Raw genomic sequence first — 57,671 nt, forward strand, 5'->3', positions numbered from 1 at the left:
TCCAAAGCCAGTTTGTCTCCGCTTTGCTTTTTGTCAAGTAAGTAGGATGACTTGAACCAAGTATCCCTCATTTCTACCACATCGAGCGTCAGGTCGGTACCAAGCAATTCAACTTTTCCATTTAAAGTGACCTCAGCAATTGAGATATAGGAAACTCCATGGTTTTCCAAAACCGCTCTCGTTCTTTCCGGATTTGCGACTTGGATCAGCACACCAGGATTTTCGGCAAACAAAGCTTTGACAATGTCTTTTTCAGCCAATCTTTCTGTTTTCACTTTGAGACCAACTTGGGTCGATGGGAAGCACATTTCAAGCAAAGCAGTAATCATCCCCCCGGAAGATATATCATGACCTGCGAGGATTTCGCCCTTTTCGATCAACTTTTGGATCACCATAAATGCCTTTGCAAAGTATTTGTTATCCTTCACATCCGGCGTATCATTGCCGATTGTATTCAATACTTGCGCAAAACTGGATCCTCCCAATTTGGGGGTGTCTTTTGAAAAATCAATATAATAAACCTTGCTTCCTGCGATCGGCTTCAGGTCAGGAGAAACCGTCATTTTCGGAGATGAACACTCCCCTACTGTGGAGATGATGACTGTTCCGGGCGAATAAACCGTCTTGCCTCCGGGATACTTTTGCGTCATGGAAAGGGAATCTTTTCCGGTAGGAACATTGATTCCCAAAGCAATGGAAAATTCCGAAATGGTTTCGACAGCGCGGTAAAGCCTGTCATTTTCACCCGGATTCTTTGCGGGCCACATCCAATTGGCACTGAGTGAAACTCCCGCCAAACCATCTGTAATCGGTGCCCAAACCAAGTTGGTCAAAGATTCGGCGATCGCCAACCTCGAACCTGCTTCAGGATTTGCCAAGGCCGCAACCGGTGCATGACCGATGGAGGTTGCAATTCCTTTTTCTCCTGTAAAGTCCAAAGCCATTACGGCCACGTTATTCAAAGGCAATTGGATCTCTCCCGTGGTTTGTTGCTTGGCAACCCTTCCGGTAACTGACCTGTCGACTTTATTGGTCAACCAATCCTTGCAAGCCACAGCTTCCAATTGCAATACCTGCTCAATGTATGTTTTTAGCTCGCTGGCTGAATAGGTTGGTTCTTCATATTTAGTTGTTGCCGGTGTATCCTCCAAAATGGTTTTTGGGGAACTTCCAAACATATGCGTCAAATTCCAATCCACGGGTTTTTCACCTGTTTCAAAGTTTTCGAATTTGAAATGCATGTCTCCGGTGGTTTCACCTACGACATAGAATGGCGCTCTTTCTCTCTCCGCTATCCGCTGAAGTGTAGGCACATCCTTTTCATGCACCACCAATCCCATTCTTTCCTGAGATTCATTTCCGATGATTTCTTTGGCAGAAAGCGTAGGATCTCCAACAGGTAATTTATCCAAATGGATCGTTCCCCCGGTGCTTTCTACCAATTCAGAAAGGCAGTTCAAATGCCCTCCGGCTCCGTGGTCATGGATAGAAATAATCGGATTCTCATTCGATTCCGCCATGGCGCGGATCACATTGGAAACCCGCTTTTGCATCTCCGGATTGGAGCGTTGGATGGCGTTCAACTCAATGGCATTGCTGAATTCCCCGGTATTCACTGAAGAAACAGCCCCTCCGCCCATGCCGATGCGGTAGTTGTCACCGCCCATGACGATGATTTTGTCACCTTTGCTTGGTTCGTTTTTCTTCGCGTATTCCTTTCTGGTAAATCCAATTCCTCCCGCCTGCATGATGACTTTGTCAAACCCTAGTGATCTGCCGTTCTCTTCATGCTCGAAAGTCAACACCGATCCGCAGATCAAGGGTTGGCCAAATTTATTTCCAAAATCTGACGCTCCGTTGGAAGCCTTGATCAGGATATCCATCGGAGTTTGGTAGAGCCATTTCCTTTCAGTCAAGTCTTTTTCCCAGCTTCTTCCCGCCTCTGAACGAGGATAGGAGGTCATATAAACGGCCGTTCCTGCCAAAGGAATGGAGGCAGTTCCGCCTGCCAACCTGTCCCTGATTTCTCCACCGGCGCCTGTAGCCGCACCGTTGAATGGTTCGACTGTAGTCGGAAAATTATGTGTTTCGGCTTTGAGGGAGATGACCGTTTGGATGGTTTCAGTCTCAAAAAAATCAGCCTTATCCTGTGTTTTTGGCGCAAATTGCTGTGCCTTGGGTCCGTCTACAAAGGCCACATTGTCTTTGTAAGCAGATACAATTTTGTTGGGATGTCTTTTGGAAGTCTCTTTGATGAGTTGAAAAAGCGTCTTGTCTTTTTCAACCCCATCGATCACAAAAGTGCCGTTAAAAATCTTGTGGCGGCAATGTTCCGAATTGACCTGACTGAATCCGAAAACCTCTGAATCTGTCAAAGGTCTGCCCAATGATTTGCTTACACCTTCCAGATAATCCACCTCTTCCTGACTGAGGGCCAAGCCTTCTTTTTGGTTGTAAGCTTTGATGTCTGTAACCGGGATGATTTTTTCAGGCTGCAAATGGATATCAAAAATATCCTGATCCAATCCTTCATATACTTTTTGAAGCATCGGGTCGATGCTGTCATTTTCGGTTATCGGGAAGTATTCTTCCATTCTTTGGATTCCCAAAATCCCCATATTGACCGTGATTTCTACCGCATTGGTAGACCAAGGCGTGATCATTTCCTTTCTCGGTCCGGCAAACTTCCCGGGGACTTTGTCAGCCTGGATTTGATTGGCTTCACCAAAGAGCCAATTCAGTTTGTCAATATCTTGTTGAGGGAGAGGGTTTTTGGCCTGAACAGCATAAATCAGGGCTTTGGGAGATTGGAAAAAGAGGATCATGAGCGTTTTTTGGAGCCTTTTTTAAGAAGACACAAAGGTAAACAATTGGGTCAAAAGATTAAAGGAATGTTTAAAGGATGAGGGCTGAAGGATGAAGGATAAGGGGGTGGAAGGTAAATGGTAAAAGGTTAGAGGTAAAAGGGAAAAGGATGAAGGAGGAAAGATGAAGGATGAAGGAGATTTTATTGGAAAAAAAGATTTGCCTTTCGTTTCAGATGGTTTTTTTGGGTTTTAAATTAAGGAAATCCAGATTCCTGCAGGAAGAAAAGAGAAAAATTACTGATCCACATAGCAGCCGTTTCACTCTGAGGATGTCAGTCAAGGGCCACGTAACCCATTGTTATTGTAACCATGATAGGTAAATGCATCAATCAGGGCTTTTTTTCAAGGGCTTTCGGCTAGTGGGCTAAATATTGTTACCAATGCCTTTTGATAGCTATTATTCGTTCATTTTCTTTAACTCGGTTCCAAAACCTAATGTATAACCAATTACTTTACCTTGGGCATCCTTTTTAAACGTAATTGTTTCTCCAACCTCTTTATAGCGAGGTGCAGTTATGATTTTGAAATTATTTTCAGAAATGGGTTCCAATACCATAGCACCATTCTTCGGGTCCGCGGAATAAGGAGTGATAATTTTTAAACTACCATCAACAAAAATGACATACGATTCAGACCATATATTTTCATACATCCCTTCAAATTCCTTAAAATTTTGTGTATCATCGGTTTGAATTGGTACAGTCAAGGCATTTTTTATAGCTGGAGTTAACCATTCATATATCCTTTCTGAAACACTCCACTGTGTGCCTTGATGTGCCTCACCGTCTATTGAGTTTATACAAACGATAACACCCATTTTGTCTTTAGGATTAATGGTAGAAGATGTCCTGTATCCAAGTTGTAGGCCGCTTGCACCAATAAGTTGGTCCATTCCTTTCTGATAAATGCTAAACCCTAAGCCCCAACGCCAATCTTCATCAATGAAATGCGTCCGGTACATTTCCTTAAGTGTATTTGGGCTAAGAATTTCAGTTTTGTTTTGATACAGCAGCCTCATTTGCCAAGAAATAAATTTGGATAAATCTGTAACAGAAGAAGATAATCCCGCCATTGGAGCAGTCGCTCTCGCGTCAACGTAGCCAAATTTCTCTCTTTGTCCATTTGATAATATTCTACCATAACCCACTGCTAAAGTTGATTGATAGTCTTCGTCCTGAATAACTTTGGTAGATGACATATTTAAGGGTAACAAAATTCTTTCAGTAATAAAGTCGCTATAGGTTTTTCCAGAAACAGCCTCTATAATCTCTCCAAGAAGGGTATAGCCATTGTTTGAGTATTTCCATTTGGTGTAAGGCGAATACACAAATTCTAAATGTGTGTTTGCTAATTTTCTAAATTCTTCTTGCGTTGGGAAATCGAAATCTGTCCAATGTGTCGAAATATCACGAGACATTCCCGATGAATGTGTCAATAACTGACGAATAGTAATAGGCGGATCACTTTCATTTAACTGCTTTAACTTCAACCAAGTAAGATACTTCTCAATTGGTTCATCAAGATTCAGTTTCCCCTCGTCTCTCAATATCATAATCCCAATTGCAGTAAATATTTTGGATTGAGAAGCAATCCGATACCTCGTGTCAGCAGTGGATAATATTTTCTTATCAGTATCTGCATATCCAAATCCTTTTTGATAAATCAATTCTCCGTCGTAAACAATACCTACCGAAACACCAGGAATCTTCCCGTAACGTATTTGGGTTTGTAGCCAAGTCTCGAGTAATAGAATGTTTGAAGCAACATTAACGTTGTTAGTTATTTTTTCTATCTGTTGTCCATTTGACACAAATGGGCTTATTATGAACCAAAACATTAAGCCAAAACAAATTTTTTCAAGACTCCTTTGTTTCATATTTTTTATCGTTTTGTCTTTTCGATTGGAATGGCTTTTGTCATTGGACACAAAAGTTTGCTTCACGAAACTCTTGCTCTATGTACGCCATATGGGATACATAGCGCAAGAGTTTCAGATATTTATCAATTATTTAAACTTAATCTCTTTTAGTTAGATTTCCAATCCCTGTAAATACCCTTTGATATTTATTTTGATTTAGACTTAGAATTCGATCAATTTATAGAAAAGACTTTTCTCTTTGCGGCTTGGCGGGAAACAAGAAGGATCCAGCTTCTGGAGAAGCAGGATAACTGAGGAAAGCAGAATACTGGGAATTCTTGCCGATATCGGCAAAAAATGATCTATTTGTCAAACAGCAGATTTTTTCTTGCCGATAATATCATTCAGGATCAATATAAAATCCTTTGAAATTAAATTTGAATAAAGGGCTCAAACCAATAACTCCTGCTTGACCTCCACGACCCCAAAAGTTCTTTCGGGTGCTTTGGTATCCAATTCATAAAACCCGGTTGGGGTCAGATTGGTAAAGTACTTATAATCCTTAGCCAAATGCTGGTAATCGTAGTACCCACAGGCCAAGGCGATACTCAGCCAATCCAAATGTGGATTGGCGTTTTTCATAAAAAATGCTTTTTCAAAACGGACAACCTTATCGAAAAGCTTTGGGCCAATCCCGGTTCTTTCAGTAAATCTCCGCTGAAACTGCCTGTTGCTCAGACAGGAATCGGCAGCAAGTTTGTCCATAGAAAGGGATCGGTTTTGGTTCAAAATCACAGCACTCACCTTATCTATTCCCTGCAAACTGTATTTTGGCCGTCTGATAAGTCTTTCCAAAAACAATTCAGCAATTCGGATTACTTCTTCCACACCATCAGTGTTGCACATCTGTTCATGCACCATCCTGATTTCTTTTCCCCAAACATCCTCGGCATCAATAAAAGTATTGGTAAGCTCTTGCGCCGGAATCCCTGTCAGCAAGTATAGCGCACTCGGTTGCAATACAATTTGCACTGCCCAAAAGTCCCTTCCATTATATCTTTTTGTGACTACAGTATGCTGACCGTTGATCGTACACCTCGGATGTGCGGTAAGTTGATTCCTACCCTGATAACCAATGTCCTGCAAATCTCTCAGGTAAAATACCAGACAGGTTTCAGGACGGGGAGAGTACATCTTGGTAGGAACAATCTCCCCTGCCCCAAATTCAAACCTGATGACCTGGTGCTTCCTGACATATTCCCGCAAAGAAGGACTGGGCAAAAAATCCCTGAGTATCATTTGTATTTATTTTAATGTTAGTGGCGGCCCGACATTTTTCATGCCATGTGCCAATGAAATCTTTTGTGCTTCCTCTTCTGTTGGAGGTCTCCCAAGATCCGTCATGGTTTGGAAAAATTCCTCCATTTTGAAAGCAGGCTGCAGGATATATACCAACTTGCCTTTATCCGAAGTCTGAATCCAAGTGTGGGGAATATTCCTTGGCAGAAAGATGGTATCTCCTGCTTTGAGTTCATGCTGACTATCTCCCAATTGGAAAAGATATTCTCCTTCTACTACATAAAAAACCTCTTCCTGCTCCAAGTGAACGTGAAGTGAGGGTCCGGTTTTTTCCACTCCAATATACTCGAATACTGACATTTGTCCCCCTGTGTCTTTGGAGGAAATTTTGAGGTCATTTGGATTGATGCCTCTGAAGGGCGTGTGCTTCCCGAATCTAGCTTCACCGGATTTGACCAAAAACCCGTTTTTTTCTTCTTTATTTTCAAAAGGAAATGCCATTAGGTCGGACCCAAAGGCAGCAAGCGCAGCAGTAGTGACAATAAATTTTCTCCGTTCCATAATTAATTTGGTTAAAGGTTATGGACAAAAATACCCTGAACCAAGATCATGGTGCTGGTAAAAATCGGACGTTTTTACTTTAGAAAAACATCCACCAAAATGCCTTCCAATCTTCCTGATCAATAATAGCCAAAGCTAGGAAACTAGTATTTTTCCTTTGCGCCTTGGCGCCTTTGCGGGAATAAAAAAGGAATCCAGCTTCTGGAGAAGCAGGATAACAGGAAAACTTTTCTTAGTGGCTTCGTGTCTTTGTGGGCTATATTGTTTCTTGTTTTGCGCCTTAGTGGCTTTGCGTGAAGTAAAGATCATAGTGCTTTCCTCCCAAAAAAAGCCTACCTTTGTCCCACTTTGTAAAAAAGCACGGCAAGTTGTAAGCCGCTTTTAATAAATCTCCCCGCTGATACAGAACATACAACATCTCCATCGGCCCAATTACATTCAGCCAACATGGCATTCAAAAATTTAGGAATTATTGATCCTATCCTCAAGGCGCTCGCCAATGAAGGATACACTACCCCCACTCCCATTCAGCAACAAGCGATTCCATTGGTTCTTCAGGGAAGAGATTTGCTCGGATGTGCCCAAACAGGAACAGGCAAGACAGCAGCTTTTGCCATTCCCATTATCCAACACATTGCCGAGAAAAAGCAAATTCGCTCAGGAATCAAGACTTTGATCCTGACGCCGACCCGCGAACTCGCCATTCAGATCGACGAGAGTTTTGCTGCCTATGGCAAATTCACCAACATCAAACACACTGTCATCTTTGGCGGTGTATCTCAACTCCATCAGGTCAATGCCCTCAAAAGAGGCGTGGACGTACTTGTGGCCACTCCGGGAAGATTACTCGATCTGATCAATCAGCGTTTTGTTGACTTGAGACAATTGGAAATTTTCGTGCTTGATGAAGCCGACAGGATGCTTGACATGGGATTTATCCATGATGTCAAAAAACTGATTGCCATGATTCCAGCCAAAAGACAGACTTTGTTTTTCTCGGCTACCATGCCTCCTGAAATCCAAAAATTGGCAGATTCACTCTTGACCAAACCTGCTTTTGTGGAAGTGACTCCACCTTCGTCTACTGTTGACAAGATTGATCAACACCTTTATTACGTCAACAAAGGCAACAAACCTGAGCTTTTGCTTCACTTGTTGCAAAAGAAAAAAATCGGTTCGGCTTTGGTATTTACCAAAACCAAACACGGTGCGGATAAAGTGGTAAAACAACTCCAAAAGGAAAATGTGAAAACTGCTGCCATCCACGGAAACAAAAGCCAAAATGCACGTCAGAATGCTTTGAGTGATTTTAAAAACGGCAAAATCCAAGTCTTGATCGCTACAGATATCGCAGCGCGAGGGATTGATATCGATGAGCTTGCCAATGTTTTCAATTATGACATGCCTAATATTCCTGAAACTTATGTTCACCGAATCGGAAGAACAGGAAGGGCGGGAAATTCGGGTATTGCCATCTCATTTTGTGATGAAGAGACGGTGAAGGAATTGAAAGACATCGAAAAATTGATCGGCAAAAAGATTCCTGTTGTAGAAGATCACCCTTATCCATTCAAAGGAATCCTGTCCGAAAAAGCCGGGGAATTGGCAAAGAAAAAGCCGAAGCAAGGGCAGAGGAGAAGGTATTGATTTGGTTAATGATTATTTGGTTAATTGGTTAATTGTTTCGGATTTGGAAATAAGGTTGAAATACGATAGAAATAAAGTAGAAATAGAACTGAAATATCATCATTCACCCAAAATAAAAAAGGCAACGGTTCGCACCGTTGCCTTTGTTGGTTTATTCAATACCGATTAGCAATCTCTCTTTTAGAAATGATTTTACTACCATATCTCGTCTCCTTCCGTGGACTATCGACCATGGACAGTGGACTTTTTTTAAAACCTATCTAAACTCATAATCCACGCCATGCACTTGAGTTAGCAATGTCGCAGGGGCATCCAAAGCTTTTGCCGCTCCAATTGGTGTCGGTGTTACAGGGGAATTATCCGCTAGGTAATTGAGCATGACTTGGTGAAGGGTGATATCCAAATCCACGGCGTTTTTTACATTCCTGATACGACACACCATATCCAATGGATCACCATCCCTTTCGCAAGCGCTGATAGTGTAAGTTTTTGCAAGGTCAAGAGGTTGTCCTTTTACAGTAAATGACTGAATACGTTTTCCTTCTTCACCAAAAGCATTGAAGGTCAATTCCATGCCTTTGAACTTGGTTACCCAACCTCCAAATCTTTTGGAAGCGTCCTCCGCAAACACATTATTCAGTTCTCTTTCCATCCATGTAAACAGCTGTTGACCTGTAACTTCGCCAGTCCTGACCCTGCTATCCACGGGCAACATGTCAGAAATAAAACCCCTTGTAATCGGAATATTTCCGGTATGGTCTCGGGTTGTCTTTGGGGGACAAAATCTAAAGCCATTGGAAAGTTTGATGTCTATATCCGGCAATTGATAATCCAATGCATCTAAGACCATTATGTCTATGGGATTTTCGATCACAAAATACCTGTAAAGCGGAATGGTGCTATATCCTACGATTTTTTCTATTTCTGTCTTGAATGGCGCTTCTACGCTTGTTACCAAACTAGCCATTTTGGATTGACTTTTGGATTTCTGAGGACTAACCTCTAGCAGTTCATAATCCTCCCCTACCACTTTCCCATTTTCAATATTCAGTTCCAGTTTGCCAACAAATGACCCAAAAGCACCCGGTTCAACGACTTTTGCATATTTGCATTGGATCGGAACCCTTACCCTTTCGTGGGTGTCGGCTCCAAAAATATAATCTACTCCTTCACTTTCAGGCAGATTTGCAAGGTGAATCTCTTGGCTCAGGCCGATGTGGGAAAGGATAATCACAAAAGCACATTTCTCCTGATTTTTCAATACATCGACGTAGTGCTTAATGTTTTCCTCAGGTTTAGAAAAATAGATTCCCTTGCTGTAACTGGGCGATTGGCGCAATGGAATCATGGGATCATTGTAGCCAAGAAACCCGATTTTGACCCCATTGATATTCCAGATATAATAAGGGGGAAAAATCAATTCGCCTTTTTTGCCGTCCCCAAGGTCGTGGTACATATTAGCGCAGACTTTTGGTCCATGAAGTGAACCAAGCAGGTTTTGCATTTGATCTTTGCCATAAATCACCTCCCAATTTCCTGGAAGATATAAGTCATATTGTAGCTCATTGAGCAAAGGAACCATGGCTTGTCCTGAGGTCTCGATGGAAAGCATAGATCCTTGGAACATGTCTCCGGTATCCACCAAAAATGAATGTTCGCATTTTGTTCTTTGCTTCTTGATAAAAGTATCTAGGTTGGAATAGCCTCCTGTTTTTCTAAATACAGCTTGTCCATTTTCCCAAAATAGCTCATCGTGCTCATGAATCTGACAATGAACATCCGTAGTCTGGAAAATGGTTACTTTGAAATTTGTTTTGCTCTTATTTGATTTTTGCTCGTTTGAAAGCTCTCCCGCCAAAAGTGGGTTGACAGACAATAACCCTGTTCCTGCGCTCATGGCTCCTAATTTTTTGAGAAAATTTCTTTTTGATTGCTTCATTTTGGGTTTTGGTTTAAGACAAACTTCGGCTAATAAATTATACGATTTTTTAATTGATCCGAAGCATAAATGGGTCTTTTGGGAATGGAATAGATTTTCCCAAGTTAGAATTGATTGCCCAAATATGACTCTTTTTAAAAACTAAATCTGTGACTTTTATTACAACCCATCCCCTGCAACCATCCCTTCAAATCTGCATCGCTGTATTTTCAGGATTATTCCTTTAATTTAAAATCTATTTTTACTCAAACATTATACTAAGACCCTACAAAAAATTTTATGAAAAAGTTAAGCCTCAAAAATGTTTTTGCCACCCTGATGCTATTCATGTTGGTGTTTCAGGCCTTTGCCAATGAAAAAGAAGAAAAATCCCTTCTTTGGAAAATCAGCGGCAACGGACTGAAAGAAAGTTCATACCTCTTTGGTACCATCCACATGATCTGCAAAGACAAGTTCTACATGGATGAAGGAATCGAAAATGCCCTTGCCTCCTCAAAGGTACTTGCCATGGAACTGAATATGACAGACCCCAACCTGATGGCCGAAATGCAGCAGCTTTCCGTCAACCCTGGATTTGCAAATATCAAAGGTGAGTTTACACCCGATCAGGCAGATGCTCTTGATAAATTTTTAACAGCATCTTATGGTGCAGGACTGGATCAATTGGGAGTTTTAAAGCCATTCGTTCTATCTTCCATGGTTTTGATCAAAATGCTTCCCTGCACCGAGCAAAGTAGCTATGAACTTTTCCTGACCGAAAAAGCCAAAGAGCAATCTAAAACTGTGAAAGGCTTGGAAACTGTCGCTTTTCAGATGGGGATTTTTGATCAGATTCCTCAAAAACTCCAGATTGATGAACTTGGCAAGATGGTCACTGATACTGAAGGAATGGATGAATTCGACAAACTTGTCGGTGCATACCTCGATCAGGATCTCGATAGACTTTATGACCTCATCTCAGAAAATGAAATGTTTCAGGAGTATGGGAATTTGCTTTTGGAAGACAGAAACAAAAACTGGATTCCAAAAATCGAGGAAATGGTAAAAGAACAAGCGACTTTTATCGCGGTTGGTTCGGGTCACCTCGGCTCCGAAACAGGGGTCATCAACCTCCTCAGAGAAGCCGGATATAAAGTTGAAGCCGTCAAGTAACCGATCAAGTAAATGTCCGATTTCTGAACAGAATCGGACATTTGTTTTTATAAGAACTTCCCACAAAGCCCAAAATCAACCATTTGAACAGTTGGCACCATTCTCGGAAGCAACAAAAGATACCATTCACTTTCCAGTCAATATTGAGTCTTGAATTTTACCCCTTTTGTCTCAAATCTCAAATCTCAGATCTCAAATCTTTCTTATGATACTCACCATTACCAACCTCAACAAACAATACGCCAACGGTGTGCATGCGCTGAAGGACGTCAGTTTTTCTATCGAAAGAGGCATGTTCGGCCTTCTTGGCCCAAATGGTGCCGGCAAATCATCCCTGATGAGAACACTCGCTACCCTACAGGAAGCCGACAGCGGTTCAGTTACTTTGGGTGATATCGATGTGTTGGCCGAAAAAGACAAAGTCCGTAAAGTACTTGGTTACCTGCCGCAGGAATTTGGTGTCTACCCAAGGACCTCCGCCACAGACTTGTTGCACCACCTTGTAATCCTCAAGGGTTTTGACAACAAAAAAGAAAGAACGGAAATGGTGGACTATCTCCTCCAAAAAGTCAACCTCTTCGAGCACCGCAAAAAAGCCGTCAGCAGCTATTCAGGCGGTATGCGGCAGCGATTTGGCATCGCCCAATGTCTGATCGGGAGTCCCAAACTGGTCATTGTCGATGAACCGACGGCAGGATTGGATCCGGGAGAAAGGAACAGATTCTATAATATTCTCAGTGAAATCGGCGAGCAGACCATTGTCATTCTATCTACACACATTGTACAGGATGTACGCGAACTCTGCACCAATATGGCCATCATGGACAAAGGCATGCTGCTTTACAGTGGTACCACAGACGATGCACTCGCCCAGATCAAAGATAAAGTCTATGAAAAAAGGGTCGATAAGGCTGAACTTTCGGAGTATCAAAATACCTACAAAATCATCAGCAACAAACTGGTAGGTGGTAAACCCCAAATCCATGTTTTCTCAGAAACAGCCTTGAACTCCGGCTTTGAAAAAGCAGAAGAAACCTTGGAAGATGTATTTTTTGCCAAATTGAATTCCTTGATCTAAACCTTTAACAATCTCATTATGTGGAAATTTGTCAAACATGAATGGCAGTATTGGTTTAGGTCGCCGATGCTTTGGATTTTCTTGCTAATTGTATCCCTGATGGTATTTGGTGCAGTGTCCTCTGATCAGATTCAGATTGGCGGCGGTGTGGGAAGCGTCTATAAAAATGCCCCATCTGTCATCCAGACTTATTATGGGGTGATGTCGCTGATTTGCCTGCTGATGACGACGGCGTTTATGAACGCCTCCGCCAATAGGGACTTCAGTACAGGTATGTACCAGTTTGTCTTCAGTTCACCGATCCGGAAAAGTGACTATTTCTTCGGTAAGTTTTTTGGGGCTTTATTGATCGCTATCATCCCGCTTTTGGGTGTTTCTATAGGGGCTTTGATCGGACCTCTGATGCCTTGGGCACAGCCCGAGCGCTATGGCCCTATTATCTGGAGTGGACATATTCAAGGGATTTTGGCTTTTGCCATCCCAAATACAATTATCGCCGGAACGCTTTTATACAGCCTTGCGGTTGTTTTTAGAAACAACATCGTGTCCTTTGTTGGTGCCATGTTGATCTTGGTTTTTTATGTGGTGTCACAGGGATTTACTGCCGATCTCGAAAAAGAATGGTTGGCCAATATCCTCGATCCATTTGGTTTTCAGCCCTTGAGCACTTTGTCCAAGTACAAAACCATCGAGGAAAAGAACCTCTTCCCTACCCCATTGGAAGGTCAGTTTTTAATCAACCGGATCATCTGGATCGGGTTGAGTCTGGTACTCTTGATGTTTATGTATTCCCGTTTTTCTTTCAATACCAAAAAAGAAAAGGTCAAAAAATCCAAAGCCAAGGTGGAAGAAGAACCTATCCTCTTTGATCTTTCTGAAATCAAAACCTTTGGTATTCCCCAAAACAAAGGTTTTTCATGGGCGGCTTTTTGGCACATGATCGTATTCGAAACCAAAGCCATCACCAAAAACCAAACCTTCATCATCATCGTCCTCATCGGTCTGATCAACCTGATCGCGAGTCTCACGAGCTTTACAGGTGGGTATGGAACAGACCGCTATCCGGTGACTTACGATGTTATTGATGCGATCAGGGGAGCTTTTTACCTGTTTTTGATAGGTATCATCACTTTCTATTCCGGGGTTTTGGTGTGGAAAGAACGAGATGCCAAAATATCAGAAATCGAAGATGCGACGCCTGTCAGGACAGGGATGCTCTTTTCGTCCAAATTGATCGCAATGATGATCAGCATCTTCTTCGTCCTATGCAGTACTATTCTTGTCGGCGTGATCGCACAGACCGCATTTGGCTATACGAGGTATGAACTTGGGGTTTATGCCCAATCACTCTTGGTTTTGGACATGTTCCAATTTGGATACTTGGTTGTCATTGCCTTGCTATTCCATTACCTGATCAACAATAGGTACATCGCCTACTTTGCTTTTGTGGCGTTTATCATCCTGAATGAGTTCATTTGGTCGGTTCTCGAACTCAACTCCAATATGCTGAGTTATTCGGCCACGCCTAACGTCACTTACTCTGACATGAATGGATTTGGGCCATTTATTCCCGGATTGGTTTGGTTCAATCTCTACTGGACTTTGTTCTGCCTGATTTTATGTGTCCTTATTTATTCCTTTTATGTGCGGGGAAAAGAAATCGATTTCTCTATCAGAAGGAAATATGCCCTGCAGCGGTTGAAGTCCAAATCCGGATTCTTGGCCATTTTTGGGATTGCGTTTTTGGTTTGCGGAGGTTTTGTATTTTACAATACAGAAATCCTCAATACCTACCTCAATCCCAAGGAAAGAGAAACAAGGCAAAAGGAATATGAGCTCACGTACAAAAAATTTGAAGGAATTACACAGCCAAGGTGGATAGATTTGGATTACAAGATTGACATTCATCCTTATGAGAGGGATCTTTTTGTGACCGTGGAGGCTTTATTGATGAATAAATCTGATGAAAGCATTCCCGAAATCCATTTTAGCATCCCGACTATGCCGGATACCTTGGGAATTGACATCCCCGGTGCAAGCCTGAAACTAGATGACAAAAGACTCAATTACAGGATTTACAGCCTGGCCCAGCCCATGCAGCCAGGTGATACTTTATCTGTCAAACTGGTGGTTTCCAAGGTTACCAAAGGATTTGAAAATGAGGTTAGCTTTACCGAATTGACCCAAAATGGTACCTTCTTCAACAATTTTGATGTCCTTCCAGTCATCGGTTATACCAACAGGTTCGAGATCGCCGACAAAAACAAGCGGGTAAAACTTGAACTTCCTATACGGAAAAGAATGCCCGTACTCGATGAGTCCGACCTGAAAGCGAGAGAGAACTCTTATATCAACCAAGACGCTGATTGGGTCAAGATGCGGACGGTGATCAGTACGGCATCAGATCAAATAGCTGTTGCACCCGGAAGTCTCATCAAAGAATGGGAAGAGAATGGAAGGAAATATTATGAATATCAATTGGACCACAAATCCCTGAATTTTTACTCATTCATTTCAGCCAAATATGAAGTCGCAAGAAAGGAATGGAACGGTGTGGACTTGGAGGTGTATTATATCAAAGGCCATGAATACAATGTGCCGAACATGCTTCAAAGTCTTGAAAAATCCCTTGAATATTATACGGCAAACTTTGGTCCTTATTTCCACAAACAGTGCAGGATCATTGAGTTTCCGAGGTACAGTTCATTTGCACAGGCATTTCCCGGCACGATGCCCTACAGTGAAGGAATCGGATTTATCGCTGACCTGAGAGATGTAACCGAAGATGACATTGACTTGGTCTATTACGTGGTGGCCCATGAGATGGCGCACCAATATTGGGCACACCAACTGATCGGCGCCAATATGCGTGGCACAGAGATGATGAGTGAGAGCTTTTCCCAATATGCTGCCTTGATGGTGATGGAAAAAGAATATGGCCGGGACAAAATGAATAAGTTTCTGAAGTATGAAATGAATTCGTATCTCAGGGGCCGAAGTGGTGAATTTGAAGCAGAAAGGCCGATCATGGAAACCGAGAACCAGGGCTATATCCATTACAACAAAGGCTCGGTGGTAATGTATTACCTGAAAGAAATGATCGGTGAGGACAAAGTAAACCTTGCACTCCAAAAACTGATTAAAGATCATGGTTATCAGGAACCTCCCTACCCCACTTCGATTTCTGCTGTGAATGCTTTCCGTGAGGTCACTCCGGATTCATTGCAGTACCTGATCGATGATATGTTTGAGAATATCACTGTATTTTCAAACCGGGTCACGGATGTTAATTATGTCAAATCCGGAGAGGAATATGAAGTCACCTTGACGACTTTCTCGGAGAAATTCAGGGCAGATTCACTCGGCAAGCAAACGGCTGTTCCTTTGGTGGACTTTATTGATATCGGGATTTTTGGGGAGACAGAGTCTAAACAAACCTATGGCAAACCATTGGTGTATGAAAGACTCAAGATCACCAAACCTGAGAACACCTTCACCTTCAAAGTCAAAGAAAAGCCACAGAATGCCGGCATTGACCCTTACAACTACTTAGTCGACAGGATGCCAGAGGATAATGTGAAGAAAGTGACGGAAAAGTAATGTAAAGGGAGGAAGGAAAAAGGATGAGGGATAAAGAATGAAAAATGATTAATCTTGAATGAATTGGAACCTTTGAGGTCTTTTTTGGACCTCGAAGGTTTTAGACAATTTAATATTAGACTAAATTTCCTAATTGTATTGCCCAAGAGAAACGCTTGCCTTTCAATAGATAATTCAAAAAATAAAACCAATTGCAAATGTTTCATTTTGGAATATTTTCAAAAATTAACATCAATTTTTCAGATGAGATATCCGACTTTTCAGATTTATCATAGATGGAAACAAGGTAAATAATATTATCCACTACTTTAAAATATGTAATAACCCTTGCCCCACCTCTTTTTCCTTTTCCTTTGGACTTTATCGCTAACCAGATTTTAAAAAAGCCCTTTCCAATTGAGGTTCCTATTTTCGGATTTATTTCAAGGTCACCTACAAGGTTTAGAAGCTCTGATTTAAGAGATGGAAACTTCTTTTTTAGCTTTTTAATCTCCTTTTCAAATTGTTCAATTGTTTCAACCTGATATTTCATAGCTCATTCAAGAATTCTCTTGCAGGCCTACTTTTTTTCTTTCCTTCAAGAACCTCCTTTAGTTCAACAGCTGCCGCCCGCAAATTTTCTCGTACATCCTCATCTGAATCTTCTGCAAACTCAGTTTGATCAATTTTAACGAAAGACAGATTATTGATAAGGTCCTTGAAAAATTTTAGCTTTTTGTCTTCGATTTCTAAAGTTAATTTTGCCATGGCTATTTATCTTTATTCAAAAATAATACTAAATGGCTGAGCAAGCAAAAAATAAATGGTCCACTAGTATCTCATATCCATAATGAGCTAAACTCCCAATGACCTAGCTTATTAATTTTCAGTCCAGTGTTTTCTCGGCATAGTTCCCGCTCTTAAAAGTGCCTATTTGACCTGCCACTTTTAAAATTTGTCAATTTCTTACCCCCATTCCATTTTACTAAAATAGATTTTGGATTAAATTCAAAGAAAAAAACCTATGCCTACCCCTCCCCTCCACACTATCCTAGGTTCCACCGGAAATATTGGAACTGCTCTTGCAAAAGATCTAACCAAATACACCGACAATATCCGCCTTGTCAGCCGAAATCCTTCTAAAATCAATCCTAAAGACCAATTGATGAAAGCTGATCTTTTGAATCCTGAGGAGGTCGATGCTGCAGTAGCCGGATCTGATACCGTCTATCTTGTGGTGGGAATTACCTACAAAGCCAAAATCTGGCAGGAACAGTGGCCCATCATCATGAAGAATACCATCGTGGCCTGTAAAAAACACGGAGCCAAACTTGTATTCTTTGATAACATGTATTGTTATGATCCCAATCATGTAGGAAATCTCACTGAAAATAGTCCTGTCAATCCCCAAACTCAAAAAGGGAAAGTCCGTGCAAAGATTGCACAGATGATCTTGGATGAAATCAAGAGTGGCAAACTGACTGCAATGATTGTCAGGGCAGCTGACTTTTATGGGCCAGGTGCAAAATTGAGTGTCCTCAATGAATCTGTCATCAACCGCATGAAAGCTGGAAAGACAGCCCAGTGGCTTTATGCCGGAGACAAGAAACATTCATTTACATATATCCCTGATGCGGCTTATGCTACAGCATTTTTAGCCCAACTGGAAGATGCTTGGAATCAGGTCTGGCATTTACCAACTTCAAAGGCATATCCCACAGGACAGGAAACCGTAAATATCTTGGCAAAGCATCTCGGGGTAAAACCGAGGCTTCAGGTACTTGGCCCCTTCATGCTCAATCTGGTTTCTCTATTTATCCCTGTTTTGAAAGAAGTTAAGGAACTGAGATACCAATTGGATCAGGATTATTGCTTCGACTCTATCAAAATTGAAAAGGCTTATGGATTGAAACCGACAAATATTGAGGAGGGATTGAAACGATGTCTTGAATAAAAAAGGCATTTTTCTGAAGCTACCAGAGAGATTCAAAATCCATCCAGCCTATTCGGGAAATTATAAGTTTTCCTGCCATGGAAATATGAGTAAACAATCTTTAAAACCAGAGAAAGGTCTTAGGATAATTTGCAGTAGTTCTACCAAAGCTATATATTGAATGGTTCAACACGAAAACATAATCAATCTATAATCATGGAAAAAATAGAAAGAAGAACCACCTTAAAAAAAATGATCGTTTCCATCGCAGGATTTGCGGGAATCGGATTGGTGGCCAAGGCTGAAACGGACAACACACCAGAAAAAGAAGTATTCAATGTCGTTCAAGATCAGGATGTTCCCTTATTTTCGGGCTCAACCAAACTGGGAAATATGATTTTTGTGGCAGGAAAAGGAGCCCATTTTGAAGGGGATATCAAAGCACATACAGATCATGTTCTCAAAGAATTGGAAAAAGAACTGGTCAAAGCAGGTTCTTCAATGGAAAAAGTGCTGAAAGTGAATGTGTACCTCCATGACCTGAATGACTACAAAGGAATGAATGAGGTTTACAAAGGGCGATTTGGAAAAAAACCTCCCGTACGCACCACAGTAGCAACATATGCAGGAGTACCAGGAGATTCTTTGGTGGAAATGGATTGTATTGCTTATATCTGATCAATTCAACTGATTATCTCAAAACTACCGGTTCGCTTCGACCATTGACACTATAGACAATTTCACCGTCTTTGATGGTCATTTCACATTCGAACCTTTTATCGGTTTCCAATTTGTATCCGTTTTTATCCCAAATTCCGAATTGGCCTTGTCTCACCTCAATCAAGGCCAAATCGGCTATTGCTCCTTCTGATAGGTGACCAAGTTCTTCCCTTTTGATGGTTTTGGCAGGATTCCAGGTACTTGCCTTGATGATGTGGGGAATTTCCATTCCCATCGCCATAAATGTAGTCATGACATTAAGCATGTCTTTCATCGCTGCATTCATGCTTCCTTTGTGAAGGTCTGTACTGATGATATTCGGAAAAAATCCTGCTTCCAATGATGGGATTGCCTGCCTGAAATCAAAACTGGCTCCTCCATATCCCACATCGAAAATAATTCCTCTTTCCTGTGCTTCCCGGACAAATGGTTTGAATTTCCTAGTTTCATAATCAACCACAGGCTCTCTGGCACCTCCCAATTCCGCAAAAACGTGGGTATAGATGTCCCCAGGACGCAGATGGTCAAAAAACAATTCCCTCAATCTCAAAGGGGCAAAAGACATAGATCCACCAAAATCAATAATGACAGGCATGTTGGCAATATTTCCCGCCTCCACCGCCCTATCCACCGGAATCCAATCCCTTTTGGAATAATGGGCCACCTTAAATCCGACTACGTGTTCCTTGTATTTCAATGCAGTCTGCCCGGTGAGTTGGGCATTCATATCAGAAGTATCCTGTTCGTAGGCACCTCCCCGCATCCCTTCTCCGACAATGTTCAGGAATGCCAAAACCCTTGTTTTTGAATGGTCAATGATGTTTTCTTTGAATACATGGAAGTTTTTCCATCCTGGTCCACCACAATCCACAATAGTGGTCACTCCTACCCTAAATGTAAAGCTGTCCGGGTCAACTGCCACGAGTCCATCACTGAGGTAACTATTGGGTCTCGTACCAGAAAAAATATGGCCGTGAATATCTATCAAACCCGGAACAACCAATAAACCTTTGGCATCCACTATTTGGCCGGCACCTTTTGTATCTATATTTTTTGCGATTTTGGCTATCATTCCATCCTGAATGGCCACATCCATCAATTCATCAATGTTGTTTTTTGGATCAATGACATGACCTCCTTTGATCACCATTTGGTAATTTTGAGCAGACAGACTTATTGGACTTATGCATAAAAAGTAGAGTAATATGAATCCTATTTTCTTCATCTCTTGGGAATGATTAGGTTAAACTTTAGCGCTACTCAATTCTTCCTGAATTCTTTTGGCTACAATCTTTTCTTCATTCGGCCTTAACATCCAAACAGTACAACTGATTTCGTGGTCACCGTTACTTATTACTTCTATGGATGGATTTCCCTTTCTCAATTTTTCCTGCATTTGGGTGCGGTTGAGATTTATCAAAGCAGGGTCCCAGGCAATTTTCAGAAAAGGGGTATGATTGGCAATTGGCGGAACGGAAACAGAAGTAGTCACACCACTGACTTTTTTGACCATTTCCTCTATAAGGGAAATATTTTCTTCCCAAGTTTTCCACTCTTTTTCATGGTCTTTTTTTACATACAGTTCCAAGGCCACATACATCCCAAGTATTTCTTCTTTATTGACCTTCATGCCTCTCCCGATGGTATTGCCACGGGGTGGTGCACTCAGTCTTGCCGCCTCAATGATGTGTTTTCTACCCATCAGGATGCCTGCACTTTGCGGCCCTTTCATGGCCTTTCCACCTGATATGCAGACCAGATCAAATCCCATATCATTAAATTTCCATAGGTTTTCAACCGGCGGTACATCAGCGGCTATGTCAATCATGGTAGGTATGTTGTGTTTTTTTCCCAATGCCACCCACTCTTCATGTTGGATTTTACCATCGGGCGCCTGATAATTCAAAAACCAGAACATGGCAGTTTGCTCATTGATCGCTTTTTCCAAATCCGCAACTGTTTCCACTTCTACCAATTTAACCCCTGTATTGGTCAGAGAATGGACATAAGCCACGTTATGGCTTTTTTGGACGATCACCTCTGACTTCATTCCTTTCAGGTTCGGAATCTGTGCAATCTTTTCCTTGTCGGTTCCTGTCAGTACTCCTGCAAGACCCAACACCATAGCGGACCAACAACCTGAAGTTACCGTTGCCGCTTCTGCATGGCAGATTTCAGCAATTTTTTCTCCTACTTTGTCCTGAACTTCATCCAACATGATAAATTCCTTAGAAGAAGCTTCTATTGTTTCCATCACTTCTTCAGGCATCAGAGAGGCCGTCATGGCTGTATAGGTTCCGGCTGCATTTATAAATGTCCTCAAGCCCAATTCCTTGATCAGGTCCCTTTTCGGAACCGATGGGGAATCGGCAAATACTGATTGAACAGGAATACTGCTTCCCACAATTGTTCCCACCAATGGAAGGGCAGAAAGTCTTTTCAGTAATGTTCTTCTGTTGATCATATCATTTATTGTTCGATGTTCAAAATGAATTTAAGAGGTATTTGGGAGCCGAATTATATTATCTAAATCTAAATTTTTAAAAAACATACCGCAAACCTTTGCCATTATTATCCATCCATTTATACAATAAATAAAAATAATGTTGGCTATCCTCATTTTTGCCATTAACCGAAATCTCAACTACAAACGGTACGGAAGACGGAAGTCGGAAGACCGTTATATACGACTATTCTCATGTCCTAAAATAGCTTAACAGAAATTCAAACTATTTTAGGAAAAATTGATAATTCAATCCCACATTTTTACTTAAAAACCAAAGTCCCAAAAAACTGTGGAAGATGAAAGTCCGGTATGGAATTATCTACTTTTGACCAAGTCAAATAATGTGGATTACTGGTGGTACTTGCCGTTTTATAAAAATTAGCAGTCCATTTTACCCCTGATTCGGGGTGTGTGATAGCGGTATATTTTTTAAGAATTTTCAGGGGCAATTTGAATTCAATGGTCCAAACAGTGTCCTCTTCAATTTCAGGAAATACCATCTTATGCATAGAATGGGCAATTTCAACTTTGCTTATATCTTTCTCCTTGAGGAAAAGGTATTCCTTTCTTGGGACTGTGACAAATTGCATCAAAGGAACTCCTCCGCAATTGATCTCTAAGTTGAAGTAAAAAAGCGGCTTGGAATTGTCTGGAGAAAAAAAGAATTCCACGCAGGAATCTCCTGAAACATGTCCATTGGTCTCCTGAACCAAACACTGAACAAACCGATCCTCTACCAGAAAAATCCCATAGATATTTTCGTCATCATACAAAAGCTTAGCAAATGTGGTTGGAAGAAATTGGGGCTTGTCTCCGATATAATTTTCTATTTCTAGGGATGGCACATTTTCCCAAACTTCCTTATCCCAAACTCCGTCAATTCTAATTTTCCCCTCAAGACGGTTGACCTCATAAACCGATTCTTCCATATTTCTCTTCTTGTTATTTGATTCCTTTATCTGTTGGGCATCCATCCTAATGGCAATCAAGCTCATGCCCATCACAAAAATCAGATCAATCCTAATTTTAACCCTCATATTATTGATTTTCTATTTGTTTTCTCACATTACCAACTTCAATGGCGGAAATACTCGGTGAATCATTTCCGAAGTTTCTCCTGATATAGGTCAATACTGAGGAAATTTCATCATCAGAAAGAAATGAATGCGAAGGCATAACTCCATTATATGCTACACCATTTACTGTTATGGCACCTTCAAGACCTTTTAAAATCAATTCAATTAAAGGTTGATTTTTACCATTCACCACCCGGGAATTATTAATCGGTGGAAACCTGCTTCCGTCACCTTTACCGTCTCTTTGATGGCAGGTCCCACAATGTTGGTTATAGACCTGTGATCCGTTTTCTATCATTTCTGTTTCCAGATTATCCAATTCCCAATCCGGATCTTTAATATTGATTCTTTGGTTTTTCCTCTGTTCTAGTTTGGCTAATGAGGCTTCACCAAAGTCTGATTTTTTTCCCTTGTACATGATTCGCCAGATTTTACCTTTTACACTTTCCGAAATATAGAGTGACCCATCCGGCCCCATGGCGATTCCCATTGGACGTGCCAAAGCATCACCGGTATTCACGATGGTGTCCAATCCGGCAAATCCATCTGCAAAAACTTCCCAGGGACCTGCAGGAATTCCCTTTTCAAATGGGACAAATGCCACAAAATAACCTGCCTGGGGATAAGGACCGCGAATAGTAGATCCATGAAAGGCGACAAAAGCGCCATTTTTATACCTGTCGGGAAATTGATCGCCTCTATAAAAATGAAGGTCGTTTGGTGCAAAGTGTCCCGGAAAGCCCATCAAAGGTTGGTCCACTAAATGGGCATCACCCTGCAATTTCCCATCTCCTCCATATTCAGGATTCCGTTTCTTCTTTCCTTCTATATGATCAAAGTAAAAATATGGCCAGCCTCCATCAGTACCTTCTTCAACCCTAAAAAATTCCTCTGAAGGTAAAACAGCACTTTCCCATGGACCGAAAAGATCAGGCCATGACTTGCTCAAATCATCCCTTCCATGTTGTACAACATATAATTCATTCTCTTCCTGATTCCAATCCATTGCTACTACAGACCGGATACCTGTGGCATATCTATTCCCATCTTTTTGGGTTTGATTAAGTCTATCCGCGTCAAATTGCCAGATGCCGCCATGCCAATCCAGCTGAGGACATGGATACATTCCCGGGCTTTCGGGTTTCCTATTGAATTCCTGACAAACGTCCCCCGGCGAACCAAATGCTACATACATGTGGCCATCATTGTCAAAAGCAATGGGTTTGGCGATATGTTCATAGCCATATTTTCCATTTTTGTAATCATCAACCAAAATAAGTTCGGGTTCACCAGTTGGCAATAATCCATTTGGATCCATTTTGTATCTGTACACTTCTCCTGCTGTGGTGAAATACAGGTAACCGTTATAGATGCGCATTCCTGTACCATAGTTTCCCTTATCAGGATAGTCTCCAAAGTATTCCACAATATCTGCTTTGCCATCATAATTGGTATCCCTTATTCCTACAATCCCTCTCCCGGATTTATCAGGTGCGCGTAGTTTGACATAAATATCCCCCAATTCACTAACAGCTATATGTCTAGCCCTTCCTATACTGTCCACCACCACTACAGCTTCGAAGCCATCAGGCAAAAAAAGTCCACCATTATCAATGTCGCCTGCTGGAAGTATAATTTTTGGCTCACATGAAAAAAACATCCATAATCCTACACAGAAAAAGAAAATTTGAATCTTAAAAGCCATTGGGTGCATCTCAATTTTCATAAAATCGCTCTGGTCTTTGGAATTATTTAAATGTTGGTAAACAAAACTATCTTTTGCTAAAAGCCACTTTCTTGAAATATAATATATTTATAAAAATACATTGTGCCATTTATAAAAAACCAAGGTCCGGAAAACAAATTTTCCAAAAAGACTTCTCTAGACTATGCGAAAAGGCTTCTGGATTAAAGGCTATAGATTTTGAAGTTGGATTGAAAAAATGTTTAAGTTTATTAAAACTACTTTGAGGAACTTGTGTAGAAAATTATTTGTGTTTTTCTAAAAATTATTCACACTGTATGTGAACAAATATAAAAATAGAGACCGATCTGATCAATGAAGCCATGAAGGTTAGTGCCCTTAAAACCAAAAAAGCAACAGTCGAGGCGGCGTTGAACCTTATGGTATCCCTTAAAAATCAAGAAAAAATAAAGCTGCTCAAAGGCAAATTGAAATGGGAAGGTAATTTGGAAAGTTTGAGGCAAGATCAATAAAAGGCAAAAAAAATCCGAAAACCATTGATTGATTCCCGGATTTTCTGATTTCAATATTTTACTTTTTGGGTATGTTTGATTTCTTGCTACTAACCATTCAAAACTACCATTGAAGTTCAATTGGAGCGGCAATGGACTGTGGACTATGGACCGATCACTTTTTTTCCTCCCAAACCAACCTAGGAGATTTGTAATAATTCAATCCCATAGCATCCCAACGGGCTGTATGTTTTTTCAATCTTTCTGAAAATGACTCCCAATTTCTCAATTCCTTTTTGGTCCAGGCCACTTCTGCGATGGCTGCCAATCTTGGGAACATCATAAATTCAATCTCTTCTCTGTTGGTAATGGTTTCTGACCAAAGAGGGGATTCCACGCCTAAGATATTTTCTCTTTTGATGGCTGCATCCATTTCTGTTGGATCCCAGTTATAGGCATCATCCAACTCGATGTATGCCGCCCAATGCAATCCCAATTGAGTCGTCGAATCATATTGCATGTCAAGGTAAGTCTTGGTAGCAGGTGAAATCAATACCTGATTCCCCTGATTGATAGCCAAAACCGCATTTTCTGCTTTCGCCCAATATTGGGCTACAGTTCCATTTTCGAGCTTGGCATGGGCCACTTCATCCCAACCCAAGGATTTTTTACCATACTTGGTGACGATGGCCTGCGCCTTTTCGATAAATGGGATATAGTCCTCTATTTTAGTAACATGGGATTCATCTCCGCCAATGTGGATATAAGGACCGGGGGTCATGTCCACCAGTTCACGGATGACATCATCTACAAATTGGTAGGTGATGTCCTTATTCGTGGCCAAAGTACTGAACCCAACTTCAATTCCAGTGTAGAGTGGTGTTGCCATTCCATCAACCCCCAGATTCGTTCGGTCAAATGGAACTGCGCCTTTTTCAGGAACAGTGATACCGGGATTCAATTGCCCGTAGGCAGCCAAGGCTGAATTGGTATGGCCCGGCATGTCGATCTCAGGCACCACAGTGATGAATTTTGATTGGGCATAAGCGACAATGTCTTTGTATTGTTCTTGGGTATAAAAACCTCCTTCTCCCCCACCTACTTCGGTTTTGCCACCGATCTCGGTAAGCAATGGCCAAGATTTGATCTCAATTCTCCAACCCTGATCATCGGAAAGATGGAGGTGAAGAAAATTGATTTTGTATTTGGAAATCAAATCAATCACGTGCTTCACATCTTCCACAGAAAAAAAATGTCTTGCAACATCCAACATAAATCCTCTGTAAGCATATTCCGGCTTGTCTTGAATTTGTCCGGTGCCAATATTGATTTTCCCTTTCGACAGGGTAGATCCTTCGACTGATGCAGGAAGAAGTTGTCTCAAGGTCTGAAGGCCATTGAATAGCCCTTCGCCGTTGGAAGCAGTGATTTTGATGCTAGATTCATCGATTTCAATACCGTATTCACCTGCTATTTTTTGCGAAGCTGATTCAAGCTCAAACACAATAACATTAGACTCCCCGGATTCGGCTATTTGCAGATTAAAGCCTGTAGAGGGTTTGACCATAGTTTGAAAAATCGAGATGATTGGATTGATATCTGCGGAATTTCCCAGGGCAATCAATTTGGTTTCACCTGTTAAGGCAAAGGAACCGCCATCATCAGTCACAGAAAAGGGCTTTGGGATAATATGGTTTTCGCTTAGCGGAATAGCTTTTTCGGAACAGGAAATAATCCCCAATCCAAAAGAGAAAATGAGCAGCGTTGAGGAAAGGATTTTTAAAATTTTCATAAAGTATGGATGGGTTTTCGGGTTTTTAACCAGACAAACTTAATTAAAATTTTTATTTAAGATTTTACCATTTAGCAAATTCTTTCGTTTCCCCATTTATCAACTCATTTCTCCTTTTTTCTAAAATCAAAGAATTATTCACCTTACAAATCTCATTTTTAATAAATTGAATCTTCAAAACTTGAATCTGATCAAATTAACCATAAACCGAATGAAAAAGGAAGAATTACCAAAGGAGAACAACTCAAGAAGAAATTTTGTCAAAGCCTCAGCCACAGCTTTGGCGGGTTTTTATTTTGTACCAAGACACGTATTGGGAGGACCGGGATTTGTAGCGCCATCTGATAGGCTCAGGGTAGCAGGGATCGGGGTCGGAGGAATGGGAGCGGGCGATGTGCGTGGAGTTTTCAACAGCGGCAAAGCTGATTTTATTTCCCTGTGCGATGTTGACGACACCAGAGCAAAAGGCAGTGTGCAAGCACATCCAAAAGCTAAGTACTATAGAGATTACAGGGTCATGCTCGACAAAGAGCATAAGAATATTGATGCGGTGACGGTTTCCACACCAGATCACAATCATGCTGTACAGGCCATGGCTGCCATGCAATTGGGCAAACATGTTTATGTTCAAAAGCCATTATCCCATGATATCTATGAAGCTAGAATGTTGACCGAAGCTGCGCAAAAATACAAGGTAGTAACCCAAATGGGCAATCAGGGTTCATCTGGTGAAGGAGTAAGAAAAATGGTAGAATGGTACAATGCCGGACTTATAGGCGAAGCCACAAAGGTATATTGCTGGACCGACAGACCTGTATGGCCACAGGGCATCCCCTGGTCAGCAAATTCTGCAACCCCACCTGCAGATTTTGATTGGGACTTGTGGCTTGGAACTGCTCCTAAAAAAGACTTTGTAGCCAACCTCATTCCATTCAATTGGAGAGGATGGTGGGATTATGGAACAGGTGCATTGGGCGACATGGCATGCCATATCATGGAACCTCCCTTCAGGGTCTTAGGATTGGGATATCCTGAATCAGCAGAGTGTAGTGTGGGTTCTGTATATGTAGGAGAATTCAGCAGAGGATATTTCCCCGAAAGTTGCCCTCCTTCCTCTCACATCACACTCCGCTTCAAAAGAGAAGGTAAAAGTGACCTTCAATTCCATTGGATGGATGGTGGGATTCAACCTGCCCGTCCAGAAGAACTCGGACCAAACGAAGTGATGGGTGATGGAGGCAACGGTGTCATCATCGAAGGTACCAAAGGCAAAATCATGTGTGGAACTTATGGTGTGAATCCTCAGCTATTACCCACCTCAAAAACAGCTGAAATCAATGTTCCCCAATCAGAATACCGCGTTCCTCTTGGTGATAGAGGCCACTACAACAACTGGGTAGAAGCCTGTATCGGTGGATTTGGAAGTCAGGAATACAAGCAGTTGAGTTCTCCGTTCTCAATAGCCGGGCCTTTGACGGAGTCTGTTTTGATGGGAAATCTTGCGATCAGAAGCTATGACTATAGGGTGCCGAGAGAATCAGGAACAGGATTCAATTATCCCGGAAGAGGTATCAAGCTTGTCTGGGACGGACCCAATATGAAAGTCACTAATTTTGAACCTGCCAATCAATTTGTAAAAAGAGAATATAGAGAAGGTTGGAAGCTGGGGTGATCTCAGTGTTCAGTTTACAGTGATCAGTTTACAGTGTTCAGTCAGTGAACAGTGATCAGTGTTCAGTCAATAATCAGTTTACAGTAGCAGTTTTCAGTGGCAGTGAAAAAGAAAAATCCCGCAAGTCCAAAGATTTGCGGGATTTAATTTTTTACCAATCTATCATTGACATTTCCAATCGATAAAATGGGTTGAAATTCAATATATGCTGCTGTGGACCGTGGCCTGTGGACTGATTGACTTTAAGTTCAATCCTCAAATCCCAAACCTGCAGCATTCAACATTTTGGCGTAGGCAGATTTTCTTTTGGCAGCAAGTTCATTGAGCGTGGTTTGTGCACTGATAAGACTTACTTCCCTAGCATTGACTAGGAATAAAGAACTTTCTCCGATTTCAAACCTCGTCATTTCCCCTCTCAAAAGTTTTTGAAGTCCGTTGACGTTATTTGTAAAGACTCCCAATTGCTTTTCGACAGTTTCAAAATTATAAATTTCACTTTCCAGCTTAGTTGTCAGTCTGAGAAGCTTCAAATCTCTTTCATATGTTTTGAAATTGATTTTGGCTTTTGTCAAACCTAGATCCCCTCTTTCCCCTCTCAAAAACAGCGGCATAGAAAAATACATGCCCAATTTGTAATTATTTTCCAAGAAAGGTGACAATTGAAATTCATCCAGTTTTTCTACCAAAAAATTGTAATTAACCTTCAATACAGGGAGCAACATGTTTGATTTATACCTTCTGTCGATCTGAAGAGATTCGATGTCATAATCCGTCAAGAGCAATTGGGGATGTCTGAAAATATACTCACGCATAGATTCCTTATTGTAATCAAATATGGTTGGATCAAGGACATTCTCAGGATATACTGACTCCAACAAGTCTATGGGGTCATTGTTTTCATCCCAAAGGAAAGTATTCAAAAACTGGGTCGATTTGAAGAATTGGATTTGGGCAGACTGAAGTCTATAAATCCTGTCCATCACCTGGGTATAGGCTTCCACAGTATCAATCGCAGGAAAATCTCCTTGAATATAGCTTTCCTTCACCATCTGAAATCGCTCTTCGGCGAGTTTTACCCCTCCTTCCAAGATCTGGACATTTTGATAATCAGCAGCCCAAGACCAATATGCCTCCGTAGATTCCATAAATAGGTCATTGAGTATCTGTACCCGCTCTACCTTGGTGGATTGGATGTACACTTGCGCCTGTCTCAGAGCGGCTCTTCTTTGGTCAATAAAAAGCCCTTGACCCAAATTGACCGAAGCTCCTAATGCGGCCAAACCATCTTCCGGAACTTCCAATTCGGGATTCAATAATGTTCCTGTATTGTATTCTACCAAACCCTTCAATTCCACCCCTGCCATCGTTGGGATTACGAGACCGGCCTCCCTTTTGTCATAATAGTTGGTATTTTTAAATCTTTTTGAATCAAAATTACCATATAATCTAGGATCAAATCCTCCCCGGGAGGCAAGGAGTTCCTGTTCTCCGAATTCAACAGTGATATCTGCCTGCTTGGCTACAGGATGGAATTGTCTAACCCATATCACGTATTCTTCATAAGAAAGCATTTCCTGTGCCTGAGCCAGATAAGTAATTCCGAATGCTAAGAATAGAAAAATCTTCCGCATGGTTATTTGGTCTTTCTGTTATCTGCCTTTTCCCTTGCGGTATAATAATCGGCAGGGAATCCATTTAGCTGACGCCATACCTCATACCAAAGGGGAACATCATTGAGCAAGGCTATGCCGTCGGCACCCGAACCTATCCTCAATTGTACCGGCCAAGATTTTTCTTGCAAATCTTCCACTACCAGAACCCTGTATTTTCCATCCGGTCCGGCAAAATTATCAATGGCTTTTACAACACCTCCAAAGGTCCCATTTGTAATTTGTGGCCATCCCGAAAACACGATCGCCGGCCAACCGTCAAAAATAAACCTGACTTTATTTCCGATTCTTACCAAAGGGAAATCGACCGGTTCAACAAACATTTCAACTGCCAGTTGGGCATTTCCAGGAAGAATACTGATGATTTCTGCACCTTCCTTGATCGTTTCTCCTATACCCACTTGGATAGCTTCGGTGATATATCCATCCTGAGGGGCTAATATGTGTCGATACCCAGTTCTCACTTCATAATTGGTATACTTATTTTCAAGATTGGTGGCGGTAGCTTCTGCATCAAATTGGGAAGACATGGCCTGGTACATATCAGCTGATGCCTTTGCCATTTTATCCTTGAAATCATTGTCAATGGCATTCAACTCTATCTGGGCCGCAATCAGTGAATTCTTACTCTTCAGAAGGTCATTTTCTGCAGCAACCAATCCTGCCTGGACTTCCTGAAACCGGAGTTCCCGCTGTTCATAATCAGTCAATGACCTAAGTCCTTCCTGATACAATTTGTCAGTTCGCTTTAGCTGATCCACCCCGACCTTAAAGTTGACTTTGGATTGTTGAAACCTGATACTATCGGAAACAACCTGTAATTCCGCCATCCTGAGCCTATTTTCGGCCTGTTCTTTACGAAGCACATTGTTTTCTTTCAAAGCTTGGATTTGGATTTCCAAAGACTTTACTTTTTCGAAATAAGACTTTGCGGAAAGATTTTTTGCATCCACCTGGAGTTGTGTTCTTTCCAGGAGCAAGGGGTCAAAATATTCATCTTTAATCTCAGACACCCATAAAACCGTATCACCTTTTTGGACATAATCACCTTCTGCTACGTACCATTTTTCAATCCTTCCTGCTATTATGGAATGTACCGTCTGTGGTCGCTGATCCGGTCTCAACGCTGTTACAAATCCCTTTGATCGGATATTTTGAGTCCAAGGCAAAAAGAGAAAAAGAAACATCCCGATCAAAGTCCAAAGTAGGATCTGAATTCTTTTTTTGCTTTCATCCTTGGGCACAGTCATTTTAAGACTCTTGAACTCATCAAAAGTCACATTACCCGATATTTTATTTTTAGAAATTCCTAACATCTCTTTTTAGATTAAAGATCATTGGCTTTGACAAATACTTCAGTGCTTCCATCAAAAACAAGCCTGCCTCGGTCAATTTTAATCACTCTTGGAAATTTTTTAATCGTTTCCATATCTTCTGAAATCATCATGACTGTCCAGTTTCCTTTCAAGATGTAATCAATAATCCTGTCCTTTTCATCAGGTTCAAGAAAAGCAACCATATCTTCCAATAGCAGTGCTTTTTGATGGCTCAAAAGACACCTTGCCAATACTATTCTACTGATGATGGATTTGCTCAAACCATGCCCTTCGGGCATCAATACCGTATCCCAATCCTTGGGTAACATATATATGAATTCTTTCAGGCCTACCATTTCCAAGATATCCCTGACGTGTGGATTATCAACATCTTTCATTAGGGTAATATTTTCATGTATTGTCCCATGGAAAATAGATTGGTGAGAAAGACTATCACCTATATAACTCCGAAGCCTATCAAGATTCATAGTATCAATCGGCAAACCGTTGATGATTATCCTGCCCCGATAAGCTGTAAATAATCCTGAAATGAGATACATGAGGGTACTCTTTCCACTACCGCTTTTTCCTGTAAGAATTACTTTTTCACCTGGGTTTAAATCGAAAGTCATGTCATCAATAATTTCGACTGAAGTACCTTTAGACTTGTAGCTAAGATTCCTTACCTGAAACTTAAGACTTTCATTGTTGGTGGTCAATGACTTCTCAATACCTTCCTGTCTTTCGATCGGCATATCCATGATCTGACCGATTTTTTCGGTAGCAGTCAGGGTATCATATACCACATCTAGAGACAAGATCAGTTTTTCAACAGAACTCACAATCAAAATGATGATCACCTCAGCGGCTATGAACTGCCCAATACTGATTTGATTATCAATCAACAATAAACTACCCACAATCAAGAGCGTGGTCACAATCAGGGCTTTGAAAGCTATCATGACCTTATACTGGAATACCAAAACAGCAAAGTGCTTATTCCTGAATTCAACGTATGTTGTCAGCAATTTGTCAATCGTGTAAAAGGGAAGTTTTGAATTTCCTGCCAATTTAAAAGTGGCCATTGTTCTTCCGATTTCCTCCAACCAAAAGGCTGTTTTGTATTTGAGTGTAGATACCTTAAGGTTTGTTTCCATCCCTTTTGGACTGGTGAAATAGAAAATCACAACTACCAAGGCAATCAAAATCAAACTGAAAATCAGGAAAAACACATTATATAAAGCCAATAGAACCATCCCAAAAAAGATCTGAACCATCGAAAATGAAAAGTCGATCAATATCTTTGAAATCCCTTTTTGGAGGTTTACCGCATCAAAAAACCTGTTGACAAGTTCAGGTGGATACTGTCCGTGAAGCTCATCCATTTTGAGTCTTGGAAGCCGGTAAGCAAATCCAAAACCTGTTTTGGTAAAAATCCGCTGTTCTAATTTTTCTGTAAGGTACAATTGCGAGATCTGGAGAAATCCCCCAAAAGCAATCCCTAAGGCCACAACCAAAACCATGATCAACCAAGCTGTACTGACCCTTCCTCCCAAGACAAAATTGACGATAGCTTGTATTCCAAGTGGATAAACCAGGGATACGGCACCGTTCAATATTGAATAAAAGTAAATGGAATAAACCTCTTTCTTTTCTTCATTAAGAAGTTTAAAGAATCTTTTTAAAGGAGATATCGTGTAGTCAATTTTCATTTTGGATGGTTTTGAAAACTAGGTTATTGAAAAAATCAATCCTCCTTTTATCTCCGGGAACTTGCTCGGTGAGTCCAGGCAAGTGCTTGGCATAGTAAGATTGTATCAGGCTTGATTCCATGACAGTGGATACTAATGTTTTTGGAAATTCAAATTCAGGATTAATTTCCAGAATAATATCAGCAATTCTTTCACTCAATTTGTTGAAATGGTTAAAAAAACCTTTCTGGTATTCTTCGTCCACCTCTTTGGTCATAAAAGCTTTGTTGGCTTCATCTGTCAGTAAATTTCTCAAAGAGATAGGGTCAATAAAATCATTTTGGGTAAAAATCGGACCATTTACCAAAATTTTGATGGCTATTTCAAGTTTTTGAGCAGGATCTGACAAGTTTGCCGTAGCAAAAACAAAATTTTGCTCCAAATATCCCCAATACCAAGAATTCAGAAATAAGAGCAACTTATGCTTATTTTCGAAATACCGGTAGATGGCGGACTCTGTACAATCAACGTTTTGAGAGAGTTTCTTGAAGGTAAATTGCTCAAATCCCAATTCATACATCATGGAAACACTTTTTAAAATGATATCTTTTCCAAGTTCCGAACTAAAAGGATCCTTGAGATAGATACTGGGGTTGATTTCAACCCTTATTTTTTTGAGAATATTTTCCATTATCCATAAACAACAGCAGTGAAACGAGCTTTTTTCACAATTAGTTTACATTACTAAAAAAAAGTTTGTATTACTAACGTGAAAAAAATTTGCTTTTAAAAGCGAACTGGTAGAAATATCATCTTTTCATGTACGAATCCCTAACAGCTTTGAATTCAGAACCCTCTTTCCAACCTGGCCAAGCAGTACTGTTTGATAATTTTTTTCCAACTTCATAAAGTAATTGAACGTCTCCCAACATGGCATCATAATCCCATTTTGCAGGATCATAGTTATCACCTGGTTTGTGGTAAATTTCTGTATTATACTTTGATTCCAATTCCTTCCCGTATTCTTTACCTTTTTCAACATGATCTATTCCTGTACCTATATAAAGTGCAGGAATTCCGATTTTAGCAAAATTGAAATGATCAGACCTATAGTAAGATCCGGCTGACGGAGTAGATTCGGGACTGCTGTATCTTCCTACCTTTTCTAATTCGACATTGAGTATATCCTCCAATTCTGATTGTCCCATGCCAATCAAGGCCACGTCTTTCATTTTTCCATAGGGATTCATACCGTCAAGGTTGATATTGGCAACAGTTTTTTCCTTTGGATAAACAGGATTTTGGGAATAATAGGCTGATCCCAATAATCCCTGCTCCTCGGCCGTCACGGTCAGAAAAACCACCGATCTTTCCGGTTTTGCATCTTCTTTAAAAGCCTTTGCCATACCTAGGAGCGCGGCGGTTCCGCTTGCATTGTCCCATGCGCCATTGTAGATGCTGTCCCCTTTTTCATCCGGCGCACCGATTCCCAAATGGTCCCAATGGGCCGTATAGATAATGTATTCATCGGGGTATTTGCTTCCGGTAATTTTGGCAATTACGTTTTTGGACACATCATATTTGGCCTCCACTTTCATGGTGGTACTTGCTGTCAGGTTCATCGGGATAGCCTGAAAATCTGATTTTTTAGCTTTTTCCAAAAGCTCAGTTTCATTTAATCCCGACAAAGTAAACAACTGACTTGCCACCGGTTGCGTGATCCAACCTTCAAACATAGACTGAAAGGTAGGGTTATTTCTGATGTCCAATGAAAGCCTTGAAGTATTCCAGTTGTTTTGGATGACATTAAAGCCATATCCTGCCGGACCGGTATTATGTATGATCAAGGTTCCCAAGGCACCTTGTTTCGCAGCTTCTTCCATTTTGTAGGTCCATCGCCCATAGTAGGTCATGGTATTTCCTTTAAATAAAGAGACGTCTTCAGTTCCATATCCAGGGTCGTTGACTATTAAAACGACGATCTTTCCATTGACATCAATATTTTTATAATCATTCCACCCATATTCTGGCGCGACGATTCCGTATCCTGCAAAAACCAATTCAGCATCATTAATAGTCAATAAAGAATCAGTACGTTTGGTCCAGATGACATAATCCTCCAATCCCTTTAATTCAATGACATTGTCTTTTGATTTGACAGTCATGGAAGGAGCCGGTTGGGACAATATTGAAACCAAAGGAACATCTTGAAAGTAACTTTCACCATTCCCGGGCTCAATGCCAAGTGTTTGGTATGCTTGTGCCAGGTATTGGACTGTTTTTGTTTCTCCTTCGGTGAAAGGTTTTCTTCCCATAAAATCATCGGAAGCTAACTGCATGATATGGGGCTCCACATCATCCTTGGAAATTAAATGAGGTTTTACTTCTGGGGATTGGCAGGCCGAAGCCAAAATCCAAATAAATAAAGGGAAGATGGGAAAGTTAATTTTTTTCATTTTCTTAAGGTCTTAGCCAAAATTAACAAAAATACCCCAATCTCAAATTGTAGACCATCACCATGATTAAGTCCTTCTGGATTTTTCCAAGGGGATTGGTTAAATGGTTGCAAGGTTTTAGATTTACTGACTATTTAAAATACGTGAACAATGAAAAAAGCATTACAGTTTTTACTCGGATTTTTGATCATCCTCGCTATCATATATATGCTTGGTCCCAAATCAAAAGTGGAGGACCTATCAGGTGACTACCCAACCGTACCCACAAGGATGGGGGAACTTCAGGCATTTATCAAAGCTAAAAGTGATACAGTAGTGGGATTGAAGCCAGGAAATGAAGCTAAAATATTCTGGGCAGATAGTACTGATAAAAGCAAAACCCCGTACTCCATAGTCTATATCCATGGATTTGGCGCAAGTCAGATGGAAGGGAATCCTGTTCACAGGGAACTTGCAGCTTATTTTGGAGCCAATTTATATTTAATCAGGTTACCCGAACATGGCATCAGCAGGCCTGATGGATTCAGGCATTTGACCGCCCAAAAGTTAGTGGATGAGGTAAGGGAAGCATATATGGTAGGGAAAAGTCTTGGAGATTCGGTTATCATAGTTGGGACATCTATGGGTGGGGCTTTGTCATTGGTATTGGCTTCCGAAAGGCCGGATATGAAAGCATTGGTACTTTACAGTCCAGCGGTCAGAGAATATGGAGAAGCATTGGAAATATTTTTCAAACCATGGCTTTCTTTACTGGCAGAGAAATTCCAATACGAAAAGGGAACTATCATCAACAACAGGGAAGGCGAAAAAGCCAAATATTGGTCAAGAGAATACCATTTGAACAGTTACCGGGCGCTTGGCATTTTGATCAGAAGTAAAATGAATCCTGAGACGTTTAAAGAAATCAAGCAGCCTTTGTTTTTGGGGTATTATTATAAAAATGAAGATGAACAGGATAAAGTTGTCTCTGTCCCCAAAATGCTCGAAATGTATGAACAAGTGCAGACACCTATTGGCAAAAAGGTAAAAGTAGCTTTTCCCGAATCCGGCGACCATGTCATCGCTTCAAGCATTACTTCCAAAGATTGGGAAGGGGTATTGAGAGAAACCAAAAAGTTTTTGGAAGAAGTGGCAGGGGTGAGGAAAATGGAAAAAGTGGAGTTGGAGTTGGTACTGAATGAAGATTGAGTTGGAATAATTCTGAATGAAGAATGTCAAATTGACTACATAAAAAAAGCACCCCAAATCCAAGTTCAAGGTGCTTTTTCAATTTATCCCATCTTTTTTCTCAAAGCTTCAAAGCCACTTTCTTTCCTGTCTTTGTGGCCTCAAAGATCGCATCAATAATCTTCATGTCCTTAACTCCTTCTTCTCCATTTACTGGTATGATTGGTTTTTTGCCATCGAAAATAATCATTGCCATCTGGTCCATCTGGGTAGTCTGATGCGTAACATGAGGCAGGTCAAGGCGGCCTTTGTTAGTCCAACTCTTGATGGGGCCATAACCTGTCGAAGGCTGCATTTCGCCAAATCCTTTTTCTCCGACCAAGAAAAACTTATCAAGATAGCTTACCGCATAGGTAGAAAGACAAGAAGCAATTGCCCCGTTTGGAAAACCCAACTGAAAAGTGATTGTCTCATCTACCCCCTCCTTAAATTTGACAGGATCGGTTTTCTCTTCTTGCGCGGTGACCCAAACGGGTTCCTCCCCTATCATATACCTCGAACCATTGATGGCATAAATACCAATATCCATCATAGCCCCACCTCCTGCTAATTCCTTATTGAGCCTCCATTGGGTAGGATCGCCGATTTTGAATCCACACAATCCCTGAAAGAATTTGATGCTCCCAAACTCCCCTTCCCTCCGCAATCTAACCACTTCTAGGGTGTTGGCTTCAAAGTGCATGCGGTAACCTATCAACAATTTTACCCCTGCTTTCTTACAAGCATCGACCATTTCCTGACCATCTTTGGCATTGATGGCCATAGGCTTTTCGCAGATGACATGCTTGCCCGCTGCTGCCACTCTCAAACACTGTCCGTGATGTAAAGCGTTTGGAGTAATGATGTATACTGCATCAATATCAGGGTTATTCTTAATCGCATCGAAGTTCTCGTAATTGTAACAGTTCTTGTCCGGGATGTTATACTTGGCTTGCCAGTCTTTTACCTTAGACGGAGTTCCGCTGATTACTCCTGTGATTTTGGCGCGCTTGCTGTCTTTCATTGCTTCCGCTACCCGGTTGCCATAACTTCCAAGGCCCATTATCGCTACTTTGAGCAAAGGTCCATCCTGCACTTCTTCCCAGTTGTATTGTGGTTCTGATTTAGGAATAAAACTGAAAGCCAAAGGAAGAATCCCGGCACCAACTGTCAATTTTTGTAAAAAGTCTCTTCTTGATTTCATGGTTATTTAAGGTTTTGGTTTGTGAGCATTCAAATTTCAATTTAGGCTAAAAAATCTTAATTCTAAAACTGCACTATTTTGAAATATAATAAAAGCAAGCTGTTACCAATCAATCTTGAAAAAAAATAGTGTTTATCGAAAATCTTACTGCCTAGCCACCAGCCCAAAAGAAGAGCGGGCTTCTATGTTAAATTTTGATGATTTATTCATCAACAACAACCTACAGTCGTCAATTCCGAACACCCAGATTGAAGATCTGGCACTGGAAAGTTCACCGCTTTATATAGACCACTACAACAAAACCAGAACTGTATCCGTCTCGGCTTTTGTAGAAGAAGGATTCCTTGCAGATCATGTAATCAGCGAGATTAGCACCAAAGTTGAAGGTCTTAAATTGCCAGAAGGAATCTTTTGGAGGATTTCAGACTGTGATCATCGTTACGGTCTTCCTCTATATTGCAGTATTAATTTTATTGTTCAAAACCTTTAAGAGTACAATCATCGTATTATCCAAGATTCCTTTGGGAATGGTCGGCGCATTGGCTGCATTATGGATTACAGGGAATATTAAACAGTGGGCAGTTGACAGTAAAAAGTGGACAGTAAACAGTTGTCAGTGGAAACAGTGAGCAGGAAACAGTGAGCAGGGAGCAAGAACCAGTGAGAAATAAAAAGGAATCAGAATTCGTTAAAAAATTAAAATTGGAGGATTTCAAAATTCAAAACCAACGAAGTTTAGAAACTTTCAACTTAATAAAATATAACTAAACCAATTATTATTTAAATCCTCTACCTATCATGAACAGAATCTCAAACATGAGAAAAGCAATCGGAGTATTCCGTAGCTATGGCATCCCGTTGTCAGGAAAACAAAAATCAGCCAACTTTTACAATGAACTCCACATGGACAAGGTCTTTGTAGATGGGTTGATTTTCGAATTGGAATATGAATTGAACAAAATCCTCAAAGAGGAAAAAATCGCCCAACTTGAAACCCCTTCGGAATTGCTTCAGGAATTGTTGGCTGCATGAACTTTCCTTCAGATTACCTGTTGGGTAATTGAGCAATGAAAAAGAAATCCTATTTTCTGGTATTATTGATTCCTTTAATTTTCATTTTACTCAAAAATGAAAAGAACGAACCCATGAATTTGAAATTCACTTCAAACCCAGGACTCAATACCATAAAACCCAATAAAGATTGGAAGGGAAATCCCTTGGATGAAAATGGGAGGTTTGTCAATCTCTACCACCCTTTTGAATCAAGTTTTGGGGATCTTTTGAAATGGCAGACCAGCAAAAATCCGCAGAAAGCTGAGAAGAAAGCAGAAGCAAGAAGATTGACGGTGGATTTTGATTCCACTGTCTTCCAAGGAAATGAGGATTACCTAATCTGGCTGGGTCATGCCACATACCTGATGAGAATCCAAGGACAAGTATTTCTGACGGACCCCCTGCTGATCGACAACACCTTCCTGAAAAGAGAAAGTCCATTGCCCTTTCCTTTGGAAAAAATGCCCCAATTGGATTTTATTCTTTTATCCCACAATCATCGTGACCATTGTGATGAAAATTCGCTAAAGCACCTAGCCAAAGTCAATCCCTCCTTGAAAATCCTGACCGGCTTAGGTTTGGGAAACGTGATCAATAAATGGACGAATGGCCATATTATCGAAGAGGCTGGTTGGTATCAACAATATTCCTATTTGGATAGCGGATTGACCATCACATACGTTCCGAGTAGGCATTGGTCCAAGCGATGGTTGGCCGATGACAACAAAAGTCTTTGGGGAGGATTCTATATCCAAAATGGCGATCAATCCATCTATTTTATGGGAGACAGTGGAAAAGGGAACCATTTCGAGGACATCAAAAATACCCTCGGTACACCTGATATTTGCCTGATGGGCGTCGGTGCTTACAAACCTGAGTGGTTTATGCATCAAGCCCATATCAGTCCAAAAGATGCCATTGACGCTTTCAACACCTTGGAAGGGAAATTTTTTATCCCCATGCATTATGGGACATTTAACCTTTCTGACGAACCAAGGATGGAACCTTGGGATGTGTTAGTATTTAATAGGGAGAAAATTCAAGGGGAGTTGATTGAGCCCGTAATTGGCAGGAATCTATTTTAGATAACCCTTGATTTTTCATCTAATTCTCTTTTTAGAATAAAAAAAATACCCAGTAATGGTTATTTTTTATCCAACAGTGAAGTCATACTTTTCAGGAAAAGTCAGACTATGAAAAAAATTTATTTTATTGCAATGCTTTTTGCTATTTGTTTCGTCTCCTGTGGTGAAAAAGCAGAAGGTCCTGAAGTTTTACCCGACGATGTGATGTTTGTGAAAGTGAAAATCGATGGAAAGGATTATGAGTATTCTTATAAGCTTCAGGAAAATTACATAGGTGAAAGAGGTCCGGATTTCGGTCAATACGTTCCTGGAAAAGGTAAAAACAATATTGTGTTTTATAATGAAAACCTTTCGTTTGACATACAACATGGTTGTAATGTTGAACCTGGAAAGAACGCCTGTGTTAATTTTAATTTCCTCGGTTTAACCTCCATTGGGAAAAATACAGATCCATTTTTTGGAGGTGTAATTCTAGGTGATGAGCCTAAGTTTATGACTAGAAATTACTCCTATTATGCCAATGGCGATCTATTGCCATTTGAAGTGAGCTTCGAAAACTATGATCCCATCAAGTTTACCATTGAAGGGACGTTTAAAGGAAAGGCAGATCTGATGAATGGAGCAACTGGCGACACCAAAGTCATCGATATTGAGGGATCTTTCCGGAGCGGTGCTGACATCAAATAGTCCGATATGCACTATCGCAGACAAACCATTTGAATCCCGGAGAGCATTCTGGCATCCGGGATTCTTTTTTGAAATAAATATCATTTCGAAGTGAGGATGTCTTTAGAAAATATACTTAATTTTTATGCAAACTCATTACTGATGGAACCTTGCTCTATGATTCTAGGTGTCTCAACGACCTTCATCAAATGCTGAAATCCGGTGATTGGATGGATTAGGGAAGTGCACCTCCACTTTTATCACTCCTGATTATTTTCAAAATGCGATTGCTTGTGGAGTTTTATCAGAAGAAATCACTTTTTTTAATAAAGAAGGAATTGTAGATAACATCATCATTAGGGATCCGGGAGGGTTGGGTTTCTTTATTTTTAATGATTAGAAATGATTTTTATGATTATCCTGTAAATTGGGTCCCAATGAAAATAATTGCATTTGCATTATTGTTGGTGGCAATTGCTGCCTGCAGTACAAAGTCTTCCAAAGAAAACTTTGGAAAGCCGATTGGATATATCCAACTTGAAAATACCGCTTTGGAAATTTCCGAATTGGTCACCGACCTGGAAGTACCTTGGGACATAGAAGCAGGAATTGAAGGCGAACTCTGGTTTACCGAGGTCAATGGCGCCGTTTATCGATTGGATCTGAAAAAGAACCAAAAAACAAAGGTGTTCCAAGTTCCGGATCTGATAGCCAAAAAGTCCTACGGGCTGTTAGGAATGACCGTTCATCCAAGTCTAGGTTATGTCTTTCTGCATTATACTTTTGCCATCGCCAACGACAAAAAGGAGGAAACAATCAAATCACGTTTGGTGAGGTATGAATTTAAAGAGGACACACTCGCCAATCCCTTGATTCTGTTAGACAGCATTGTGGGTGCCACTTACCACAACGGTTCCAGATTGATAATTTCCTCAGATGACAAGCTTTTCTTTTCACTCGGTGACGTCGGCCAAACTGAACGTACCCAAGATGTAAGTTTTTTTGGAGGCAAAATTTTAAGAATGAATTTAGACGGAAGCATCCCAACGGACAATCCAATCCCAAATAACCTGGTTTGGGCAATGGGTCTCCGAAATTCTCAGGGATTGGCTTTTGGTAAAAACGAAAAACTATATGGGTCTGACCATGGTCCTTTGAATGATGACGAGGTCAATTTACTCATACCGAATGGTAACTATGGATGGCCTGATGTGCATGGATTTATAGATACAGACAATGAAAAAGAATATGCTTTGCTCCACCCTATAATTGAACCTATTCAAGCTTGGACACCGACTTTAGCCACAGCAGGTTTGGCGTATTATGGCAAATCTGAAATTCCCGAATGGAAAAACAGTTTGATTATTGCCACCATGAAAGGCCGGTCAATCAGGGTAATCCACCTCTCGGAGGACGGCAATTCCATGGAAAGCGAAAGTATCTTCCTCCAAAAGGAATTTGGAAGATTTAGGGATGTAGCTGTTTCACCGGAAGGAGAAATATTTATCAGCACAAGCAACAGGGATTGGCACCCAAGATTCCAGCCTTGGATGTATGAAGGGTTACCGGAAGGGCCTGACAGGATCCTCAAAATCAGGGTTCTGGCAGAAGGTGAAAATAAAATCCAGGGTTTACCCATCTACCGACAGGAAACAGAACCTATTCCATTAATGGATGAAAATTGGAATCCTGCTGTCAGTCAGGAATTTGAACTTGGGAGTAAGCTGTATGGAACACATTGCCTTGCTTGTCATGGACCGGAGGGTAAGGGTTCTGAGGGGCTTATCCCTCCCTTGGCCAAAACGGATTGGGTGACAGGGGACAAAGGGAAATTGATCAGAATTATGCTTACAGGTCTTTCGGGAGAGATAGAAGTCAATGGTGAAAAATACAACCAAGAGATGCCTCCTTATAATAACCTGACTGATTCTGAACTTGCAGAAATCCTAACTTTCATCAGGAATAACTTTGGAAATAAATCCAATGCAGTGATTCCGGGTGAAATTTTTGAAGAAAGAAAAGGACTTTAAAGTGATCAAAAAGGTAATATCAAAGGAATCAAGAAAACTGCAATGATCATCACAATAATGGTAAAAGGCACGCCAATTTTTACAAAATCCCCAAATTTATAATTTCCTGGAGCCACTACCAGGGTATTTACCGGAGAGGAAACAGGAGTCATAAATGCCGAAGATGCCGCCAATATGACCGACATAGCAAAAGGATAGGGAGAAAGTCCCAAATCATAGGCCATGGCAATGGCTATAGGAGCCATTAATACGGCAGTGGCAGTATTGGAAATAAACAAACCCAATACTGCTGTGATGAAAAACAACGAAGCAATTGCAACCCAAGGAGCACTTTCTCCGACCAGACTGATCAATCCATCCGCAGCCAATTCTACGCCTCCGGTTCTCTGAAGGGCAATAGAAAATGGCATCATTCCCACGATCAGCACCAAACTTTTCCAAGAAATAGAATTGTAGGCGCTGTTCATATCGATTATTCTGAAGTAGCCCATAGCAAGACAGCCCAAAATCACGGCATGTACATTGGGCAAAACCCCCGTAATCATGGTCAATACCACTAGCCCCAAAATTACAATTGCATGCATGGCTTTGTCTGCAGCAGGCAAAACCTCCTCGAATTCTATAGGCATATTTAACAGCACAACATCATCTGATACCTGAGCGATTCTTTTGATATCTTCCCAGAAACCTGCAATTAAAATGGTATCCCCTACATTAAAATTTTTCTCCAAAAACCCATCTAATATGGCTTGGTTGCCTCTCCACAATCCAATAACTGTCAATCCTGATTCAGATCTTAGCCTGGCATCTTTCACCGTTTTACCGATCAAATCCGATTCGGCAGGTATTATTGCTTCGATCATTCCCCATTCTTGAGAAAGAGAAGTCAAGTATCCCTTTCCTCCAGAAAGGTTGATTTTTTCAACTCCATATTTCTCAGCTAACCCTGCAAGGTTAATTTCATGCTCCCTGACGTCCAAAAATAAAATATCGTCGACATGAAAATCCATGATTTTGGAGGGGCGGATGAAGACCTTCTTATCACCATCTTTCCTTTCCACGGCCAATAATTTCAACCCTTCATATTTGAGGTCAAGTTCATTAATTTTATATCCAAGAAGGGCAGAATCAGGTAATATCTTGACCCTATACTCCCTATTGATTAAGTCGTACTTTTCGATCCAAGCCTTAAATGTCGGTTTCCTTTTTTTTCTCACTGATTTGTCTGCATTGTCCGGAAGCCACTTTCTGGCAAACAACATGTATACAACTCCTAAAGCCAAAATAGCCAGCCCAAATGGAGTTATTGTAAAAAATCCAAGACCTTCCTCTCCTTGCCTGATAAGTTCTGAATTTACCACCAAATTAGGGGCCGTAGATATCAGAGTCAGCATCCCGCTGATCAGAGCCGCAAAACTCATCGGCATCATCAAATGACTTGGAGAAATTCCTGTATTACTGCAAATCCGAAATACGACCGGAATAAAAATGGCCACGATAGCAGTAGAACTCATTACCGAACCCAATCCGGCAACAGCCAACATCAATAAAACAAGGAGTTTGGTTTCATTCCCTCCTGCTTTTTTATTGATCCAATCTCCGACATTTCTTGCCACACCTGTCCTTACCAATCCTTCACCTAATACAAATAAAACCGCAATCAAGATGATATTTGGATCACTGAATCCTATGAGAGTCTCTTCTACCGAAATAATCTTTGTAAATGGCAATGCCGCAATCATAATTACTCCCACAGCATCCATCCTCGGCTTGTTTTTGACAAACATGATAATGGCAATGGCTAACAAAGCCAAAACCCATATCAACTTAAAGTTGAAAGCTGTGTCGGCTAAATTATTGAGACTATCCTCTATTTGGCTGGGAACAAGGGTCAGTACCCCAATTAGCATGTGAAAAAGTATTATTGGGGCTGTTGATACTATCATGTTCTAAAAATACTGATTCAAATATTTAGTGTCCTAATGTAAAGCCTCATTTAAAAAATTAAATCAATTTATCTTCTCAAAATATTTAAAACTCAGCCTTATACCTTTTTCTTGAAAAATTTATACTTATTAGCGCAGTTTTCTATTTTCCATTATCAAGAAATTAGAAACTCAAAGGGCATAAATTCATTATTTAAAGTATTATAAACATGAATTCTACAACAAATACAAAATCTGAGAAATGGATTCAAAAAATATGGCCTTATTTAAAATCTATATCAAACCTATTGACTAATAGACACTTAATTTTAAGTATAATTTATTGCAATTAACTTAATATTAATCTTTTTGATAAATCTTAAAATCTCATAACTCAATGATTTTATTGTCAATCAAATAAATAGAGAAAGATCATTTTATAAAGAGAATCTTAACCTTAAGATAATTCTACTTTTCTCTAAAATTCTTGTTTTAACTTGAAAATTTTCAATTTATCTTGGAATAATAAAAAAATCAAAATTGAAAATACATTCAAAATTTTTTAAGATGCGTTTTAATTGCCATAAAAAGCAGAAAAAAATATTGGGAGAGGTTTTAACCTCGTAATTTATTTTATTGTGATTCAGGTACTTATAAAAAAATTGTACTTTTATTATATAATTGTCATGTTAAAATTTCACTTTTTAAAAAGTATTTTATTAGATTTAAAAATCAAATTAGTAAATGCCAAATAGATCACCCGCATTTCAATAGTTCACCCTACTATGAATTACACAAACAAATGGAACAAAATCATTTTGGTCGATGATGATGTTGTCACAAATCATGTTCACAAAAAACTTATTAACCATTTAGGTTTTGAAGGTGAGGTTGTATCCTTGCCCGACGGAGGTCAGGCTATGAACTATATCAGTTCTAGTATAGAAAAACCTCAGCCAAGGAAACGGGGAGAAAAGGAACTTGTACTTCTTGATCTTCACATGCCAAAAACCAATGGATGGAATTTCCTGCAGCAATTCATGAAGTTTGATAAGAGAACCAAAAACAAATTTAGGATTGTTATGATCAGCAGTTCGATCCACCCGGACGACATTGATCCTATCACGAAAATCCCTGAAATTCAGGAATACATCATCAAACCGATTTCAGTAGATCACATGAAAAAACTGATTTACGGATAAAAAACCAAACCAATCTTACCATTTTTTCAATAAATAGCCTCCAAAAATAAGTAATCCTTGATCACTGCCTATATGGTTTTGATCAAGGATTTCTGCTTTAAATGCCACTACTTTTTTTACAATTTATAAGCTTGCCTTGCTAGTAATTTCCATCCCGATTTTTCTTTTTCCCAAACCATCATGTTGCCGATTCTGAGATTTACGGGATCCCCAGCCGGATTTTTGCCTTTGATCACCAATATATGGCTTACTGTAGCGGTCTTTTTTGATAGTCGAATCACTTCTTTTTCCCTCTCAATAGAATGGTAGACGAGAGGTGCTTTGCTCACAACTTCATTGACAAAACCGGCTTTATCCTGGATCAGCCCACTGGAATGACCATACTGAAGGGCATCTGAAAGTTGAGCGTTCAGCATGTCTTTGTCAGCAGCAATCATTGCCACAACCAATCCATCTATTGCTTTTGAAATTTTCTGCTCTTCAGAAGATTGCGCGGATACCTCAATCCTTGAACCAAGGAGAAGTAAGAAGAAATAAAGGAAAATCTGTTTTTTCATAATCTTAAAGTTAAACGATTATCCTGTCGGAATCAACCTTTTAGATTGTCGCATATGGGCATTTTCAGTTGATCGGTTATTGATAAATTTGGATGGATAGTAATTGTATATACACTCAAATTCAAAGTGCTGAAAACCTTCCTCCGAATTAAAAAAATTGACATCTCAGAATTAGAAAAGACATTTGAAAGCTGAAAATACATCCAACTTTCAAATGGCGCCAAAACCACCTAAAACTTAGATTCTTGCCTGATAAGTGTATAGCTGGTAATACCTACCTTGCTTTGCAATCAACTCCTCGTGCTGTCCTTTTTCGACAATTTCACCTTGTTCGATGACCAAAATCTGATCCGCCTGCCGGATGGTACTCAACCTATGGGCTATAACAAAAGTCGTCCTGCCTTGCATCAATTCCTTCAAACTCGCTTGGATCAGCGATTCACTTTCGGTGTCTAGATTGGAAGTGGCTTCATCCAAAATCAATACCCTTGGATCTGCCAATATCGCCCTGGCGATGGCGATTCGCTGTCTCTGTCCACCAGAAAGTTTGACACCCCTCTCTCCTATCAAGGTATCCAATCCGTCCTCGAATCTATCCGTAAACTCATGGACATGTGCGGCTTTGACTGCCTGCTTTAGCTTTTCTTCAGTGGCATCGGGTCTCGGAAAAAGTATATTTTCCCTGATAGTACCCTCAAAAAGAAAATCGTCCTGCAATACCACCCCCAATTGTGACCTGAAACTATCCAAAGTTATTTTTTGCATGTCTGCTCCATCTACTGTAATCAACCCTGATTCTGGATTGAGAAAAGAAGCAGCCAATCCTGCAATGGTCGTTTTTCCTGAACCTGAAGTTCCAACAAGTGCCGTCACAGATCCTGCAGGTGCATCAAATGATATTCCTTTCAACACTTCCTTCCCCTCTTCATAAGCAAAAGTGACATTTTGAAATTTGATATCACCTTTGATGTGTGGAATGGATATCATCCTGTATCCACCTGCACTTTCCAAAGGCCTGTTCATGATTTCCTCGGTCCGGTCCAATCCTGCAAAGGCCTCTGTAAACTGACTACCGATATTGCTCATCTGCACAATCGGTGCAATCATAAATCCCAAATACAAGGTGAACGCCAAGAAATCACCAAAGGTCATCTGACCATCCATAATCATGTAGCCGCCCATTCCCATGATCCCTGCCGAAGCAATTCCCAATAAAAAGGTAGCCGCTGAGGTGACAAAACTAGTGGCAGTCAAGCTCGCCTTCACATTCAAAAACAAGCGCTCCACTCCTGCTTCAAAGCTTTTGATTTCCTGTGCTTCTGCATTGAATCCCTTGATCACCCTGATTCCACCCAAGGTTTCTGTCAATCTTCCTGTGACTTCAGCATTAATCTTTCCCCTTTCTCTGAAAATCGGCCTGATTTTACTAAAGGCTTTCAGTGAAATAAACCCGAAAATAATTACCGGCACCAATACATAAAGCGTCATCATAGGGCTGATGTAGATCAGTAATCCAAGAGAAATCGCCGCTGTCAAAACCCCACCGATCATCTGCGCAAATCCTGTCCCGACGAGGTTGCGGACACCTTCAACGTCTGTCATGATCCTCGATACCAACTCACCGGTTTTAGTATTATCAAAAAAGCGGATGGGCAGTTGGATGATGTGCCTTTGGACTTTGGATCTCAATTGTGAAATCAAATGCTGCGCCTCCACGCTTAGAATTTGGGTGAGGGCATAAGAGGTAACTGCCTGCACTGTGATGGCTGCAACTACTATAATCACCAGCCATTTCAGCATGTCTAGGTCATTGGAAGGAATGACATCATCAATCAGGTATTTGCTCGCGCCGGGCAAAATCAAACCCGAAAGTCTACTGATTATAATAAGAAAAAGCCCTAAAAAAAGTTGGTTTTTGCGGGGCCAAATGATGGTTTTGAATACATGGGCCATGGTGACCCTGTTCTCTTTTGGTTTGGTTTTCGTCATGATTATGGGTTAAAAATCAGGTTACAACAACAGTGAAGGGGCGATAAGTTCTTTGTGGAGAAAGTAGGGCCAATACAAATAATAAGTTTTTAGAAAAAAGAAATTTTTCATTAAATTTAATTTATGGAGGATAATAAAAATAGCGAGAAAAGTGAAAATATGGTAAATGAACCTGTGGTAGAATATTCAAAATCCAACACTAGAAAGGAGATCCTAGAAATTTTAGATAAAGCCAATGGTTTATCTGAAAATCAAATCAACATTTTGATTAATGAATTGAAAAATATTATTCAAAATAAAGAAAAGCCTCCTCATACGGAATTTCAGGAATTTTTGCTTTCAGGTCCGATTATGACCGACGCTCAATATGCTGAATTTTTAGAGACAAAAAAACATACCAACAAATGGAGGATAAAATGATCATGTTAGACACAGGGATTTTAATTGATTACTTTAGAAAAAAAGAAAAATCAAAATCTGTGTTTTTCAATTTAACAAAATCATATAGCTCTTTTGCAGTTTCAATTCTAACTAAATATGAGATTTTCGTCGGGAGTAATGAAACTCAAATCATATTTTGGAACTCATTTTTTGAAAAGATTATGGTAATTCCTTTTGATGAAAATTGTCTTCAAGAATCTGTCAAAATTTACAAGGATTTGAAATCAAAAAATAAGTTGATTGACATTGAGGATATTTTTATAAGTGGATCAGCGATAGCTTCGAAACTTAAAATTGCTACCCTCAACAAAAAACATTTTGAAAGGGTAAAGAGTATCGAATTGATCAGCATCCTTCCCTAATAAATTTTCATTCAATGACAAAGCAAAATTTTCTTTTCTGTTGGATGGGATTCTTACTTCTTGTTGTCTCTTGCCAAAACAGCAAAATTCCCCAACTCCAAGTCGGTGTGTCCAAGGCAATCATCAATCCTCCAATTGGCTCTTACATTGCGGGAGACGCACAAAATAGGACCTTTACAGGTGTTTTGGATAGCCTTTATTCCAAAGCAGTAGTTTTTTATGACGGCGAAAAATCCATGGCAATAGTCACCTTGGATTGCATTGGTCTGTTGTATCAGGATTTACAAAAAATAAGGGAAAGAACCTCCCAATTGGAATTCGATATCCCTTTCTCCCCTGAAAATATTGTCATCAGTTCCACACATACCCATTCCGGCCCTGATGTCGTCGGACTTTGGGGGAAAGATTTCTCCGAAAGTGGCGTGAACAAGGAATACATGGACTTTTTGGTTCAGACTGTTGCTGAACAGATTCATAAAGCTTCTAAAAACCTACAGGGAAGTACAATAAGGTACGGTCAAAGTGAGTTTGGAGAAGAATGGGTTGCCAATATCTGTCAGGAAGAAATCGACAGGTCTATGACGGTCTTACAGTTCTTGGACAAAAACAAAAAAAACATAGTCACTTTGACCAATTTTGCCTGTCATCCTACATATATGGATGCTGTTTTTTCAGAGGTTTCGGCTGATTACCTGTCAGGGTTTTACAAAGAAATGGAAAAAGAATGGGGCGGGGAACATCTTTTTCTCCAAGGTGCAATCGGAGGATGGATACAGCCTACCGACAAAGATGGTGGTTATCAAAAAGCCTTGCAAAGAGGGCAAAAATTGGCATTATCAGCGACTGCTTCCCTATTAAAACCAAAAAATTTACCCAAATCCAAACTCAATTTCCAAAGAAAAACCGTGTTTTTTCCTGTTATGAATGAAGCTTGGCAGCAACTTTCTGCAGCAGGAATCATCGTCGATAGAAAAGTAACTGATGTGATCGAATCCGAGGTTGTTTGGTTTTCCATTGGGGAAGCTACATTTGCAAGCCACCCCGGAGAAACCGCTCCGATCTATGGGATGAAAACCAAAGAACTCATGCCCGAGGGCCCAAGATTTATCCTAGGATTAAGTCAGGATGCTTTGGGATATATCATCAAACCCTCCTATTTTGAGAATCAAAATCTTCCGCATGCGCCCTATTTGACTAGAATGTCTTTGGGAAAGGAAACAGGAAATGTATTGATGGAAGAACTAACCAAGCTTTCTCAGCAAAACAAAAATACCGAATTACCCAATTGATATGACAACTCAGATTGAAAAATGGATTGATTCAATAGATAACATAACCAGTGAGGCAATTGAAGTCTTCATTACACTTTCGGTAGAGAAAATACACCTCAAACCCAATCCAGAAACCTGGAGCATAGCCGAGAACTTTGAGCACCTTATTACCATTAATCGAACCTATTTTCCAATTTTTGAAAAATTGAAACATGGGAGTTTCCAAGGGGCTTTCATTTCAAAATTCCCCTATTTTTCTAATCTCTTCGGTAACATGATTTTAAAATCAGTATCCGACGGGGGAAAGAAAAAAGCCAAAACCTTCCCGCTTTGGGAACCAAAATTGACCACTGAAGATGCCACCGTGTTGGAAAGGTTTCAAAACCACCAAGAAGAACTCAAAAATTGGATCAAAGAAATGCAACCATTTCTTGAAAAAAAGACCATCATTCATTCTCCTGCTAACAAGTTGATCGTCTATTCCCTCGAAAAGGCAATTGATATCATCGTGGCACACGAACAGCGACATATTGATCAGGCAAAAAATTTATTATAGAGATGGATATATAGTTGATATATGCTTTGCGAAATACGCTTTCAGCGATATAATTTATTGGGTTCAATCGCTCAATTCCAAATCCTACTCGAATCCAATATCCATTAATATCCAATATCTATAAATATCCTTTTCTTCCTTATTTCAACTTTATTTCTATAATAGTTCATCTCAAATCTCATGTCTATCCAAAAAACCGAAAAAGAAAAAATGGTCTCCGGTGAGCTATATTTTGCTTCCGATCCAGAATTGGTAGCGGAAAGGCTGCACGCAAGGCAGTTGACCAAGCAACTCAATGATTCGAATCCTGATGAAACGGAATTGCGGGAAAGCATTCTAGCCAAATTGATTGGCAAGAAAGGCAAGAACTTTTGGATTGAGCCTCCCTTCTTTTGCGACTATGGCCGTAATATCACTGCTGGAGATGACGTGTTTTTCAATTTCAACTGTGTGGTGCTTGATGTGACTCCGGTTTCTCTTGGAAGCCGTGTGATGATAGCTCCAAATGTCCAATTCTACGCTGCTACACATCCAATAGATTTCAAAGAAAGGGGAACTTTGGCAGAATTTGGAAAATCCATCACGGTCGGAGATGATGTTTGGATCGGAGGTTCTAGTATAATTTGCCCGGGAGTAAGCATCGGATCGAGGTCTATTATCGGCGCCGGATCGGTCGTGACTAAAGACATCCCCGATGATGTCATCGCCGCAGGAAATCCATGTAAAGTGATTAGGAGTTTGGTTTAGAAGGTTGTCCGCTGAAGCTGTTGTCCGCAAGCTGTTATCAAGTTGTCCTCTAAAGCTGTTGTCAGGTTTTCGAAAAAGAGTTGTAATTGTTGTAACCTTCGTGTTGTAATTGTTTGGAAAAAAAAAGGTTGTCGAGTTATCCGCTGAAGCTGTTGTCAGGTTGGTAAAAATGTTGTCTAGTTGTCCGCTGAAGCTGTTGTCAGGTTGGTAAAAAATGTTGTCGAGTTATCCGCTAAAGCTGTTGTCGAGATATAAAGGGATCAACAAGACCTTGACAACTCGAAAACCCGACAACAATGATAACTTGACAACCATTACAACCACTATAGCAATTAAAACCACTGCAACCAAAGCCAACAGACCCTTCGTGCCTAACAATGACGTGAATCTCTTGGTCGTCACACTTAACGTTGTGAAGTGTCTCCTTATTTTGAGATCTTTCATCCTCGTACCTCGGATTCAAGATGACGCAACGCCAACCGTCATTCCTTTTCTGAACATTTTTAAATGTTAAGGACTCAGGGTGACGCAACTTGAAAACAATGACAACCCGAAAACAATTATAACCATTACAACCACTACAACAATTATAACCAACACAACAATTACAACCATTAAAAAGACCATGCCCTTCTACTCCAAACGTGACCTTCAATTCCAGCTTTTCGAAAACCATAAGGTACTTGACCTGACCCGATTCAAGTTTTTCGAAGACCACAGTCAGGAAACATTCCAAATGGTCTTGGAGGCAGCCGATCAGATTGCGGTGAGTTCTCTCTTTCCTTTGTTGACAGACATGGACAGGAATGAACCTCAGCTTATCGAAGGGAAAATCAAAGTGCATGAAGGCATGAAAAAGGTTGTCAGGCAATTTGGGGAGGACGGTTGGATCAATGCCACCTTTAGCTATGAGGAAGGAGGACAACAACTACCAAATACAATCCATCTTGCTGCAGGGTTTATTTTTCAGGCAGCAAATTATTCAAGTTCTGTTTTTCCCTTTTTGACTACCGGAGCGGCCAACCTCATCCGGACTTTTGGTAGTCAGGAACTGATCGAAACATTCACCCCAAACATGTACAAAGGAAAATGGCAGGGAACAATGGCGCTGACCGAACCTGATGCCGGTTCCTCCCTAACTGACATAAGTACCCTTGCCATTCCCACGGAAAGGGAAGGAGTTTTTAAAATCCAAGGCCAAAAAATATACATTTCCTGTGGAGACCATGATGCCTGCGAAAACGTCATCCACCTCATGCTCGCCCGTATCAAAGGCGCTCCCGCCGGGGTGAAGGGAATTTCTTTGTTTGTTGTTCCCCAAAAGCGAGTTCCGAACAATGAACCCAATGATGTGCTTACCGAGGGGATTTACCACAAAATGGGCTACAAAGGGGCGCCGATTGCCCATCTGATGATCGGATCAAATGACGGTACGGAGGGCTTCCTTGTCGGCGAGGCCAATAAGGGATTGTCTTACATGTTTCAGATGATGAATGAAGCACGGGTCGGAGTAGGAATGAATGCTGCTGCTATTGGAACAGCTGCTTTCCATGCTTCCTTGGCCTATGCCAAAGAGAGACCTCAGGGTCGTAAAATCACTGAGAAAGACCCATCAAAACCACAAATCCCAATCATCCGACATGCAGATGTGAAACGCATGCTCCTGTTCCAAAAATCAGTTACGGAAGGTGCACTTTCCCTTTTATTGTTCTGTGCCAAATTGGGGGATCTGGTCCATGTGGCTGATGGGAAAGAAAAAGAAGAAGCTTCCCTTTTGCTTGACCTTTTGACCCCTATTGCCAAATCCTATCCTTCAGAAATGTGCTGTCTGACGACATCTGCTGCAGTGCAGGTTTTGGGAGGTGCTGGTTATACGACTGACTTTCCGGTAGAGCAATATTACCGCGAGGCACGCATCCATCCCATTCACGAAGGGACGACGGGGATTCATGGATTGGATCTCTTGGGAAGGAAAGTTTTGATGCAGGAGGGAAAAGCCCTTCAACTGTACGCTACGGAAATTATGAAGACCATAAGCTCCGCAAAAAAACTCAACAGCCTAATTCCATTTGCCGAAAAACTAGAGAAATATCTTCAAAGAGCGCAACAGACAAGCTTCCATTTATTTGGAAAAGCTTCTCAAAATCCGGAAGAATTTCTCGCTGATGCCTCTCTCTACTTGGAATACATCGGCATCCTGACTATTTCTTGGCAGTGGTTGAGGCAGGGAATCACCGTACAGCAAGCTTTGGATGGAGGAAGTTCTGAAACAGATTTCTATAATGGAAAAATGATGGCCATTCGCTATTTCTTCGAATATGAACTAGTCAAAATGGATGGTCTTGGCAAAAGACTGGTTTCAGATGATATGCTGACCGTGGAGATGAAAGGGGAATGGTTTTGAGCCCAAAAATTTTCTAATAAATATGAAGATTGAAGAAATGACTTTACAAAGTCATTTTAACTGATCCTTTGCTCTTTTTAAGATATTTACAAATTCATCATAATCCAAATTCCCGTTTCTGCGCGTAACATTGAAGGCATGTTTGACATGTTCTTTTTTGAAGCTTTTTAGCCATGACTCATGAACTAAATAAGGCCCTGACTGAAAGTCCAACAATTGTCGGTAAGCTTCTTCAATTCCAGGATAGATGTTTTTTTGCTCATCTACATACAAAGCTGTATAATATTGCGCCAATCCTTCCTTGATCCCAATGTCTACATCAGCCATCTTAGACCAATATACCCCATCAGTATCAAAACCTACGTGATGATAAGCATGTGCCAATTCATGGGCTAATATTACTACAATCAAATATTCCAGATCAATTTGGTTAATTTGGGAAAAGATTATCAAGGGTATGTAATAGAGTTCAATTCTACTGTCTTTGTAATAGTAGGCACCAAAAATATCCTTGGACCTTCCAGGTTCAAAAAACAATACTTTTTGAAGCTTTTTTAAGTTGTATTTCTCTAAGTATTTGTAGCAATGGCCTTTTAACACAAAATGGAATTTTCCAACAGGATCATTTATAAAATAATCAGAACTCTCATTCAGCGCTGAATAAAGTGCTCTGGTTTTCGTGTATTCCAAAAAGTCCAGATCTGGAAAATGCTCATCAATTAACCTTATAAAATCATTGTCGCAATCAGGTAAAAAACGGATAGTAATGTTGGTAGCTCGCCCCTGTCCTAGACCCCTTGAAAGTTTCAAACCTGTAGCATCTCTGTGGAATTCCCGGATACTATGGTTCCATTTAGTTTTTGCCAACTCAAAAATCTCAAGGTATTCTTTTTCAAACTCCCGGATAATAGCAATGACACTTTTGTTTTTGGGTACATATCGGGGTTGTTCAAAAAGATCTGACATGGTCTTAGAATATATTAGGTTTTCATTAGATTAACTTCCAGTTTAATTTTCAGACAAAAAGATTTTTCCTTCTTTTTTATCCATTAGCGGCATTGATCCTGGCTATCGTTTCACTTCTACTGTTCGCTATCAAAATTCGCTTGCGGATGGGGTTATCTTTTTGTTGCAACTCGTAATACACTTTTTGGATTACCGCTTTAGGGTCTTCAGATTTGATGATGTCCGGAAATGTGAATGAAGTCACAAACTTCATTACATCAATTTCTTTAGATTTCATCTCTTCTTCAAAGTAGAGCTCGTACACCATCATGTTGACCACGTTTTCAAAAACTTCGTTAACAGTTTCATTGTTGACTTTTTCCATTAACCCTTCATGCTTAGGGTCATTTACGTAAATCAGATATTCTGCTATGATTTCAAATGGTTTTTGATTTTCAAAAGCTAATTTGGCTATGGGCAAACTTTTTGCATCGTTCGGATAAAAATGAAGTGACTCAGAAAGAAAACATTTAAAGTACCAGTTAATAATACTAGAATTTAACACAATTAAAAGAAACTTATAAGAAAAAGTACTGGCTACCTTAATCTTTTCAATAGTTAAGTTTTTTCTTACTGTTGGATGTAATACCCCTACCAATAGATCCCATTTTAAACAATTTATAATTGTATGGCTATTGAACATCCCTTTTTTATCAAATGCAAATCTAAGTTTGTGGGAAACAACATTAATAAACATTAATTTTTCATTTTCAAACAACTCTGGGAACATGGAATTGTAGTGGACATCTTTTCTATAATCAAGCCATCCCGCTTGATCATAATAATACCTTTCAATGTTTTTCCCCTCTAAAAAAGGTTTATAACCTTCAGAATACTCATTATGGATATAATGGCTTTTAGGAATATTTTCCGTTTTATGATTCAATCTTGCCCCATAAGCAACAAGACAAATATCATCGAGCCGAAAAGCGTTTTCCCACATAATAGGCTTTATTTTCAAGTCCTCTGAAATTTGATTTGTTTCTAAGCGATATTCTTTAAGTTCTAAAAAAGAATACTGGTTTATTGAGCTAGACTCAAATTTACCTTCCACAAAATTTTGTTTTGATAGCACTTTTTTAATTAATGTGTTTTCATTGGCATTTTTCTTAATGACATTTAAGATAATATTCTTAACAATGGCTGTTTCAAAAACATTGTATTCAGATGTATCCACAATTTCCTTTATGAAAAAATTCTCAATTAACATTTTTCGAGAATCTGCCCCATAATTTTGGTTTATATAAGGGTATGGTATGATGAAACTTAAAACACCCTTTTTTCTTAACAAACCTAATGTGCTTTCAATAAAAGCTATGTAAATGTCGGTTCTACCTTTACAGGTCTTGTAAAATTCAAAGAGATGAAGCTTTGTACTGGAATCTAAATTTTCTACATTAATATATGGTGGATTACCAATCATCACATCAAAACCACCACGATCAAAAACATCTTTGAAATATAGGTGCCAAAGGAAATATGGGCGTTCTTCTGTTTCTTGAATGTTTTCTAATTCATTCAATGCCTTTTCCAGACTTTTAATCTCAATACTTAGTTTATCTATTTCGACCTGATGTTTTTGAATTTGTTTTTCCTTTTGGTTTCTTTTGGCAATGGTATCTTTGATATCAAATCGGATGCTTCCAAAAATTGCTTCTTTTTCTCCTAAAATTATTTCAAACTTTGCTTTCCTCAGGTCAATATTAAAATGAAGATGATCGTGGACAATCCTATTTATTTTCTTTTTTACCTCAGCCTTACTTTCCTTTTTTTCTAATGTGAAATAATTTTTGATGTAGCTGCTAAGATTATCAAGCTCATTTTCGATTACATCAAAACGTACTTGTAGACCTTTATTGTCCCCAAACAACCCCATTTGAGGGTTTGAATCCACTGTGTAAACCACATTTTTGGTATTCATTAAATTATTCAACGGAATACCTTCAAAACTTTCTAAAAGACTATTCCCCTGCATGATCTTGTAATCCAAGTTAGGAAGTGGATGGGGATTCAATTCTTCTACAACTAATGAAAGCCAAAAACGGAGTTGGGCAATATCTACTGCTCCTTTTTCCAAGTCCACGCCATAGATGGAGTTTTGGATGATGTTCTTTTTGACTTCAGCCGGTTTGAATTCCTGATTGGTTTTCAGGAAAGGATAGATAAATCGCTTTGCTTCAAAAATCTCCTGCAACATACCGATAGGAAAAGCCCCCGAACCGATAGCCGGGTCACATACTTTAATATCGTCTAGCTTTTGGTTTACGATTACAGCAATTTCCTTATTTGCCAATACTTCATTTACAGCATGAAAGCGGACAAATTTCTCAATGGCTTCTTTCCAATCCTCATTTGTAATTCGAAACTCATTTGAATCATAATTCAGTAGGTATTGAATCAAACTTTCCTTGCACATGTACTGCACAATTTCCTTTGGTGTATAGAAAGCTCCTTTATCACGGTTGTCCTCCAGCAGGTTTTCAAATATATGGCCGAGCATTTCAGGGTCTATGCCCACTTCGTGGTCATCGGGACTGTTTTCGTCTATGGTGAAATTGTATTGGTCAAAAAACTCCAACAATTCTTTGAAAAAGTCAACAGGAAAATCGATTTCCAATGTCACCTTGTTTTTTTCAGGTTCAAACAACCCACCGTTCAGATAGGGTACCCGAGAACCGTTCAGTTTGCCCTTCAAGCCTTCAATTTGAAAAATATCGTTGGGTCGTTTGGTATTGAGAGTCTGGAAAAACAAATGGGTCAGGCATGTACTGTGGAATTTTTCAGGCTTGGAATAGTCTTCCAATAATTGCTGCATAAAACGCGGTTCACCATCAGTCCAATCGGTGGTATGGGCATTACAGCCCATCCAACCTTTTTTCTGTAAAAAATGGAGGAATACGATTCTCCCTAAGAGCTTTTTGACAAAGTCACGGATGGGTTTTTCCTTTTTTATTTTATCG

At 40.2% G+C, this 57,671-nt stretch carries 45 protein-coding genes (2 of these 45 cut by a window edge); 22 read left to right on the plus strand and 23 right to left on the minus strand.

Going from position 1 to position 57,671, the window contains the following annotated elements:
* From purL to M3O96_RS10020, 4 genes are all read right to left on the minus strand, one after another.
* Positions 1 to 2,825 carry the 5' portion of a phosphoribosylformylglycinamidine synthase gene (purL, locus tag M3O96_RS10005; protein WP_249720279.1) on the minus strand. Its footprint begins 856 nt before the window's first position, so the window shows 2,825 of its 3,681 coding nt (coding positions 1–2,825); the start codon lies at positions 2,823 to 2,825; the stop codon falls past the left edge of the window.
* A 439-nt stretch (positions 2,826 to 3,264) separates the two neighbouring features.
* A complete protein-coding gene (locus M3O96_RS10010) occupies positions 3,265 to 4,743 on the minus strand; it encodes a serine hydrolase domain-containing protein (RefSeq protein WP_249720281.1) in 1,479 nt (492 codons plus the stop codon).
* Between the two features lie 432 nt (positions 4,744 to 5,175).
* The gene (locus M3O96_RS10015) at positions 5,176 to 6,024 is read right to left on the minus strand and encodes a helix-turn-helix domain-containing protein (protein ID WP_249720283.1); all 849 of its coding nucleotides are present in this window, start codon (positions 6,022 to 6,024) and stop codon (positions 5,176 to 5,178) included.
* Positions 6,025 to 6,030: 6 nt separating this feature from the next.
* Entirely contained in the window at positions 6,031 to 6,585 is a 555-nt protein-coding gene (locus M3O96_RS10020; protein ID WP_249720285.1) for a cupin domain-containing protein, read from the minus strand.
* Positions 6,586 to 7,032: 447 nt separating this feature from the next.
* Here M3O96_RS10020 and M3O96_RS10025 point away from each other — a divergent pair, with 447 nt between their 5' ends.
* Positions 7,033 to 8,232: a DEAD/DEAH box helicase gene (locus M3O96_RS10025; RefSeq protein ID WP_249720287.1), complete on the plus strand. Its 1,200-nt coding sequence runs from the start codon at positions 7,033 to 7,035 to the stop codon at positions 8,230 to 8,232.
* Positions 8,233 to 8,488: 256 nt separating this feature from the next.
* Here the strand turns inward: M3O96_RS10025 and M3O96_RS10030 are convergent, their stop codons facing one another.
* Positions 8,489 to 10,171: a bifunctional metallophosphatase/5'-nucleotidase gene (locus M3O96_RS10030; protein ID WP_249720289.1), complete on the minus strand. Its 1,683-nt coding sequence runs from the start codon at positions 10,169 to 10,171 to the stop codon at positions 8,489 to 8,491.
* 279 nt (positions 10,172 to 10,450) lie between these two features.
* Between M3O96_RS10030 and M3O96_RS10035 the strand changes: the two genes are divergently transcribed.
* The 3 genes from M3O96_RS10035 to M3O96_RS10045 all read left to right on the plus strand — a co-directional run bounded on the left by M3O96_RS10035 (position 10,451) and on the right by M3O96_RS10045 (position 16,001).
* Positions 10,451 to 11,323 carry a TraB/GumN family protein gene (locus tag M3O96_RS10035; protein ID WP_249720291.1) on the plus strand — a complete coding sequence of 291 codons (873 nt, stop codon included), beginning with the start codon at positions 10,451 to 10,453 and terminating at the stop codon, positions 11,321 to 11,323.
* 205 nt (positions 11,324 to 11,528) lie between these two features.
* The gene (locus M3O96_RS10040; RefSeq protein ID WP_249720292.1) at positions 11,529 to 12,401 is read left to right on the plus strand and encodes an ABC transporter ATP-binding protein; all 873 of its coding nucleotides are present in this window, start codon (positions 11,529 to 11,531) and stop codon (positions 12,399 to 12,401) included.
* Positions 12,402 to 12,419: 18 nt separating this feature from the next.
* Positions 12,420 to 16,001, plus strand: coding sequence for an ABC transporter permease/M1 family aminopeptidase (locus tag M3O96_RS10045; RefSeq protein ID WP_249720294.1), 3,582 nt, complete (start codon positions 12,420 to 12,422; stop codon positions 15,999 to 16,001).
* 202 nt (positions 16,002 to 16,203) lie between these two features.
* On the opposite strand, the gene M3O96_RS10050 is transcribed toward M3O96_RS10045, so the two are convergent.
* Both M3O96_RS10050 and M3O96_RS10055 read right to left on the minus strand, forming a co-directional pair.
* Complete coding sequence (locus M3O96_RS10050; protein ID WP_249720296.1) at positions 16,204 to 16,533, minus strand: type II toxin-antitoxin system RelE/ParE family toxin; 330 nt, start codon at positions 16,531 to 16,533, stop codon at positions 16,204 to 16,206.
* Complete coding sequence (locus M3O96_RS10055; RefSeq protein WP_249720298.1) at positions 16,530 to 16,748, minus strand: hypothetical protein; 219 nt, start codon at positions 16,746 to 16,748, stop codon at positions 16,530 to 16,532. The genes M3O96_RS10050 and M3O96_RS10055 overlap by 4 nt, the downstream gene beginning before the upstream one ends.
* A 256-nt stretch (positions 16,749 to 17,004) precedes the next feature.
* Here M3O96_RS10055 and M3O96_RS10060 point away from each other — a divergent pair, with 256 nt between their 5' ends.
* Together M3O96_RS10060 and M3O96_RS10065 are read left to right on the plus strand one after the other, a co-directional pair.
* The gene (locus M3O96_RS10060) at positions 17,005 to 17,934 is read left to right on the plus strand and encodes an NAD-dependent epimerase/dehydratase family protein (protein ID WP_249720300.1); all 930 of its coding nucleotides are present in this window, start codon (positions 17,005 to 17,007) and stop codon (positions 17,932 to 17,934) included.
* A gap of 195 nt (positions 17,935 to 18,129) precedes the next feature.
* The gene (locus tag M3O96_RS10065; RefSeq protein ID WP_249720301.1) at positions 18,130 to 18,591 is read left to right on the plus strand and encodes a RidA family protein; all 462 of its coding nucleotides are present in this window, start codon (positions 18,130 to 18,132) and stop codon (positions 18,589 to 18,591) included.
* A gap of 13 nt (positions 18,592 to 18,604) precedes the next feature.
* Here M3O96_RS10065 and M3O96_RS10070 read toward each other — a convergent pair whose 3' ends face one another.
* From M3O96_RS10070 to M3O96_RS10085, 4 genes are all read right to left on the minus strand, one after another.
* Positions 18,605 to 19,858, minus strand: a complete 1,254-nt coding sequence (locus tag M3O96_RS10070; protein WP_249720302.1) for an amidohydrolase/deacetylase family metallohydrolase — start codon at positions 19,856 to 19,858, stop codon at positions 18,605 to 18,607.
* 18 nt (positions 19,859 to 19,876) lie between these two features.
* Positions 19,877 to 21,097, minus strand: coding sequence for an aminotransferase class V-fold PLP-dependent enzyme (locus M3O96_RS10075; protein ID WP_249720303.1), 1,221 nt, complete (start codon positions 21,095 to 21,097; stop codon positions 19,877 to 19,879).
* Between the two features lie 302 nt (positions 21,098 to 21,399).
* On the minus strand, positions 21,400 to 22,176 hold the full coding sequence (locus tag M3O96_RS10080; RefSeq protein WP_249720304.1) for a carbohydrate-binding family 9-like protein: 777 nt from the start codon (positions 22,174 to 22,176) through the stop codon (positions 21,400 to 21,402).
* Between the two features lies 1 nt (position 22,177).
* A complete protein-coding gene (locus tag M3O96_RS10085; RefSeq protein ID WP_249720306.1) occupies positions 22,178 to 23,920 on the minus strand; it encodes a PQQ-dependent sugar dehydrogenase in 1,743 nt (580 codons plus the stop codon).
* A gap of 335 nt (positions 23,921 to 24,255) precedes the next feature.
* Between M3O96_RS10085 and M3O96_RS10090 the strand changes: the two genes are divergently transcribed.
* Complete coding sequence (locus tag M3O96_RS10090) at positions 24,256 to 24,432, plus strand: type II toxin-antitoxin system VapB family antitoxin (protein ID WP_349630842.1); 177 nt, start codon at positions 24,256 to 24,258, stop codon at positions 24,430 to 24,432.
* 154 nt (positions 24,433 to 24,586) lie between these two features.
* On the opposite strand, the gene M3O96_RS10095 is transcribed toward M3O96_RS10090, so the two are convergent.
* Entirely contained in the window at positions 24,587 to 26,203 is a 1,617-nt protein-coding gene (locus M3O96_RS10095; RefSeq protein WP_249720309.1) for a beta-N-acetylhexosaminidase, read from the minus strand.
* Positions 26,204 to 26,414: 211 nt separating this feature from the next.
* Here M3O96_RS10095 and M3O96_RS10100 point away from each other — a divergent pair, with 211 nt between their 5' ends.
* Entirely contained in the window at positions 26,415 to 27,875 is a 1,461-nt protein-coding gene (locus tag M3O96_RS10100; protein ID WP_249720311.1) for a Gfo/Idh/MocA family protein, read from the plus strand.
* 248 nt (positions 27,876 to 28,123) lie between these two features.
* Here M3O96_RS10100 and M3O96_RS10105 read toward each other — a convergent pair whose 3' ends face one another.
* From M3O96_RS10105 to M3O96_RS10125, 5 genes are all read right to left on the minus strand, one after another.
* Positions 28,124 to 29,506 carry a TolC family protein gene (locus M3O96_RS10105; protein ID WP_249720313.1) on the minus strand — a complete coding sequence of 461 codons (1,383 nt, stop codon included), beginning with the start codon at positions 29,504 to 29,506 and terminating at the stop codon, positions 28,124 to 28,126.
* A 2-nt stretch (positions 29,507 to 29,508) separates the two neighbouring features.
* A complete protein-coding gene (locus M3O96_RS10110; RefSeq protein ID WP_249720315.1) occupies positions 29,509 to 30,861 on the minus strand; it encodes an HlyD family secretion protein in 1,353 nt (450 codons plus the stop codon).
* A gap of 11 nt (positions 30,862 to 30,872) precedes the next feature.
* Positions 30,873 to 32,573 carry a peptidase domain-containing ABC transporter gene (locus M3O96_RS10115; protein ID WP_249720317.1) on the minus strand — a complete coding sequence of 567 codons (1,701 nt, stop codon included), beginning with the start codon at positions 32,571 to 32,573 and terminating at the stop codon, positions 30,873 to 30,875.
* Positions 32,563 to 33,243: a TetR/AcrR family transcriptional regulator gene (locus M3O96_RS10120; RefSeq protein ID WP_249720319.1), complete on the minus strand. Its 681-nt coding sequence runs from the start codon at positions 33,241 to 33,243 to the stop codon at positions 32,563 to 32,565. The genes M3O96_RS10115 and M3O96_RS10120 overlap by 11 nt, the downstream gene beginning before the upstream one ends.
* Positions 33,244 to 33,361: 118 nt before the next feature.
* Positions 33,362 to 35,008 (minus strand): M28 family metallopeptidase, encoded by a 1,647-nt coding sequence (locus M3O96_RS10125; protein ID WP_249720321.1) that lies wholly within the window; start codon positions 35,006 to 35,008, stop codon positions 33,362 to 33,364.
* A 150-nt stretch (positions 35,009 to 35,158) separates the two neighbouring features.
* Here M3O96_RS10125 and M3O96_RS10130 point away from each other — a divergent pair, with 150 nt between their 5' ends.
* Entirely contained in the window at positions 35,159 to 36,196 is a 1,038-nt protein-coding gene (locus M3O96_RS10130; RefSeq protein ID WP_249720323.1) for an alpha/beta hydrolase, read from the plus strand.
* Between the two features lie 100 nt (positions 36,197 to 36,296).
* On the opposite strand, the gene M3O96_RS10135 is transcribed toward M3O96_RS10130, so the two are convergent.
* Positions 36,297 to 37,418, minus strand: a complete 1,122-nt coding sequence (locus M3O96_RS10135) for a Gfo/Idh/MocA family protein (protein WP_249720325.1) — start codon at positions 37,416 to 37,418, stop codon at positions 36,297 to 36,299.
* Positions 37,419 to 37,533: 115 nt separating this feature from the next.
* Between M3O96_RS10135 and M3O96_RS10140 the strand changes: the two genes are divergently transcribed.
* From M3O96_RS10140 to M3O96_RS10165, 6 genes are all read left to right on the plus strand, one after another.
* Positions 37,534 to 37,908: a hypothetical protein gene (locus M3O96_RS10140; protein WP_249720382.1), complete on the plus strand. Its 375-nt coding sequence runs from the start codon at positions 37,534 to 37,536 to the stop codon at positions 37,906 to 37,908.
* Positions 37,847 to 38,047 (plus strand): hypothetical protein, encoded by a 201-nt coding sequence (locus M3O96_RS10145; RefSeq protein ID WP_249720376.1) that lies wholly within the window; start codon positions 37,847 to 37,849, stop codon positions 38,045 to 38,047. Before M3O96_RS10140 ends, M3O96_RS10145 begins: the two co-directional genes overlap by 62 nt.
* Positions 38,048 to 38,234: 187 nt before the next feature.
* Positions 38,235 to 38,450: an acyl carrier protein gene (locus M3O96_RS10150; RefSeq protein ID WP_249720328.1), complete on the plus strand. Its 216-nt coding sequence runs from the start codon at positions 38,235 to 38,237 to the stop codon at positions 38,448 to 38,450.
* A 113-nt stretch (positions 38,451 to 38,563) separates the two neighbouring features.
* Positions 38,564 to 39,556, plus strand: a complete 993-nt coding sequence (locus M3O96_RS10155) for an MBL fold metallo-hydrolase (protein ID WP_249720330.1) — start codon at positions 38,564 to 38,566, stop codon at positions 39,554 to 39,556.
* A 108-nt stretch (positions 39,557 to 39,664) separates the two neighbouring features.
* The gene (locus M3O96_RS10160) at positions 39,665 to 40,243 is read left to right on the plus strand and encodes a hypothetical protein (RefSeq protein ID WP_249720331.1); all 579 of its coding nucleotides are present in this window, start codon (positions 39,665 to 39,667) and stop codon (positions 40,241 to 40,243) included.
* Positions 40,244 to 40,659: 416 nt separating this feature from the next.
* Positions 40,660 to 42,252 carry a PQQ-dependent sugar dehydrogenase gene (locus M3O96_RS10165; RefSeq protein ID WP_249720332.1) on the plus strand — a complete coding sequence of 531 codons (1,593 nt, stop codon included), beginning with the start codon at positions 40,660 to 40,662 and terminating at the stop codon, positions 42,250 to 42,252.
* A 5-nt stretch (positions 42,253 to 42,257) separates the two neighbouring features.
* Here M3O96_RS10165 and M3O96_RS10170 read toward each other — a convergent pair whose 3' ends face one another.
* Complete coding sequence (locus M3O96_RS10170) at positions 42,258 to 44,198, minus strand: SLC13 family permease (RefSeq protein ID WP_249720333.1); 1,941 nt, start codon at positions 44,196 to 44,198, stop codon at positions 42,258 to 42,260.
* A 764-nt stretch (positions 44,199 to 44,962) separates the two neighbouring features.
* On the opposite strand from M3O96_RS10170, the gene M3O96_RS10175 reads away from it, so the two are divergent.
* A complete protein-coding gene (locus M3O96_RS10175; protein WP_249720335.1) occupies positions 44,963 to 45,379 on the plus strand; it encodes a response regulator in 417 nt (138 codons plus the stop codon).
* A 116-nt stretch (positions 45,380 to 45,495) separates the two neighbouring features.
* Here the strand turns inward: M3O96_RS10175 and M3O96_RS10180 are convergent, their stop codons facing one another.
* Positions 45,496 to 45,936, minus strand: a complete 441-nt coding sequence (locus tag M3O96_RS10180; protein WP_249720337.1) for a nuclear transport factor 2 family protein — start codon at positions 45,934 to 45,936, stop codon at positions 45,496 to 45,498.
* A gap of 237 nt (positions 45,937 to 46,173) precedes the next feature.
* Positions 46,174 to 47,925: an ABC transporter ATP-binding protein gene (locus M3O96_RS10185; RefSeq protein WP_249720339.1), complete on the minus strand. Its 1,752-nt coding sequence runs from the start codon at positions 47,923 to 47,925 to the stop codon at positions 46,174 to 46,176.
* 123 nt (positions 47,926 to 48,048) lie between these two features.
* Between M3O96_RS10185 and M3O96_RS10190 the strand changes: the two genes are divergently transcribed.
* The 6 genes from M3O96_RS10190 (at position 48,049) to M3O96_RS10215 (ending at position 53,706) form a co-directional block, all read left to right on the plus strand.
* On the plus strand, positions 48,049 to 48,345 hold the full coding sequence (locus M3O96_RS10190; RefSeq protein ID WP_249720341.1) for a hypothetical protein: 297 nt from the start codon (positions 48,049 to 48,051) through the stop codon (positions 48,343 to 48,345).
* Between the two features lie 2 nt (positions 48,346 to 48,347).
* Entirely contained in the window at positions 48,348 to 48,728 is a 381-nt protein-coding gene (locus M3O96_RS10195; protein WP_249720377.1) for a type II toxin-antitoxin system VapC family toxin, read from the plus strand.
* A 14-nt stretch (positions 48,729 to 48,742) separates the two neighbouring features.
* Positions 48,743 to 50,017 (plus strand): neutral/alkaline non-lysosomal ceramidase N-terminal domain-containing protein, encoded by a 1,275-nt coding sequence (locus M3O96_RS10200; protein ID WP_249720342.1) that lies wholly within the window; start codon positions 48,743 to 48,745, stop codon positions 50,015 to 50,017.
* A 1-nt stretch (position 50,018) separates the two neighbouring features.
* Positions 50,019 to 50,555, plus strand: a complete 537-nt coding sequence (locus M3O96_RS10205) for a DinB family protein (protein WP_249720344.1) — start codon at positions 50,019 to 50,021, stop codon at positions 50,553 to 50,555.
* Positions 50,556 to 50,735: 180 nt separating this feature from the next.
* A complete protein-coding gene (locus M3O96_RS10210) occupies positions 50,736 to 51,302 on the plus strand; it encodes a sugar O-acetyltransferase (RefSeq protein WP_249720347.1) in 567 nt (188 codons plus the stop codon).
* A gap of 625 nt (positions 51,303 to 51,927) precedes the next feature.
* A complete protein-coding gene (locus M3O96_RS10215) occupies positions 51,928 to 53,706 on the plus strand; it encodes an acyl-CoA dehydrogenase family protein (protein WP_249720349.1) in 1,779 nt (592 codons plus the stop codon).
* A gap of 51 nt (positions 53,707 to 53,757) precedes the next feature.
* Here the strand turns inward: M3O96_RS10215 and M3O96_RS10220 are convergent, their stop codons facing one another.
* Complete coding sequence (locus M3O96_RS10220; RefSeq protein ID WP_249720351.1) at positions 53,758 to 54,672, minus strand: hypothetical protein; 915 nt, start codon at positions 54,670 to 54,672, stop codon at positions 53,758 to 53,760.
* 76 nt (positions 54,673 to 54,748) lie between these two features.
* Positions 54,749 to 57,671: the 3' portion of an Eco57I restriction-modification methylase domain-containing protein gene (locus tag M3O96_RS10225; RefSeq protein ID WP_249720353.1), read on the minus strand. It continues 644 nt past the right edge of the window; the window shows 2,923 of its 3,567 coding nt (coding positions 645–3,567); its start codon lies off the right edge, out of view; its stop codon occupies positions 54,749 to 54,751.

The sequence above is a fragment of the Aquiflexum sp. TKW24L genome (assembly GCF_023502205.1).
Taxonomy (GTDB): Bacteria; Bacteroidota; Bacteroidia; order Cytophagales; family Cyclobacteriaceae; genus Cognataquiflexum.

Coding starts and splice junctions, on each gene's coding strand:
- M3O96_RS10010 (WP_249720281.1), bottom strand. CDS start 4,743: ATGAAACAAAGGAGTCTTGAAAAAATTTGTTTTGGCTTAATGTTTTGG.
- M3O96_RS10015 (WP_249720283.1), bottom strand. CDS start 6,024: ATGATACTCAGGGATTTTTTGCCCAGTCCTTCTTTGCGGGAATATGTC.
- M3O96_RS10020 (WP_249720285.1), bottom strand. CDS start 6,585: ATGGAACGGAGAAAATTTATTGTCACTACTGCTGCGCTTGCTGCCTTT.
- M3O96_RS10025 (WP_249720287.1), top strand. CDS start 7,033: ATGGCATTCAAAAATTTAGGAATTATTGATCCTATCCTCAAGGCGCTC.
- M3O96_RS10030 (WP_249720289.1), bottom strand. CDS start 10,171: ATGAAGCAATCAAAAAGAAATTTTCTCAAAAAATTAGGAGCCATGAGC.
- M3O96_RS10035 (WP_249720291.1), top strand. CDS start 10,451: ATGAAAAAGTTAAGCCTCAAAAATGTTTTTGCCACCCTGATGCTATTC.
- M3O96_RS10040 (WP_249720292.1), top strand. CDS start 11,529: ATGATACTCACCATTACCAACCTCAACAAACAATACGCCAACGGTGTG.
- M3O96_RS10045 (WP_249720294.1), top strand. CDS start 12,420: ATGTGGAAATTTGTCAAACATGAATGGCAGTATTGGTTTAGGTCGCCG.
- M3O96_RS10050 (WP_249720296.1), bottom strand. CDS start 16,533: ATGAAATATCAGGTTGAAACAATTGAACAATTTGAAAAGGAGATTAAA.
- M3O96_RS10055 (WP_249720298.1), bottom strand. CDS start 16,748: ATGGCAAAATTAACTTTAGAAATCGAAGACAAAAAGCTAAAATTTTTC.
- M3O96_RS10060 (WP_249720300.1), top strand. CDS start 17,005: ATGCCTACCCCTCCCCTCCACACTATCCTAGGTTCCACCGGAAATATT.
- M3O96_RS10065 (WP_249720301.1), top strand. CDS start 18,130: ATGGAAAAAATAGAAAGAAGAACCACCTTAAAAAAAATGATCGTTTCC.
- M3O96_RS10070 (WP_249720302.1), bottom strand. CDS start 19,858: ATGAAGAAAATAGGATTCATATTACTCTACTTTTTATGCATAAGTCCA.
- M3O96_RS10075 (WP_249720303.1), bottom strand. CDS start 21,097: ATGATCAACAGAAGAACATTACTGAAAAGACTTTCTGCCCTTCCATTG.
- M3O96_RS10080 (WP_249720304.1), bottom strand. CDS start 22,176: ATGAGGGTTAAAATTAGGATTGATCTGATTTTTGTGATGGGCATGAGC.
- M3O96_RS10085 (WP_249720306.1), bottom strand. CDS start 23,920: ATGGCTTTTAAGATTCAAATTTTCTTTTTCTGTGTAGGATTATGGATG.
- M3O96_RS10095 (WP_249720309.1), bottom strand. CDS start 26,203: ATGAAAATTTTAAAAATCCTTTCCTCAACGCTGCTCATTTTCTCTTTT.
- M3O96_RS10100 (WP_249720311.1), top strand. CDS start 26,415: ATGAAAAAGGAAGAATTACCAAAGGAGAACAACTCAAGAAGAAATTTT.
- M3O96_RS10105 (WP_249720313.1), bottom strand. CDS start 29,506: ATGCGGAAGATTTTTCTATTCTTAGCATTCGGAATTACTTATCTGGCT.
- M3O96_RS10110 (WP_249720315.1), bottom strand. CDS start 30,861: ATGTTAGGAATTTCTAAAAATAAAATATCGGGTAATGTGACTTTTGAT.
- M3O96_RS10115 (WP_249720317.1), bottom strand. CDS start 32,573: ATGAAAATTGACTACACGATATCTCCTTTAAAAAGATTCTTTAAACTT.
- M3O96_RS10120 (WP_249720319.1), bottom strand. CDS start 33,243: ATGGAAAATATTCTCAAAAAAATAAGGGTTGAAATCAACCCCAGTATC.
- M3O96_RS10125 (WP_249720321.1), bottom strand. CDS start 35,008: ATGAAAAAAATTAACTTTCCCATCTTCCCTTTATTTATTTGGATTTTG.
- M3O96_RS10130 (WP_249720323.1), top strand. CDS start 35,159: ATGAAAAAAGCATTACAGTTTTTACTCGGATTTTTGATCATCCTCGCT.
- M3O96_RS10135 (WP_249720325.1), bottom strand. CDS start 37,418: ATGAAATCAAGAAGAGACTTTTTACAAAAATTGACAGTTGGTGCCGGG.
- M3O96_RS10150 (WP_249720328.1), top strand. CDS start 38,235: ATGAGAAAAGCAATCGGAGTATTCCGTAGCTATGGCATCCCGTTGTCA.
- M3O96_RS10155 (WP_249720330.1), top strand. CDS start 38,564: ATGAATTTGAAATTCACTTCAAACCCAGGACTCAATACCATAAAACCC.
- M3O96_RS10160 (WP_249720331.1), top strand. CDS start 39,665: ATGAAAAAAATTTATTTTATTGCAATGCTTTTTGCTATTTGTTTCGTC.
- M3O96_RS10165 (WP_249720332.1), top strand. CDS start 40,660: ATGAAAATAATTGCATTTGCATTATTGTTGGTGGCAATTGCTGCCTGC.
- M3O96_RS10170 (WP_249720333.1), bottom strand. CDS start 44,198: ATGATAGTATCAACAGCCCCAATAATACTTTTTCACATGCTAATTGGG.
- M3O96_RS10175 (WP_249720335.1), top strand. CDS start 44,963: ATGAATTACACAAACAAATGGAACAAAATCATTTTGGTCGATGATGAT.
- M3O96_RS10180 (WP_249720337.1), bottom strand. CDS start 45,936: ATGAAAAAACAGATTTTCCTTTATTTCTTCTTACTTCTCCTTGGTTCA.
- M3O96_RS10185 (WP_249720339.1), bottom strand. CDS start 47,925: ATGACGAAAACCAAACCAAAAGAGAACAGGGTCACCATGGCCCATGTA.
- M3O96_RS10190 (WP_249720341.1), top strand. CDS start 48,049: ATGGAGGATAATAAAAATAGCGAGAAAAGTGAAAATATGGTAAATGAA.
- M3O96_RS10195 (WP_249720377.1), top strand. CDS start 48,348: ATGTTAGACACAGGGATTTTAATTGATTACTTTAGAAAAAAAGAAAAA.
- M3O96_RS10200 (WP_249720342.1), top strand. CDS start 48,743: ATGACAAAGCAAAATTTTCTTTTCTGTTGGATGGGATTCTTACTTCTT.
- M3O96_RS10205 (WP_249720344.1), top strand. CDS start 50,019: ATGACAACTCAGATTGAAAAATGGATTGATTCAATAGATAACATAACC.
- M3O96_RS10210 (WP_249720347.1), top strand. CDS start 50,736: ATGTCTATCCAAAAAACCGAAAAAGAAAAAATGGTCTCCGGTGAGCTA.
- M3O96_RS10215 (WP_249720349.1), top strand. CDS start 51,928: ATGCCCTTCTACTCCAAACGTGACCTTCAATTCCAGCTTTTCGAAAAC.
- M3O96_RS10220 (WP_249720351.1), bottom strand. CDS start 54,672: ATGTCAGATCTTTTTGAACAACCCCGATATGTACCCAAAAACAAAAGT.